Here is a 57,671-nt window from a genome sequence, read left to right as displayed (position 1 = left end):
CTTTCGGATCGGGAAGTGCTTCTGGAGCCCGGTCACCCTCAGCAGGGTCTCGCCGGGGGCGGGGTCCTTGGTGAGGGTGGCGCCGCCGTCGCTCTGTGCAGGGATGACCACTGCTTTGTCCTCTGCGTTCTCGCTCACAGCTTCGGCGCAATCTCTTCGGTCCAGATACGCTCCCGCTGCTCCTGCGTCATGTGGCAGGCGGCCCAGTGCTGGCTGCCGACCTCGGTCAGCTCGGGGCGGACCGTACGCGTGACGTCGCCCTTGGGGATGTCGGCGTACGGGCAGCGCGGGTTGAAGGCGCAGCCGGACGGGATGTTGATCAGGGAGGGCGGGGAGCCCTTGACCGGGATCAGGCGCTCCTGCTGCTCGCGGTCCAGGCGCGGCATCGAGCCCAGCAGGCCCCAGGTGTAGGGGTGGCGGGGTTCGTAGAACACCTTCTCGGCCGGGCCCCGCTCGACGCAACGGCCGCCGTACATCACCAGGATGTCGTCGGCCAGTTCGGCGACGACGCCCAGGTCGTGGGTGATGATGATGACCGCCGAGCCGAACTCCTTCTGGAGGTCGCGGATCAGGTCGAGGATCTGCGCCTGGACGGTCACGTCGAGGGCGGTCGTCGGCTCGTCCGCGATGAGCAGTTCGGGGTTGTTGACCAGCGACATCGCGATCATCGCGCGCTGGCGCATACCGCCGGAGAACTCGTGCGGGTAGCTGTCGACGCGCTTGTCGGGCTGCGGGATGCCGACGCGGTCGAGCATCTCCACGGCACGGCGCTTGGCGGTCTTCTTGTCCACCTTGTGGTGGATGCGGTACGCCTCCACGATCTGCTGGCCGATCGTGTAGTACGGGTGCAGCGCCGACAGCGGGTCCTGGAAGATCATCGCCATGTCGCGGCCACGCAGCTTGCGCACGTAGTCCGGGTCGGCGGACAGCAGTTCGGTGCCGTCCAGCCAGATCTCGCCGGAGATCTGGGCCTTGCGCTTGCCGTACTGGCCGGCGGTGTGCAGGCCCATGATGCCGAGCGAGGTCACCGACTTGCCGGAGCCCGACTCGCCCACGATGCCGAGGGTCTTGCCCTTCTCCAGCTGGAAGCTGAGCCCGTCGACGGACTTGACCAGGCCGTCGTCGGTGGGGAAGTGCACCTTCAGGTCGCGCACTTCGAGGAAGGAGTTCGGAGCGGGCGAGGTGCCGGTGGGCTCCCCCACCGCCGCTGAGCTCTTGCTGAGTTCGGTCATGAGAGCCTCACTCGGGGGTCGATCACGGCGTACAGGACGTCCACCACGAGGTTGGCGATGAGCACCGCGACCGAAGTGATCAGGGTGACGCCCAGAATGATGGGCAGGTCCTGGTTCTTGATCGCGTTGAGCACGGCCTGGCCGAGGCCCGGCAGGCTGAACGTCGTCTCGGTCAGGATCGCGCCGCCGATGAGGGCGCCGAGGTCCATGCCGAGCATGGTCAGGATAGGTGTCATCGTCGAGCGCATGGCGTGCTTGCCGATGACGGTCTGTTCGCGCAGGCCCTTGGCGCGGGCGGTGCGGATGTAGTCCTCGCCGAGGATCTCCAGCATGGTGGCGCGGGTGATCCGGGCGTACATCGCCGCGTACAGGAAGGCGAGGGTGATCCACGGGAGGATCATGCCGCCGAGCCAGCCGGTGAAGCTGTCCTCCAGGGGCACGTACTGCGCGTCGATCCAGCCCAGTCCGTAGGAGAAGATCGCCAGGCTGAGCAGACCGGTGAAGTAGATGGGCAGGGAGACGCCGCCCAGGGCGACGACCATCGCGCCGCGGTCCCACAGGCTGCCCCGCTTGAGCGCGGAGAGCACGCCCGCCGCGACACCGAAGACCAGCCACAGCACGGCGGCGCCGAGCGCGAGAGCCAGCGTCACCGGGAAGCGGTCGGTCAGCACGGGCCAGATGGCCTGTTCGCTGCGGAACGAGTAGCCGAAGCACGGCGCGGCGCAGTTGGTGACATCGCCGCCGCCCACGTAGGTGCGGCCCGCGAAGATGCCCTTGAAGAACTCCCAGACCTGGGCGTAGATCGGGTCTGCCAGGCCCAGCTTCTCCCGCACGCCCTCGACGGCGGCCGGGTCGGCCTGCTTGCCCACGAAGCTCAGGGCCACGTCGACACCCGCCCACTTGGGGACGAGGAAGAAGATGCCGAAGACCACCATGATGATGACCACGAGCATCACTACGGCGGCGAACAACCGCCTGATGAGGTAAGCGAGCACAGCTCTCGGCCCGCTGCGGACCGCGGGCCACCGGAGATCTTCCGGTGGCCCGCGGTCGCGCCGCGCCGGCCTTCACCTGCCTTTCGTGCCGTACGGCGGGTGTGCCGGGTTTACTTCGGGGACTTCAGACCGAGGTTGACGAAGTCGTACATGCCGCTGTAGCCGTCGGTCGTGTAGACGTTCGCCAGGTTGGTACCGCGCCAGTTGACGAACTTCTCGAAGACGAAGGGCAGGTAGTACGCGCCCTCCATGACCTTGTGGTTGATCTCCGTGGAGATCTTTTCCTTGCCCGCGTCGTCCAGCGTGGTGACGTAGTCCTCGAACAGGCCGTCGATCGCCTTGTCCTTGATCAGCGCGAAGTTGTTGTTGGCGCTCTCGAGGATGTACTTGCTGTCCCACAGCGGCAGACCGAAGCCCTGGACGGACGGGAAGTCCGGACCCCAGCCCATGATGATGATGCCGTAGCCCTTCTTCACCACGTTCGAGGGGCTGCCGATGATGCCCGAGGACTGCGAACCGTCGTACTGGTCGATGTCGACGGTGATGCCGACCTTCTTCAGCGACGCCTGGAGGGACTGGGCGGTGGCCACCTCGGCCGGCTTGTTGTTGCGGACCGCGATGGTGGTCTTGAAGCCGTTCGGCTGACCGCAGGCCTTCAGCGCTTCCTTGGCCTTGGCGACGTTGCCGTTCTTGTTGGCACCCGCGAGCTCGTACGGGTCGTACTTCTGGCCCTCGGCGCCCGGGATGGACGGCGGGAGCATGTTGGTGCCGATGTCACCACCGGCGACCGGGCCGCCGCGCGCGGTCTGGAGCGAGACGTGGTCGGCGCCGTAGATGACGGCCTTGCGGCACTCGATGTTGTCGAACGGCTTCACGCTCTGCGGGAAGACCGCGTACCGGACGTAGCCGGAGACCGGGTTGTCCAGGTTGGCCTTGTGCTGCTTCAGGGCGGTGGTGCGGCCCTGCGGCGACATGCCGGTCTGGTTGATGTCCAGGTCGATGTCACCGTTGATCAGGCGCGCGTCCAGGTCGTTGGCGTTCGAGAAGAACTTGACCGTGATCTTGTCCGGGTACGCCTTGCGGATCGGGTCCGAGGCCTGCTTCCACTCGGTGTTGCGAACGAGGGTCAGGTCCTTGCCCGGGTTGTACGACTCGAACTTGTACGGGCCGGAGGAGAACGGGTGCAGACCGTACTTGGACTTGGTGTCCTTGTCCTGGCGGACCGGGGAGGCCGAGGTCAGCGCCAGCATCTCCTCGAAGTCCGAGTTGGCCTGCGGCAGCTTGAAGACGATGGTCTTGTCGTCCGGCGTCTCGATGGCCTTCAGGCCCAGCTTGTCCTTGGAGGTGTCCTTGTACGGACCCTTGTACTCGCCCTTGGGGTCGAGGACGTCCTTCAGGTAGACCGGGCCGCCGGACAGCACGTCCTGCGCCCAGACGCGCTCGATGCCGTACTTGACGTCCTTGGAGGTGACCGGCTTGCCGTCCTCCCACGTCGCACCGTCACGCAGGGTGTACGTGTAGGTCTTGCCGTCGTCGGTGACCTTGCCGAGGCCGGTGGCGAGGTCCGGGGTCACCTCGGCGCCGGGCGCGCCCGGCTCCGTCTTGTTCGTGACGAGCTGGCGGCTGTAGTAGCGCGAGAAGTTCCACATGAAGCCGTAGTAGCCGCGCGTGGTGTCCCACGAGTCGGCGTCCTGGGCGCCACCGAACTTCAGCGTGCCACCCTTCTTGGCCAGCGAGGCCTGGGCGACCTTGTTGTTCGCGGCGTCGAAGCCGGCGGCGCCGTTCTTCGAACCCTCGTTGTCGCTGTCACCGCCGCCGCACGCCGCCGTGGTCAGCAGCGCGGCGACCGCGGCGACAGCGGCCCATGCCTGCTTTCGCCGCCCTGAGGTGCGTTGGGTAGTCACGATCTCGGATCCTCCGGATTTGATGAGAGACCCCGTGTAGATGGCACGGGCTTTTTGTACGGCAGTTCAGCGGGCGCCCTTCGGGTCCAGCGCGTCACGCACGCCGTCGCCGAAGAGGTTGAAGGCAAGGACGGTGATGAAGATCGCTACACCGGGGACCACCATGAACATCGGGTCCGAGTCGTAGTAGTCGATCGCCGTCGAAAGCATCTGCCCCCAGGAGGACGTGGGCGGCTTGACGCCCACGCCCAGGAAGCTGAGCGCCGCCTCGGTGAGGATGTTGGTGGGGATCATCATCGTCGTGTACACGATGATCGGCGCGACCAGGTTGGGCAGCAGCTCCTTGAACAGGATGTACAGCCGCCCGGCGCCCAGCGATCGGGCCGCCTCGACGTACTCCCGCTCGCGCAGCGAGAGCGTCTGGCCGCGCACCACGCGTCCGATGTAGGGCCAGCCGAAGAAGCCGATGACCAGGATCATCACGAACACGCGCACGCCGGTGCCGGTCAGCCCCAGCAGTTCGTTCGGCATGACGGAGACGAGGGCGATGATGAACAGCAGCTGCGGGAAGGCCAGCAGACCGTCCATCACCCGGCTGATGGCGGAGTCGACCCAGCCGCCGAAGAAGCCGGCCAGGATGCCCAGGACGGTTCCGAGGACGACGGCGACGATCGCGGACAGGAAGCCGACCAGCAGGGAGATCCGGGCGCCGTAGAGGATGCGGGCGAAGATGTCCCGGCCGTTGACCGGCTCGACGCCCAGCAGGTGATCGCCGCTGATGCCGCCCAGGGACCCGGTGGGCGTGCCGAACAGCGGGTCGATCAGGTTCTCGTGGTACGCGTCCGGGTCCTGTCCGACCAGATTGGTGATCACGGGAGCGAGCAGCGCGATCACGATCAGGAGAAGCACGACGACGCCACCGGTCAGGGCGAGTTTGTCCCGTTTCAGGCGCTCCCAGGCGATCCGGCCCAGGGAACGACCCTGTACGGCCTTGGCATCGGCGCTGCCTACCGCCGCTTCTTCGGCCGCACTCGGGGCCGCTTCCGCGGTCGGCTCGTGCAATGGTGCCGTCATCTGGCAGGGACCCCTCTCAACCGGCGGTAGCCGGCCCGCACTTGCCGCGGTAGCGGCGTCATCAGTCCGTCGAACACAGGGGAGAACACCCCTGGAGCCGGAGTCTTCAACGCTTTGGCGATCTGTTGCCAGACTTGGCGGGGAAAGGATGCATAAACGTGATGCAGGTAAGGGGATTCCGTTATCCGAACAGCGGGTAACGGGGGGCGGACACGGGTCAGTTGGGGTTAAAAGGGACAAGAGCGGGCTATCCGCCCCGATCTACGCGCGAAGAAGAACCGGAGAAGCAGGGGGCCGCCGTCGGCGGCTCAGCATCCGGTCCTCCCGGAACGTGAGAGTCCGGTCAGAATCCGCCGTGCGCCGGCGGGTACCCGTAGCCGGCCGCGGGGGCCTGCGCCGGAGCCGGGGCGGCGTGCGCCTCGCGGTCGTAGAACGGGCGGGCCCTGGCCCGCATCCACAGCGCGACGGGGTCGTACTCGTCGGACATCGCCACGGTCGACACCGGAAGCCCGTCCGGGACCATGCCGATGGACTGCTGCATCATCGCCCGCACCGAGTCGACGGCCGGCGGGCTGGTGTCGTACACGTCGAGGCCGATGGCCAGATACGGCGCCCCGAGCGCGGGCTGCACCCAGGCGCGGCGCAGCGCGCGAACGGCCGGGGTACGGTGGGCGTTCTGCGCGAGCAGGGCGTAGAACTGCGGGATCTCGATACCGGGCTCGGACAGCCTGAGCGGCCCGGCGGGCTGGCGCTCCAGGCCGGTGGCGATGCGGCGCAGATCGAGCCAGGGGACGCCGACGCCGCCGCCGGGGGCGTGCGGGTTCAGCCAGAGGCCGTAGTGGTCGGGGTAGAGCGTGCGGGCGACGTCGACTCCGTCGACCACCTCGTACGAGCGGTTCCAGCCGCTGGCGGAGAGTTCCTGGGCGGAGGTGACGCACGGGGCGTAGCCGTAGCCGTCCACTTCCATGTTTCCGTACTGCGCGTCCGGGGAGCCTGCCTGGCCATGCCACAGGAGCATCCAGACCTGGCCGGAGGAGGGGGTCGCGAGGGCGCGCAGAAGTGCCTCGTAGGCGTCGTAGCGCCCAGGCGTCACTTGGCGCAGCATGTGCTCGACCTGTCCGGCCGCGATGCCGCTGGCGCTCACCTGTACCGCCCCTTCTGGAAGTTTCCCCGGATATGAAACCAGCTTAGGCGCTCCGCTGGGTTGGGCCGGTTTGAGCTCGGGGCTTGCTGTGCGTCCTTGGCCGCGGGCCGTCGTGGGCTGGTCGCGCCGTTCCCCGCGCCCCTGGGGACGCTGCCCCTGGCGGAGTTCTCTAGTAATCCCTCGTGTAGAAGGGCCGGACCCCTTCGCGCATCCAGTCGCCCACCGGGTCCTGGGCTACGTCGAGCAGGACCAGGTTGACCGGCCACTGGATGGGGGTGCTGGTGAGGGCTCGGGTGAGGGCTGCCATGGGGAGGGCGCGGATGTCGCCCTCCCACTGGGAGAGTTCGACGCCTATGAACATGACCGGGTCGGCCGTTTCGATGGCGGCGAGGCAGCGGCGGGCCGTGAGGACGACGCCTGTCTCGGCGAACTCGGCCGAGGCCGCGGCCAGGAAGTCCATCGGGTCCTCCTGCCAGTCGGGCTCGTAGAGCTTGACCCGGCCGCCGCTGGTGAGTCCGTCCAGCGGGGTCCGGCCGACCCGGCACAACTCGGCGACGGCCGCGGGCGGCAGCGGGATGCCGACCACGCCCTCCGGGTTCACGGCGATGCCCACCTGGGGCGGCAGGCCGCGGGCGAACTCCAGGGCGGGTGCGATCGTGTACGCCATGTGCGCGCCGGCGACCTGGCGGAACTGTTCCTCGGAGCTGAACACCGGCACATAGGCCTGGCCCTCGAGCTCCAGCGTGGGCAGGTCGAGAGGGCCGCTGTGCGGGCCGCCGCCGTTGGGCAGGGGCACCCAGACGAAGCTGCGGCCGAGCACCTCGATGATCCGCCCGCCGGCCGAGGGGACGCCGAGGGAGGCGGAGAGCACCTCCTCCAGCTCGTTGCCGGGCCATCCGCCGTGCGGGTGGGGGTGCGCCTGCGCCGGGAACCCCGAGAAGTCCGCGGGGAGATCCGCCGGGAAGTCCATCTGTTGCCTACCGCCTGCCGAGAACCGCTTGCTGTGGCTGAAAAGGCTATCGGGTGCCTGGGCCTACGGGTCAGCCCGTGAAACCGATCCGGCGCAACACGTTCGCCGCGTCCCGGTCGATCAGCACCGCCGAGCCGCAGCCCTGGGGCAGCTCGCCCTCCTCCACGGAGCGGATCAGCCGGGCGGCCGCGCCCCGGTGCCGCAGGAACGCGTACCGCGAGACGCCGCGCCCGCGCTCGCGCTGGCCGGCCAGCGCCGTGTCCGGGGCGACGTCGAGCAGCAGCAGATGCAGCGTGCCGCCCCGGCGGCGGGCCTCGCGGGCCAGCCAGCCGCGCACCCAGGCCTGCGTACCGCAGTCGTGCACGACGACCCCCTCGCCGGAGCGCAGGGCGCGGCGCAGCCCGGCGTAGTGGGCGAGGCGGACCAGCGGGCGGTAGACGCCGTACGGCAGGAAGCGGGCCAGCCGGGTGTCCCAACGGTCGCGGGCGTCCTGCGAGTCGATGCGCAGGCCCTTGACGGTGCGCCGCATCAGCGTGGACTTGCCGCTGCCGGGCAGACCGGTGATCACGACGAGGTCCTTGGGGCCGAAGAGCAGTGCGTGCGGGCTGTGGCCGTCGCGCTCGCGAAGGTCGCGGACGACGGGTGCGGTGAGCGGGCCGCAGGCCTCCCTGGCCGGGGCCGTCGGCTGTCCGGGCAGCGCCGCCAGTGCCGAGGTGGTCGCGTACGCCGTGGTCCTGTTCACCGTGATCGTCCTCCCCTGGGGATGGGTCACGAGATCCCCTCCCCGTCGAGTGTAAAGAGAAGGTAATGCGCGGTGCCTCGCGTTTTCGTATGCGTCCTGCCACAAGCCGGTTACAAGATGCGGCCTGCCGCGTCCGACCGATGCGTGCGATGATGTGCCCGCCAACTGCATACCGGCCGTTTGAATCCGCGCGGGAGAGTCCCCAGCAGTGCTTCGCTGGGGCGCCGAAGGAGCAAGTCCCTCCCTTGAATCTCTCAGGCACCGTTACCGCGCGGGCGAGGCACATCTGAAAAGCGGGCCCCTGCGACAGTGGCCCCACCCAAGGTGCAAGTCAGGACCACCGCTTGGCGGGGTCGTGACGAACCTCTCAGGTTCCGATGACAGATGGGGAGGAACGACCTCGCCGTCATGCCTTGGGAGACGACCGTCCGATGAGCAGTACAGCACCCCCCGACAAGCGTCGTACCGCACTCGATGCTCTGCATCGCGCGCTCGGCGCGACGATGACCGACTTCGCCGGCTGGGACATGCCCCTGCGCTACGGCTCAGAGCGCGACGAGCACAACGCCGTGCGGACCAAGGCCGGGCTCTTCGACCTCTCGCACATGGGCGAGATCACCGTGACCGGGCCGGAAGCGGCCGTCCTTTTGAACTTCGCGCTCGTGGGCAACATCGCCTCCGTCGGCGTCGGCCGCGCCCGCTACACCATGATCTGCCGCGAAGACGGCGGCATCCTCGACGACCTGATCGTCTACCGGCTGGCCGACACCGGGGCCGGGTCTTCTCACTACATGGTCGTCGCCAACGCCTCCAACGCCCAGGTGGTGCTGGACGCGCTCGTGGAGCGTTCGTCCGGCTTCGACGCCGAGGTGCGTGACGACCGGGACGCGTACGCGCTGATCGCCGTGCAGGGTCCGGAGTCCCCTGGCGTGCTGAAGTCCCTCACCGACGCCGACCTCGACGGCCTGAAGTACTACGCCGGCCTGCCCGGCACGGTCGCCGGCGTCCCGGCCCTGATCGCGCGCACCGGCTACACCGGTGAGGACGGCTTCGAGCTGTTCGTGAAGCCGGAGCACGCCGTCGAGCTCTGGCAGGCCCTGACCGAGGCCGGCAAGGGCGTCGGCCTGGTGCCCTGCGGGCTGTCCTGCCGGGACACGCTGCGCCTGGAGGCGGGCATGCCGCTGTACGGGCACGAGCTCTCGACCTCGCTGACCCCCTTCGACGCCGGCCTCGGCCGGGTCGTGAAGTTCGAGAAGGAGGGCGACTTCGTGGGGCGCGAGGCGCTCGCCGAGGCCGCCGCCCGCGCCGAGACGAACCCCCCGCGCGTCCTCGTCGGCCTGATCGCCGAGGGCCGCCGGGTCCCGCGCGCCGGGTACGCGGTCGTCGCCGGCGGCGAGGTGATCGGCGAGGTCACCTCCGGGGCCCCCTCCCCCACGCTGGGCAGGCCGATCGCGATGGCGTACGTCGACGCGGCGCACGCGGCCCCGGGCACGCCCGGTGTCGGCGTGGACATCCGGGGCAGTCACGAGCCGTACGAGGTCGTGGCGCTGCCGTTCTACAAGCGCCAGAAGTAGCGACTTGAGCGCTCCCTACGCGTGACCCCGCGCACCTTTCCGCTGCTCACGCACGTTCCAGCAGTCCCCCATTCATCAGCACTCCCTCGCGTACAGGAGAATTCAGGCCATGAGCAACCCCCAGCAGCTGCGCTACAGCAAGGAGCACGAGTGGCGGTCGGCCGCCGAGGACGGCGTGTCGACGGTCGGCATCACGGAGCACGCGGCCAACGCGCTCGGCGATGTCGTGTTCGTCCAGCTCCCGGAGGTCGGTGCCACGGTGGCCGCGGGCGAGACCTGCGGCGAGCTGGAGTCGACCAAGTCGGTCAGCGACCTGTACGCCCCGGTGTCCGGTGAGGTCACCGAGGTCAACGAGGACGTGGTGAACGACCCGTCGCTGGTGAACTCCGCGCCCTTCGAGGGCGGCTGGCTGTTCAAGGTCCGCGTCACGGACGAGCCGGCCGACCTGCTCTCCGCCAACGAGTACACCGCCTTTTCCGCCGGCTGAGGAGTCGTACACCTGATGTCCGTTCTGAACACGCCCCTGCACGAGCTCGACCCGGAGATCGCCGCCGCGGTCGACGCCGAGGTGAGCCGCCAGCAGTCCACCCTCGAGATGATCGCCTCCGAGAACTTCGCGCCTCTCGCGGTCATGGAGGCGCAGGGCTCGGTCCTCACCAACAAGTACGCCGAGGGCTACCCCGGCCGCCGCTACTACGGCGGCTGCGAGCACGTCGACGTCGCCGAGCAGATCGCGATCGACCGGGTCAAGGAGCTGTTCGGCGCCGAGTACGCCAATGTGCAGCCGCACTCGGGCGCCTCCGCCAACCAGGCCGCGCTGTTCGCGCTGGCCCAGCCCGGCGACACCATCCTCGGCCTGGACCTGGCGCACGGCGGCCACCTCACCCACGGGATGCGGCTGAACTTCTCGGGCAAGCAGTTCGCCGTGGTGCCCTACCACGTCGATGACAACGGCCTGGTGGACATGGCCGAGGTCGAGCGGCTCGCCAAGGAGCACCGGCCGAAGGTGATCATCGCGGGCTGGTCGGCGTACCCGAGGGAGCTGGACTTCGCGGAGTTCCGCCGGATCGCCGACGAGGTCGAGGCCTACCTGTGGGTGGACATGGCGCACTTCGCCGGTCTGGTCGCGGCGGGCCTGCACGCCAACCCGGTTCAGTACGCGGACGTCGTCACCTCCACCACCCACAAGACGCTGGGCGGCCCGCGCGGCGGCATCATCCTGGCCAGGAAGGCCTTCGCGAAGAAGCTCAACTCGTCCGTGTTCCCGGGCTTCCAGGGCGGTCCCCTGGAGCATGTGATCGCGGCGAAGGCGGTCTCCTTCAAGGTCGCGGCGAGCGAGGACTTCAAGGAGCGCCAGCGCCGTACGGTCGAGGGCGCGCGGATCCTCGCCGAGCGACTGACCGCGCCGGACGCCCGCGAGGCCGGGGTCAACGTCCTGTCCGGCGGCACGGACGTGCACCTGATCCTCGTCGACCTGCGCGAGTCCGCGCTGGACGGGCAGCAGGCCGAGGACCGTCTCCACGAGGTCGGCATCACGGTCAACCGCAACGCCGTCCCGAACGACCCGCGCCCGCCGATGGTGACGTCCGGCCTGCGGATCGGTACGCCGGCCCTGGCGACCCGCGGCTTCACAGCGGAGGACTTCACCGAGGTCGCGGATGTCATCGCCGAGGCGCTGAAGCCGTCCTACGACATGGAGTCGCTGAAGACCCGGGTCAAGGCGCTGGCCGACAAGCACCCGCTGTACCCCGGTCTGAACAAGTAGTTCCTTTTTGGGGGGCGTCGCGCACACTCGTACGTGGGCACGGCGCCCCGCCCCGTTCTGAGGAGTCACCGTGGCCATCTCGGTCTTCGACCTGTTCTCGATCGGCATCGGCCCGTCCAGCTCCCACACGGTCGGCCCGATGCGCGCGGCCCGCATGTTCGCCCGCCGGCTGCGCGGCGAAGCCCTGCTGGACTCGGTCGCGTCCATACGGACCGAGCTGTACGGCTCCCTCGGCGCGACCGGCCACGGCCACGGCACGCCCAAGGCGGTGCTGCTCGGCCTGGAGGGCGACTCGCCGCGCACGGTGGACGTGGAGGCGGCGGACGAACGGGTGGCCACGATCAAGGAGTCGGGCCGGCTGCGCCTGCTCGGCGAGCGCGAGCACGAGATCGCGTTCGACTTCGACGCGGACCTGGTCCTGCACCGCCGTAAGACCCTGCCGTACCACGCGAACGGCATGACCCTGTGGGCGTACGACGCGCAGGGGGCCGAACTGCTGGCGAAGACCTACTACTCGGTCGGCGGCGGCTTCGTCGTCGACGAGGACGCGGTGGGCGCGGACCGCATCAAACTGGACGACGCGGTCCTGAAGTACCCCTTCCGCACGGGCGACGAACTGCTGCGACTGACGCGGGAGACGGGCCTGTCGATCTCCGCGCTGATGCTGGAGAACGAGCGGGCCTGGCGCACCGAGGACGAGATCCGCGCGGGGCTGCTGGAGATCTGGCGGGTGATGCGGGCGTGCGTGTCGCGCGGCATGTCCCGCGAGGGCATCCTGCCGGGCGGCCTGAAGGTCCGCCGCAGGGCGGCCATGTCGGCGCGTCAGCTCCGGGCGGAGGGCGACCCGTTGGCGCACGCGATGGAGTGGATCACGCTCTACGCGATGGCGGTGAACGAGGAGAACGCGGCGGGCGGCCGCGTGGTGACGGCCCCGACGAACGGGGCGGCGGGCATCATCCCGGCGGTGCTGCACTACTACATCAACTTCGTGCCGGGGGCGGATGAGGAGGGGGTGGTGCGGTTCCTGTTGGCGGCCGGAGCGATCGGCATGCTCTTCAAGGAGAACGCGTCCATCTCCGGCGCCGAGGTCGGCTGCCAGGGCGAGGTCGGCTCCGCCTGCTCGATGGCGGCGGGTGCGCTGGCTGAGGTGCTCGGCGGATCCCCGGAACAGGTCGAGAACGCCGCCGAGATCGGCATGGAGCACAACCTCGGCCTGACCTGCGACCCGGTCGGCGGCCTCGTCCAGATCCCGTGCATCGAGCGCAACGGCATGGCCGCGGTGAAGGCGGTCACCGCCGCGCGGATGGCGATGCGCGGCGACGGCTCGCACAAGGTGTCCCTGGACAAGGTCATCAAGACGATGAAGGAGACCGGGGCGGACATGAGCGTGAAGTACAAGGAGACGGCTCGGGGCGGGCTGGCGGTCAACATCATCGAGTGCTGAACCAAGCATTCGGCTACTCCCGGAAATCAACCCCTCACGTTGGGCTACTCTCTGTGCGGTGACTGGCTTGCAAGCCGCGCTGTGGGGGCTGCTGGGAAGCGGCGTCGCCGAAGCGCTGAACCTCTCCGCGTCCATGCGTCCGACCGGACCGCGCCGCCGCTGGCGCTGGCCCTGGAGCAATCGTGCGGACCGCCCCGTGATACTCGTGGCCATCACACTGCGGTTGTTCGCGGGTTTCGGTCTCACCGCGGCGCTGGGATCCTCCGGTCAACTGCCCAACGCGACCGCGGCACTCGCCGCCGGGCTGGCCACCCCGCTCATCGTGGCCAAGTTCTTCCAGTCCGTACCCGTCGCCGATCCCGGCCCCCGGCAGCCCGTCGAGCCTTCCGTGCCGACCGCCCGGCAAGCGGCCGAGGCTTCCGAAGGAACCTTCACGGAGAGCGGGGGGTCCCATGTCGCGCGCTGACAGCCGCCTCGGTCGCCTGGTCCTCGCACTCGCCGCACTGCCACCCGATCCGGCCCCGCCCCGGGCACACCCGGAGCGCTTCGTCACTCGGTTCGTGGCAGCGCTGGCCGCCGAGCCGCCGCCCGCGCGGCCGGGGCGCCCGGCGGACCCGCCTCGTCGCCGCGCGGCGGAGAGAGCCGGATGGATGATGCCCGCGCTCCTGACGGCCTGCGCCGTCGTGGTGACCTGCCTGGCGGCAACCGCCACAACGAGCCTGTTCCCCACGCCGTGGCAGCATGCCGCGCCGGAACCGGGGGCCTCACGGGCTCGGGAACACGCGGCCCCGTCGGCTCCGGAGCGATGGCGCCCGATCGCCAACGGAAGGCTCGGCCCCGAGGGACACGCCCAGGCGGTGGCGTTCTCTCCGACGGACGGCCGGACGCTGGTGAGCGTCACTGGCGAGGCGATGGAGACATGGGACCTCGGGGACCCCGAGCACCCGGAACGGATCGTCCTGGAATCATCGGGCAGGGACCGCGTCTCGGCCCTCGGTATCAGCCCGGACGGCCGGACGCTCGTCACGGCGGGTGCGGAGGGAGTGATCGGGCAGAGGATCGACACCGGCAGACTCCGGTGGCTCGTACGGAGTGATGCCGCCGAAGATGTGAAGGCCCTCATGGTCGGCCGACAGAGCCTGAGACTGGCCGTTTCCGGCTCGACCAGCTCCACGGAGGTGCGGGCCGCCTCTCTCGATGACGAGGGCCCGGCCTCCCTCAAGACCGAAAGCCGTCTCGATCTCGCCGCCCAGTCCGCGCAGTTCTCGTCCGACGGACAAACTCTGGCCATCGCCTCGCCCGACGGCGAGGTGCACCTGTGGGACGTCTCGGATCCGGGCCACCCGCGGAGCAAGGGCAAACCGTTCGACGCCGGTGGCCGGCCGACCACGGCCCTCGCCTTCAGCCCGGACGGCCGGCTGCTGGCAGCGGTGGAGCGAGAGCGGACGGTTCGGCTGTGGGACGTGACCGACACGGCGAAGCCGAGATACCTCGGACGCCCCGTCACTGACCGGAACGCACGCATCACCGCCGTGGCTTTCAGCTCCGACACCCGGCTGCTGGCCACCGTGGGCGCCGGCCAAAGGGCGACGCTGTGGTGGCGTTAGCGGCCGTCGCCGCCGAGCGGAACCGCTCCGACGCCGTGGTGACCGGCCCAGGTTGACGTTTCCACGTCACGCGTGGATCACCCGTGCCATGGTGGGAGACCCATCAGCAACCAACTCCTGTTCCCCCACAGGCACTTCAGGGAGCTCTCATGCTGCGCGGCATAGACGTAAGCGCGTACCAGTCCTCCTCCTACGACACGGACGGCCTCTCCTTCGTCTTCATCAAGTCGACGGAGGGCCGTTCGTACGTCAACCCGGAACTCGCCGCCCAGACGAAGACGGCCCGCGAGGCCGGTCTCGTCGTCGGCTACTACCACTTCCTGTGGCCGGGCAACCTCACGGCCCAGGCCGAGTACTTCGTCGGCAAGACCCCCGAGAAGGCGGGCGACATCCTCGCCGTCGACTGGGAGACGACGGGCGAGGGCACGCATGCGAGCAACGCGGAGAAGGACAGCTTCATCCGGAAGGTGAAGGCGTTACGGCCGGACAACAGGGTCGTCCTGTACTGCAACCGCGACTTCTGGTTGAACGTCGACACGACCTCCTACGCGGGAGACGGCCTCTGGATCGCCGACTACGTCACGGCCGGCGAGCCCCGTATCAAGGCGAAGTGGCGCTTCCACCAGTACACCAGCGACCCGCACGACAAGAACGTCGCGGACTTCGCCGGCAAGGCCGCGCTGCGCGAGTGGGCCGAGGACGCCTGAGATCGCTACTCCGCCCGCCGCCGCACCCCCGCCAGCAACCGCCGCATCCCCACCGTGTGAAAGCCCGTGCGGATGGCGAGGGCACGGTAGAGGGTGCCGCTCGCGCCGGGGAAGGCTGCCCGGGTTTCGGCGTGTACGCGGGTGTGGCCCTCGGGGGTGTCCTCCAGGCGGAGGGTCAGAGTGTAGGTCGAGAAGCGGTGGGAGCCCTCCAGGGTCAGTGAACGGTTCGGCGTCGCGGCGGTCACCCGGAAGCCGGGGAACACCGAGCCCTTGGTGAGGGGGCGGGGGCCGGAGGCGGTGCGGTCGGGGCAGCCGACCAGGCGTGCGTAGACGGTGGCGTGGGGGCTGGAGAAGGATGCCTCCACGACTTCGTTCAGGGCTCGCCAGACCGCCTCCGTCCCCGCCACCGTCTCCGTCGTGTGTTCATCGACATACGGCAGTTCAGCGATCCCCATCGAGGCTCCCCCTTGGATCTGGCACGCCCGCTGTTGAACAGCAACCGTAGGCACGGGGGAAGCTTCGCGTCACGGCTGGGAGCTCAGACGCGTACGACGATCCTGCCCGTGTGCCGGTTCGACTCCATCAGTCGGTGGGCGTCCTGGATGCGGTCGAGGCCGTCGAAGACCTCGGCGACGACGGAGCGGAAGCCGCCGAGCGGCACGGTTCGGGGCACCCCACAGGCTGGTCGGCCGCGCTCGCCGACTTAGCATGCCCCCTAGGACCCGCCCGACCCGAACGGATCCTCCAACTCCTTGCACAGGATCTCCGCGGCGGCCTCCGCGTCCCCCTCCGCGACGGCCCGGACGAGGGCCGCGTGCGCCTCGTCGGCGGTGTTGGGGTCGTGCGCGCGCAAGCCGGTCAGGGCCAGCAGGTCGACGAGGCCCTCGCGCAGGACCGGGGTGAACTCGGTGAACAGGTCGGCCAGTACGGGGTTGTGGGCGGCGGCGACCACGGCCGCGTGGAAGGTGACGTCGGCGGCGATGAAAGCCGCGTCGCCCCCGGCCGCCGCGGCCCGCCGTCCCTCCAGCGCGAGTTGCATCGCCGTGACGTCCTCGGGGGTGCGGCGGTGCGCGGCCAGCCGGGCCGCGTGGACCTCGACCGCCATCCGGACCTCGTACACATCGGCCACCGCGGCCCGGCGCAGCCGGGTGGGCCAGTCCTCGGCGGGCTCCGTGGCGATGACGAAGACGCCGGCGCCCTGCCGGGGCCGCACGAGCCCCGCGCCGGCGAGCGCGCGCAGCGCCTCGCGGACGGTGGAGCGGCCGACGCCGAGTTCCCTGGCGAGGGTGGTCTCGCCGGGCAGCCGGGTGCCGACGGGCCAGGTGCCACCGGTGATCTGCGCACGCAGGCGTTCGGCGGCCTGTTCGACCAGAGGGCTTGGGCGGACGGAACCGAGCGGCACGACCTTCACCAACTTGTCTGAGGAGCTGGGCTGTTCCACTTGTCTGAGGACCTGAGCAGTGGATAGCGTACCGGCATGACGCTGTGCGGTCTCCTTCTTCTCGGCTGCCGCGGCGGGGCCTGACGCGACCGGCACCCCGCCGCGGGACGCCGTGCTGCCGGTCGACCTCGCAACCGAGCCGAAGGCAGCGACCGCCGATGAACACCTTGAACGCCCGCTGGAACCCCCAGCAGCCGAGCCCCATGCCGTACCACCGCTACCGCCCCTTCGACGAGCGGGTGGACGTGCCCGCCACCGACCGGAGTTGGCCCTCCGCCCGTATCGAGCGCGCCCCTCTGTGGGTCCCCGTCGACCTGCGTGACGGCAATCAGGCGCTCGCCGAGCCGATGGACACCGCGCGCAAGCGCCGCTTCTACGACCAGCTGGTCGCGACCGGTTTCAAGGAGATCGAGGTCGGCTACCCGTCCGCGAGCCGCATGGACTTCGACTTCGTACGGCACCTGGTGACGGCCGGCGCCGTACCGGACGATGTCACGCCGGTGGTGTTCACCCCGGCCCGGCGGGACCTGATCGATCGGACCTTCGAGGCGATCGCGGGGCTGCCGAGGGCGGTGGTGCACCTGTACATCGCGACCTCGCCGGTCTGGCGGGACGTCGTCCTCGGCCGGGACCGGGGGGAGGTGTGGCGGACGGTGCGCGCGGCGGCCGAGCACATGGCGCGGCGGGCCGAGGGCACGGGCACGTCCGTGCGGTTCCAGTTCTCGCCGGAGACCTTCAACCTCACCGAACCGGACTTCGTCCTCGAACTGTGCGACGGGCTGACCGAGTTGTGGGACGCGAGCCCCGACCGTCCCGTCACGCACAACCTGCCCGCGACGGTCGAGATCGCGACACCGAACGTCTACGCCGACCAGATCGAGTACCTGCACCGCCACCTGGCCCGCCGCGACTCGGTGATCCTCTCCGTCCACCCCCACAACGACCGCGGCACGGGCGTCGCCTGCGCCGAACTCGCCGTCCTGGCCGGCGCCCAGCGCGTCGAGGGCTGCCTGTTCGGCAACGGTGAGCGCACCGGCAATGTCGACCTGGTGACCCTCGCGCTCAATCTGTACGCCCAAGGCGTCGACCCCATGCTCGACTTCGGCGACATCGACGCGGTGAGGGAGACGGTGGAGCACTGCAACCGCCTGCCGGTGCACCCCCGCCACCCCTACGCCGGCGAGCTCGTCCACACGGCCTTCTCCGGCACCCACCAGGACGCGATCAGCAAGGGGCTGGCTCATCACGCCCGCCGGGCGGCGGAGTCGGGGGTGCCGGAGGGACAGGCGCCGTGGTCGGTGCCGTACCTGCCGATCGACCCGGCCGACGTGGGGCGTTCGTACGAGGCGATCATCCGCGTCAACTCCCAGTCGGGGAAGGGCGGAGCGGCGTATCTGCTGCGCACGCGGCACGGCGTCGACCTGCCGCCGCGCATGCGGCCGGACTTCTCCCGGGTGGTCCAGCGGGCCACGGACGACAGCGGCCGGGAGATGACGGCGAAGGAGCTGTACGAGTTGTTCCGGTCGACGTACGTGATAGATGACGGCGAGGTGACCCTGGACGCCTGGTCCGTCCACGAGGACACCTCCGGCCGTCACCGCTTCGTCTGCACACTGCGCACCGGCGACCGCACCGGCGACTTCGAGGGCACGGGAACCGGCCCGGTCTCCGCGTTCGTCGACGCCCTGACCGGGGCCGGACACGCCGTGGAGATCCTCGACTTCGCCGAGCACACGGACGCCGGCGGTGAGACCACGGCGTACACCGAGTGCCGCGTCGCCGGCACCGCACGCTGGGGCGCCGGCCAGGACACGTCGGCCGTCTCGGCCTCCGTGCAGGCGGTGCTGTCCGCGCTGAACGGGGCGATGCGGTGACTCAGGCACCACGGGCGCAGGTCCTGCGCGCCGAGGACGTGCACGTCGTACGGGACGGCCGGCCGATCCTCCAGGAGGTCTCCCTGACCGTGCGGGCCGGCGAGCACTGGGCGCTCCTCGGCGCCAACGGCGCGGGCAAGTCCACTCTGCTCAGCCTGCTCGGCGCCCTCGTCCACCCCACCCGGGGCACGGTGGAGGTCCTGGGCCGCCGACTGGGCCGGGTCGACCTGCGGGAGCTGCGCTCGTACGTCGGTCACGTCGATCCCCGCCATCCGCTCACCGCACCGCTGCGGGCCCGGGAGGTCGTCCTGACCGGACTCACCAACTCCGTCGCCCCGCTCCCCCGGTGGCGGCCGACGCCCGAACAGGAGGAAAGGGCCGACCGGCTCATCGACACCCTCGCCCTCGCGGACCACCGCGACGCGCGCTGGCCCACGCTCTCGCAGGGCCAGCGCGGCCGGACCCTGATCGCCCGCGCCCTCATGCCCGAGCCTCGGCTGCTCCTGCTGGACGAACCGGCGACCGGCCTCGACCTGCCGGGCCGGGAACAGCTGATCGAGGCACTGGACGAGCTGCGCCGCGAACACCCCGCCCTGGCGACGGTGCTGGTCACCCACCATCTGGAGGAGCTCCCGTCCGGCACCACCCACGCCGTACTCCTGCGCGACGGACGCGTTCTCGCCCAGGGCCCGACGGACCGGGTCCTCACCAGTGACCAGGTCGGCAAGTGCTTCGACGTGCCGCTGGTCCTGGAGCGGCATGACGGCCGCTGGAACGTACGCATCGCTCGCCGGGCATGAGCAAGGGCATGAGCAAGGGGGGCGACCCATGGGCGCCCCCCTCGTCATTCACGTCACTCACGTCACTTGTTCAGGTAAGCCCAGAACTCATCGAACGACAGCACCTTGTCCCCGTCCAGGTCGCGGGACTTGATGATGACCTCGGCGACCGACTCGGTGACGTTCCAGTCGCCCTCCTGGGCGAGGGCGGTCTTGAACTCGGCCGCGGTGATGAAGCCGTCGCCGTCCGTATCGATCCGCTCGAAATGCTTGCGTGCCTCGTCGATGTCCGCCACCGATCCGCCCCTTCGTCGTGCATGACTGCCAGATGTCGCAGGTCAGATTATCCGGCCATCCCCGCACGCAGCGCGGCGACCACCCAGGCGAACTCCTCGCGGTGCGCGCGCGGGGTTCCCTGGCCCTTCACGGCGGTCAGCAACTCGCGGTAACGGGCGAGCCGGTCGTTGGAAGTCGACTCCATGCGTTCGAGTACGGCGGCCCGGTCGGCGTCGCCCAGCAGTTCTCGAAGCATCTCCTCGGCCTCGGGCGTCCCGGGGGCGATCCCCCGTTCGCGGGCCTGCGCTCCCAACTGGACCAGGCGCATGGGGAACCACATGGACCGTCCGGCAACGGTGTCGTTCCCGCGGTCGGCCGCGTTGAACTCGGCCACTTTCCGCATCTGCGCCCGGAACTCCGGGTCCTGGATCAGCTCCGCCAGCTCGACCCAGGCGTCCACCTGCTCGGGCGTCGGCTCCTGCGGCAGGTCCACGGCGATGGAACGCATCCGCTCCCGGATCGCCGGATCGACGGTGTCGAGTCCGTGGAACATCTCGTCCACGAACTCCTCCATGATCCGCTTCCGTTCGGCCGCCGACAGCCGTGCCAGTTTGTTCATCAACGTCATCTCCTCTGCGGTCGAACCGCGTCGCGCCACGGTCGACAGCACCGCACGGGTCACCTTCAGCGACCGGATCTGCGCGTCGAGCGCCGCCACGTGCGCGGCCGCGACCCGCGCGACCGTGGTCTCCCCGGCCAGCACCTTGCGTACGTCGTCCAGGCCGAGGCCGAGTTCGCGCAGGGTGCGGATCAGTTCCAGGCGGGCGACGGACGCGGCGTCGTACAGCCGGTAACCGCCGGCCGACCGGGTCACCGGGGGCAGGGCGCCCTCGTCGGACCAGTAGCGGATGGTGCGCACGGTCAGTCCGGTCGCGCGGGCCAGCTCCCCGATGGTGAAAAGTCCGGTGCCGTCTTCGATCATGTCTGCGAGTGTGGGCCTTCCAGTGGGTGGAGACTCAAGGAGCACGGGAGCCCGGTCGTGGCGGAGACCTTGCGGGACATTCTCGACGCGGTGGCGCGGGGCGTCTTCCCGCCGGCGGACGGCCGTACGACGGTCGTGCCCCAGGCGTCCCACCGGGACGCGGGCGTCCTCGCCTTCACGGCGCACTCGGTCGTCTTCACGGACGAGGATCCGCGGTGGGTGTACGACACGCTGGACGCCGTGCCGTGCGACGCCCTCGCGGCGACGATGAACGCGCGGTTCCTGGCGGCCTTCATGGAGCGGACGGGGCGCATGGCCGAGACGATCGACGCGATGCTGCTCGGCTCACCTCTGCCGGGCGAGCCGCCGCTGGCGCTGAAGGAGATCGCGGACGCCGGGCATCCGCGGATCGAGTACGCGCGTGGCCGGCGGGACGACGTGCGCGCGTGGACGGCGGACGGCGGGGTGCTGGTGATCGGGCGCGGGATCGCCGGGCGGGCGGAGGTCTCCGTCGAGGTGGACGAAGGGGTACGGCACCGGGGACTGGGCCGGGCGCTGGTGACGGCGGCCCGGCATCTCGTCACGGAGCCGCTGTGGGCCCAGGTGGCGCCGGGGAACGCCCGCAGCATGCGGGCGTTCCAGGCGGGCGGCTACCGTCCCGTGGGCGCGGAGGCGCTGCTGCTCAGTGCCAGGGCGCGTAGTACGGGTTGCTCTCGCAGTCGCTCATGATCTCGGTCTTGGTCTTCTTGTCCACCGGGCAGACCCCGATGATGTACTGCCGGGCGATGCCGCCGGGGAAGGCGACCTCGACCTGGTCGGCCCACTTGTGGGTGTCGCCGATGGTCTTGTTGACGTCCACGCCGCCGGGGGCGTCGATGTAGTAGTTGTAGCCGGACTTCCACCACGTCTTGTACAGGTCGTGGTCGTAGGACGTGGACACGTACGGGGAGGGCTGGTTGACCAGGACGTACTTCTCGATGTCGTACTGGCCGTCGATGACGTTCTTCGGCTGGAAGCCCTCCTCGAAGACGATGTCCGGGCCGCGGCCGTCACTGCGGTAGAGCGTGCCGCAGGTGGTGCGCCAGACCGGCTCGGGGGTGATGCGCTCGACGTCGACGCGGCGGTCGGCGGCGGCCTTGACCGGGTCGTCGAACAGCGGACAGGCGGGGGCGGCGGCCTTCGTGGGGGCCGTCGTCAGGGCCGTCTCCGGCACGGTGGCGGCGGTCGTCGCGAGGACGGCCGCGAGGGACAGGACGGCGGCAGCGGCACGCCGCCGCAGGCGAGTTGTGATCATGGGAGCACCATCTCGGCTGTGCGGCGGCGGATCGCGGACCGTCACTCGTACGACGGCGTGTCAACTCACCTTGCTGTCAACGGAAGATGTCGCTGTCACCGGAAGATGCCCGTGTGACCCAGCGAGTACCGGCCCGGTTGCGGGTAGACCGCGAGGCCGTGCGGGCCGCTGCCGACGGGGATGCGGGCGAGCTGGATGCCGGTGCGGGTGTCGATGGCGTACACCTCGGAGTCGTAACGCCCCGACAGCCACAGGACCTTGCCGTCGGCCGAGACCCCGCCCATGTCGGGGCTGCCGCCGTCGGGCAGGCGCCACTTCTTGGTGAGCTTGTTCTGGGTGAAGTCGAAGACGGAGACGGTGCCTTCGCCCCGGTTGGAGACGTACATCTCGCGCGAGTCGCGGCCGACGTAGAGGCCGTGGGTGCCCTTGCCGGTGGGCAGCAGCTCGGGCTTGTCGAACGTGTCGCCGTCGAGGACCCACATGCCGTCGGCCTTCATGTCCGCGATGTAGAACCGCTTCCCGTCGGGCGAGACCTTCACGTCCTGCGGCATCGCGCCGTCGAACGGCAGCTTCTGCTGCCCGACGACCTTCATCTTCTCGGTGTCGACCTTGAGGAGTTCGCCGCTGAACTCGCAGGAGACGATGAAGTACTTGCCGTCGAGGGAGAAGTCGGCGTGGTTGACGCCGTAGCAGGTGACCGGTTCGGTCTTGAGCCGCTTCATGGTGTGCGGGTCGCGGAAGACGAGTTCGCGGTCGAGGGAGGCCATGACGACGGCGTACTTGCCGTTGGGCGTGAAGTAGAGGTTGTACGGGTCGTGCACCTCGACCTCCTTGCCCGCCTTGCCGGTCTTCGGGTCGATGGGGGTGAGGGTGTGGCCGCGGTTGTTGTTGACCCAGAGCGTCTTCAGGTCCCAGGAGGGCACGACGTGCTGGGGCTGGCGGCCGACCCGGATCGTCTCGATGACCTCGTACGTCTTCGGGTCGATCACGGAAACGGTGTCGGACTCGGTGTTGGGGACGTAGACCCGGGACGGGAAGTCCTTGACCACCGGGGAGAGCTTGTTCGGGCGGTCGGCCGCGTACACGTCCTCCGGGTCGAGGACGGGCGGCATGCCGGGCAGCCCCCGCACGGGCTTCTTCTTCGGCGGGGCGGGGAGCGCGGCCTCGGTGGCGAGGGACTCGGTGGCGCGGTCCTCGGTCTCGGTGCCGCAGGCGGCGAGCGCGAGCAGGGCCGCGCCGAGGATCAGGGTGCGCTTGAGGAGGGTGCGGTGCGTCATCGGCTGAGCAACTCCGTGGTGGTGACCGCGCGGAGGCCGCGGCGGTTCAGTTCTTCCAGTACGACGGGGAGCGCGGCGACCGTGTCCGGGTATCCGAAGTGCAGGCTCACCACGGATCCGTTGCGGATCTCGCCGAGGACCTTGCGGGTGACGGCGGGGGCGCCGGGCGAGGTGAAGTCGAGGGAGTCGACGTCGTAGGAGAGGACGTGCGGGTAGCCCGCGTCGTGGGCGAGGCGTTGCACGAGGGGGGAGGCGCGGGGGCCGCGGGAGGGGCGGAACCAGGTGCCGATCGAGCCGGTGAGGCGGGTCAGGCGCTCGGCGCAGCCGGCGATCTCCTCGCGCGCCTCGGCCTCGGGCAGCGCGTTGATGTCGAGGTGGTGGAGGGTGTGGTTGCCGAGGTCGTGGCCGCCGTCGAGGACGCGGCCGGCCAGCTCGGGGTGTTCGTCGAGCCAGGTGCCGACGGCCAGGACGGTGACGCGGGCGCCGTGTTGTTCGGCTTCGTCGAGAAGGGCCCGGGCGATGGCGGGGTCGCCCTGGCCGTGGAAGGTGAGCGCCACGCGGGGGTCGGTGCGCGGGCCGTGGGTGAGCTGGGCGGGGTGGCCGGGGAAGCGGCGGGGGGTGGAGGGCTGGGTGGTGGGGGCCGGGTGGGCGGCGGCTCCGGTGCGTGCGCAGTCGGTGGTGAGTGCGCCTGCGGCGACGAGGGCGGCGCCTGTGCGGAGTGCCGTCCGGCGGTCGGTGGGGGTCACCTGCCCCATTTAAGGAGAGTTGGGGTGGAAAGGTGATGATTCGTCCGAACGGCGGCCGGTTGCCGTCGCGCCGCACCGCCCGTCTCGACAGGACAGCGATCAGCGATCAGCGACCCTCATCTCGAACCATGTCGTCTTGCCTCGCGGCAGCAGATCCACGCCCCAGCGGTCGGACAACTTGTCGACCAGGAACAGCCCTCGGCCGCTGATGTCCATCTCCTGGACCGGCATGAGACAGGGCAGGCCCCGGGAGGGATCGCGGACCTCGACGCGGATCCAGCCCCGGCGGCGGCGCATGCGCAGGCCGAAGACACGGGCGCCGGTGTGCCGTACGGCGTTGCCGACCAGTTCGGAGACCAGGAGGACGGCGTCTTCCGTCATCTTCGGGGTGAGGCCCCACTGGCGCAGGACGATCACCTGGGCCAGTCGGCGTGCCGTGGCCGCGGACTCGGGGCGGGACGGCAGCGGAACCTCCGCCTCCGTGGGGTTGCCGAACAGTTCGAGTGCCTTGAGCGCGTGTTCGTCCTCGACCGCCGGAGACCAGCGAGCCGCGGTCGCACGGCCGTCTCCCCGCGGCTGCTCGATACCCTCCAGCCCCGCCATGCCCCCATCATGGCCGCCCAGAGCACCCTCCGGGGCCGTTCCAGGGGAATACGCTCTGCGGAAGCCGCCATTCCGGTGGATTCGATCGGCATATGCCAGTGGCACTTCAAAGGTCTGGACATCCGCTCCGACCTGCGGCGAAGGCCGACTTGGAGGCAATCGACGGCCCCCCTCGACTCGGCAGATTTAAGGGTGCATTAAGGCTCCCGTAAACCGCCCCATCGAGGGACCCGGACCAGACATCGCGTCAATTGCAAGCGATTCAGCGGAATGGATCAGAGGAATTTCGCCTTGCCGGGGCCCTCCTCCACGAAGCTCCGCATCCCGCGCTCGCGGTCCTCCGTGGCGAACAGGCCCGCGAACCAGTTCCGTTCCACCGCCAGGCCCGTCTCGAGGTCCGTCTCCAGGCCCGTGTCGATCGCCTCCTTGGCGGCGCGGAGCGCGATGGCCGGGCCCTGCGCCAGCCTCGCCGCCCATGCGTGCGCCTCGGCGTACACCTCGTCGGCCGGGACGACGCGGTCCACCAGACCCAGCGTCAGCGCCTCGTCCGCCTTGACCATCCGGCCCGTGAAGACCAGGTCCTTCGTCTTGGACGGGCCGATCAGCCGGGAGAGCCGCTGTGTGCCGCCCGCTCCCGGGATCAGGCCGAGCAGGATCTCCGGCTGGCCGAGCTTGGCGTTGTCGGCGGCGATACGGAAGTCCGCGCAGAGGGCGAGTTCGCAGCCGCCGCCCAGCGCGTAGCCCGTGACGGCCGCCACGACCGGCTTGGGGATGCGGGCGACCGCCGTGAACGAGTCCTGGAGGGCGCGGGCGCGCAGGACCATCGCCGTGTGGTCCATGGCCTGCATCTCCTTGATGTCCGCGCCGGCCGCGAACACCTTCTCCCCGCCCCACAGGATCACCGCGCGCACATCCTCGCGACGCCCGGCCTCCTCGGCGAGTTCCTTCAGCCGGTCCTGTGTGGCGACGTCCAGCGCGTTCATGGGCGGGCGGTCGAGGCGGATCGTGCCGACGCCCTCGGCGACTTCGAGATTCACGGTCATGCCAGCAGGTTAACGGGGACTAACGACAACGGCCCGGTGCCGTCCATCACAGCACCGGGCACCTACCTCAGCGAACGCTCACGCCTTCCACTTCTCCCACGACATGTTCCAGCCGTTGAGCCCGTTGTCCGGGGCGACCGTCGCGTCGTTGGAGTTCTTCACCACCACCACGTCGCCGGTCATCGAGTGGTTGAAGAACCACGCGGCCGGAACTCCGCTGTCGTAGCCGCCCTTGACGTCGCGCAGGCCGATGCAGCCGTGGCTGGCGTTGTAGTTGCCGAAGGCGCCGCCGCCCCAGTAGTTGCCGTGGATGAAGGTGCCGGAGGTGGTCAGGCGCATGGCGTGCGGGACGTCCGGGATGTCGTACTCGCCGCCGTAGCCGACCGTGTCGCCGTTCATCCGGGTCACCGTGAGCCGCTCGGTGATGACCATCTGGCCGTTCCAGGTGTCGTAGCCGGGCTTGCCGGTGGTGACCGGGATGGTCTTGACGACCTTGCCGTCCTGCGTGACCTTCATCTGCTTGGTCTTCACGTCGACGACGGAGACCTGGTTGCGGCCGATGGTGAAGGAGACGGTCTTGTCCTGCTTGCCGTAGACGCCCTCGCGGCCCTCGACGCCGTCGAGGTCGAGGTCGACGGTGACCTTGGTGCCTGACTTCCAGTACTTCTCCGGGCGGAAGTCGAGGCGGTCGTTGCCGAACCAGTGGCCCTCGACGTCGACGGCCGGCTCGGTCTTGATGGTGATGGCCTTCTCGACGTCCTCGGGGCTGGTGATCCCCCGGGTGAAGCGGATCGAGAACGGCATTCCGACGCCGACCTTCGAGCCGTCCTCGGGGGTGAAGGTGCCGATGAACGTGTTCCGCGGCGTCAGGGTGGTGAAGCGGGACTCCTTGGCCGCCTGACGGCCCTCGGAGTCCTTCGCGACCGCGTGCACCGTGTACGTGGTGGCGGAGGCGAGGTGCGTGGACGGCGTCCAGGTGGCGCCGCCGCCGGTGATCTTCCCGGCTATCTCGGTGCCCTCGGCGTCCTTGACCTGGACCTTGGTCAACTGGCCCTTGGCGGCGCTGACCTTGAGGGCGCCGCTGGTGTCGACGGACTTGGCACCGTCCTTCGGGGCTATGGAGACGACGGCCTGCGACTGCTTGGTCTCGACACCGGCCGACTCGCCCTTGCCGTCCTTGCCGTCGTCTGATCCGGATCCGGAGCCTCCCCCGCCGCACGCGGTGACGGCCAGCAGCAGGACGCCGAGTATCAGCGCCAGCAGCCCCCTGCCCCCTCGCCCCCGCGCGTCAACCGAAGCCCCCGATATCGGTCGCACGTTCAAGTTGTCTCCCCTCGCCGGGCCTGGTCAGACCCGCTCCCCAGTGCGCGCCTCGCACGCATCGGCGCATATTAACCGCAGGGTTTTGAGCATCACGTCAGCCGATGGTCACCGTTCTGTACCGACTTCAACGAAAAGTTGGACAAACCCCCATCCCCGTCGGGTCACTTCACCGCACTGCCCGCCTTCCAGGCCTTCCAGGCCATGTTCCACCCCCCGAGGCCGTTGTCGGGAGCGACCTTTTTGTCATTGCTGTGGACGACCTCGACGACGTCCCCGATCAGAGTGCGGTCGAAGAACCAGCCGGCCGGCGTGTCCGAACCGCCGCCCTTCACATCCCTCAACCCCACGCAGCCGTGGCTGACGTTGACCTTGCCGAAGACATGCGGCGCCCAGTAGTTGCCGTGCAGGAAGGTGCCGGAGTCGGTCAGGCGCATGGCGTGCGGGACGTCCGGGATGTCGTACTCGCTCTTGCCGTCGGCCTTCTTGAAGCCGACCGTGGCGCCGTTCATCCGGGTCAGCTCGCGCATCTCGGTGACGACCATCTTGCCGTTGTACGTGGTGGTCTTCGGGGCCCCGGCGGTGATCGGCACGGTGGCCAGCAGAGCGCCGTCCCGCCGCACCTGCATGGTGTGCCTGGCCGCGTCGACGAGGGAGACCTGGCTGCGGCCGACGGTGAAGGAGAAGGTCCTGGACTGGAGTCCGTAGACGCCGGGCGTCCCTTCGAGGTCGCGCAGCCGCAGCGAGACGGTGACCTGGGTGCCGGGCCGCCAGTACCGCTCGGGGCGGAAGTCGAGGCGGGACCTGCCGAACCAGTGCGGGCGGATCTCCACGGCCGGCTTCGCGGTCACCCGGACGGCCCGCTCGACGGCGGCGCGGTGCTCGATCTCCCGGTTGAACTCCAGGGAGACGATCATTCCGGTGCCGACGGTGGCACGGTCCTCCGGGGTGACGTACCCGATGAAGCGCTCGCCGGGGACGTACGTCGTGAAGGTGGTGTGGCGTGCGGAGCGGCGCCCGTGGCCGTCCAGGGCGACCGCGTCGACGGTGTACTTCGCCGCCAGCGCGAGCACGTCCTCGTCGGGCTGCCAGCTCAGGCCGTCGGCGGAGAGGTGCCCGGGCACCGGGGACTCCCGCGCGTCCTGGGACTTGACCACCTTCACCGACTCCAGGCGCCCGCTGTGCACCCGTACCCGCAGCTTTCGCTCCTGCCGTACGCCCTTGCCGCCGTCGTCGGGGGAGATCCGGATGACGTCCTCGGGTGCCGGGGGTTTGCCGAGCCCGCCGATGCCGAGGCCGCCGGTGCCGTCCGATGTGCATCCGGCGGTGGCCATCAGCCCTGCCCATGTCAGTACGGCGGCCAGTGCGACCCCCGCGCGCCGTGCGCGTCCCATTGCATGCCTCACGAAGATCCCAACGACCGGGCACGCTTCGGGGAAACGTGAGTGCGACCCACCCTCTGGGCAGAACAGTGGGGAGAACGACGCGAGGGGGTGCCGTGGCCGGGACGTCACCTGCCCTTTCCCTCGTCGTTCCGCGAGCCGTGGAGGGCTGACAGGTGTCCAGCGCAGCCGAGCAGGAGGCGGTGGCCGAGGGGCGCGCCGTCGAGAAGGAGCGCCCCGCCGCCGCGGTGAACGGCAGGCTGCTGCGCGGGCCCGCCGTACCCGTGTGGCCGGGGGCGTCGATGCCGCTGGGCGCCCGGTTCCGGGTCGGTCCTGACGGGGTCGCGGGCACCAACTTCGCGCTGTGGGCGGGCGGGGCCGAGGCGGTCGAGCTGTGCCTGTTCGACGAGGCCGGGAAGGAGACCCGGGCGCCGCTGACCGAACTGACGCACGAGATCTGGCACGGCTTCCTGCCGGGCGTGATGCCCGGTCAGCGCTACGGCTACCGGGTGCACGGCCGATGGGACCCGTGGACCGGCGGCCGGTGGAACCCGGCGAAGCTGCTCCTCGACCCGTACGCGCGCGCGGTGGACGGCGACTTCAGCCTGCCGCCGGAGGTGTACGGGCATGTGCGCGACTGGCCGCAGCAGCAGGTCGCCGACACCGTGCGGGATGACCGGGACTCGGCGCCGTACGTCCCCAAGGGCGTCGTCGTCCATGACGACACCACCGACGACGAGTGGATGGACGACCGCCGCCCGAAGACGCCGTGGGCGGACTCGGTGATCTACGAGCTGCATGTGCGGGGGTTCACGCGGCTGCACCCGGGGATTCCTCAGGAGCTGCGGGGGACGTACGCGGGCCTCGCGCACCCGGCGGCGATCGAGCACCTGGTGAAACTGGGCGTGACGGCCGTCGAGCTGCTGCCGGTGCACCAGTTCGCGCACGAGGACCATCTGCTGCGGCGGGGCCTGAAGAACTACTGGGGCTACAACTCGATCGGCTACTTCGCGCCCCACGCGGCCTACGCCGCCTCCGGTACGACGGGTCAGCAGGTCGGCGAGTTCAAGCGGATGGTGCGCGCGCTGCACGAGGCCGGGATCGAGGTCATCCTCGACGTGGTCTACAACCACACGGCGGAGGCGGGCGAGCTGGGTCCCACGCTGTCCCTGAAGGGCATCGACAACCGCGGCTACTACCGGTTGCAGTCGGACGCCCGCCGGTACACGGACTACACGGGCTGCGGGAACACCCTGCACGTGGTCCAGCCGCATGTGCTGCGCCTGATCACGGACTCGCTGCGCTACTGGGTGACGGAGATGGGCGTGGACGGCTTCCGCTTCGACCTGGCCGCCGCGCTGGCCCGCTCGATGCACGACGTCGACATGCTGTCCCCGTTCCTGGCCGTCATCGCCCAGGACCCGGTGCTGCGGCGGGTGAAGCTGATCGCCGAGCCGTGGGACGTGGGGTCCGGCGGGTACCAGGTGGGGGCCTTCCCACCCCTGTGGACGGAGTGGAACGACCGCTACCGCAACGCCGTACGGGACTTCTGGCGGGGCGCGCTGCCGGACGTGCGGGACCTGGGCTACCGCCTGTCGGGGTCGAGCGACCTGTACGCCTGGGGCGGGCGCCGCCCCTACGCCTCGGTCAACTTCATCACCGCGCACGACGGTTTCACCCTGCGCGACCTCGTGTCGTACGAGCGCAAGCACAACGAGGCGAACGGCGAGGGCAACCGGGACGGCACGGACGACAACCGGTCCTGGAACTGCGGCGCGGAGGGGGAGACCGACGAGGAGCGCGTACGGGCGCTCAGGCGCCGCCAGTTGCGGAACCTCCTGACGACCCTGCTGCTGTCGACGGGCGTGCCGATGCTGGTCGCCGGCGACGAACTGGGGCGCACCCAGCGCGGCAACAACAACGCGTACTGCCAGGACAACGAGATCAGCTGGGTCGACTGGAGCCTGCTGGCGGAGCCGGGCTGGAAGGCCCTGTCCGACCTGACCGCCCGCCTGATCGACCTGCGCCACCGCCACCCGGTACTGCGCCGCCGGGCCTTCTTCTCCGGCCGGGCCCACTCGGCGGACGGGCTGCGGGACCTGGCCTGGTTCACGGCCCGCGGCACGGAGATGACGGAACGGGACTGGTACGCCCCCGCCGCCACGCTCGGCATGTACCTCTCCGGCCGGGACATCCCGGGCCGCGACGAGCGGGGCGCCCCGATCCTCGACGACAGCTTCCTCGCCGTCCTGCACGCCGGGGACCGCCCGGCGAGCTTCGTGCTGCCGGGGCCGCCGTGGGCGGAGCGGTACGAGGTGGTCGTCGACACGTCGAGGGAGGAGCAAGGTCAGGCGCCGGGGGTCGTGCACCGGGCGGGGGCGGCGATCACGGTGCCCGCGCGGGCCGTGCTGTTGCTGAAGGTGATCGGGTGAGGTTCCCCTGTGAGGGGATCACCCCAGGATCCCCCGGTCGTACGCCGTCGCCACCGCCGCCGCCCGGTCCTTGACGCCCAACTTCGCATACAGGTGGGTGAGGTGGGTCTTGACCGTCGCCTCGCTGATGAACAGTTCGCGGGCGATCTCGCGGTTGGACGTGCCCCTGGCGACCAGGGCCAGCACTTCGCGCTCGCGCGCGGAGAGCGGCTCGTTGCCCGGGGCCCCGGGAGTTCGGACCGCGGAGACCAGGCGGGAGGCGATGGCCGGGGAGAGGACGGTGCGGCCTTGTGCCGAGGCGCGGACGGCGGTGAAGAGTTCGTCGCGGGGGGCGTCCTTGAGGAGGTAGCCCGTCGCGCCGGCCTCGATCGCCGGGAGGGTGTCGGAGTCCGTGTCGTACGTGGTCAGGACGAGGATCTTGGCGCGGGCGCCCCGGCGGGTCAGTTCGCGGATGGCGTCGACTCCGCCCCCGCCCGGCATGCGCAGGTCCATCAGGATCACGTCCGGGTCGAGGGCCGCGGCCCGCTCGACCGCCTCGACGCCGTTCGCCGCCTCGCCCAGCACCGTGAAGCCGGGCACGGACTCGAACATGCCGCGCAGACCGTCCCGTACGACGGGATGGTCGTCGACGATCAGCAGGGTGACGGGTGCGTCAGCTGTCATGGCGGACCAACGGTACGCGAGCCGACAGGGCCGTGCCCTGACCCGGCTCCGACTCCACGGTGAGGGTGCCCGCGATGCGTTCGGCGCGGGCGCGCATGCCGTCGAGGCCGAAGCCGCCGGCTCGCGTGCGCTCCGGGACGGCGAGCGAGTCGAAGCCCTGTCCGTCGTCGCGGATGTCGAGGATGACCTCGTCGCCCAGGAAGGAGAGGGTGACGCCGAGGCGGGTGGCGGCGGCGTGCCGGGAGGTGTTGGAGAGAGCCTCCTGGACGATGCGCAGCAGTGTCGCCGCGACCTCCTCGTGGAGCTGCTGCGCTGTCCCGGTGACCGTGAACTCGGCGCGTACTCCGGTCCGTTCGCCCCAGTCGGCGACCGTCTTCTTCAGGGCCTCCGGCAGCCCGTCGTGCTCCAGGGCCGCGGGGGCGAGGTTGTGCACGGAGCGGCGGGCCTCGCCGAGGCTGTGCCGGGCGAGTGCGGAGGCACGGTCGAGATGCTCCCCGGCGGCCTTGGGGTCGGGGGTGTTCGCGACGACCTGGAGCTGGGCGATGATGCCGGTCAGGCCCTGGGCGAGGGTGTCGTGGATCTCGGCGGCGAGGCGGCGGCGCTCGTCGGCGACGCCCGCTTCCCGTGCCTGGTGCAGGAGTTGGGCGTGCAGGGCGGCGTTCTCGTCGAGCGCCTGCTGCAACGCCGTGTTGGTGCGCTCCAGTTCGTCGATGGTCTCGGCCTGGATGCGGGCACGTTCGTCCTCCGTGGCGAACACGCGGTCGGAGACGGCGACCAGGACGAGGGTGATCGCGAGGACCGCCCCGAAGAGCATCCACTGGGTCCGCCCGTGCGGAGGCAGCCCGCCGGTCTGCGCACCGGCCATGATGACGGCGGTGGCGAACAGTCCGACCGTCACCAGTGGCCGCGGCAGCAGCCGCCGGGCGCCGAAGTAGCCGGTGAACGCGTAGAAGGAGAACAGCGGGTTGATCCAGGTGAGGCCGAAGGCGATGACCCAGCGGACGGCGTAGTAGCAGATGCTGGTGGCGGACGGCTGCCGCTGCGTGCCGACGGCGCTCCCCCACCACACCTGGAGCGCCAGCCCGGCGGCGACCAGGCCCCCGACGGCGTACCAGTCGCCCGGCCCCATGCCGAACAGGCCCGCGGTCGGCACCGCGAGGACCGCGCCGACCGCCAGCAGCCAGTACGGCCCCCACCGGTTGACCGCCGCCCACCTCCGCTCGACTCCCGCCACGTCCCGGTCCATGGGCCCAGTGTCGGGCACGGGTCCACTCACTCCCAGCGGAACCAGCGCGAGGCCCCGGCCGTCAGCAGCACCGTCCAGGCCACCAGCACGCCCAGGTGGCCCCAGCCCGGCCAGTCCCCCGCCGCCGCCTGGTTCAGGGCCTCGGCCGCCGCGCCGAACGGCGTGTACTCGACGATCCGGGCCAGCACGTCCGGCATGGTCTGCACCGGCATCCACACCCCCGCGCAGAACATCGACGGGAAGAACACGGCGGACCCGATGGCGCCCGCGACTTTCGTCGTCGAGGACAGCGCGGAGATCACCGCGCCCAGCGCGAGGGCGGCCAGGACGGTCAGGAGCAGGGCCAGCGCGTATCCGAAGGGCTGCTCGGGCAGTCGTACGCCGAAGGCGAGCCGGCCGATCGCGAGCGCGAGCAGCGACGACGTCAGCGCGGCCCCGCCGTAGACCAGCATCTGCGCGGACAGCAGGGCGGAGGGCCGTACGGGTGTGGTGGACATCCGGCGCAGGATGCCGCGCTCGCGGTAGCCGGTGAGGGTCTGCGGCATCGACTGGATCCCGCCGACGATCAGGCCGAGCAGCACGGCCACCGGGACGTAGACGTCGACCACGCGCAGTCCGTCGAGGGACGGGTCGGGGTCCTGGAAGGACGGGATGGAGCCGAGGATCACCAGCAGAAGGGTGGGGAACAGCAGGATCCAGAAGAGGCTGCCGGGCTCGCGCCTCAGGAGGCGGAACTCGGCTTTCAGTACGGCGGTGTGGACGACGGCCGTGCTCATGCCGCTGCCTCCTTCGTGAGGTCGAGGAACGCGTCGTCCAGCGTGGCGTCGGTGACGCGGAGTTGGTGGGCCGTGATGTGGGTGCGGGCGAGGAGGGTGATGACGGCGTTGACAGTCTCGTCGGTGCCGGAGAGCGTGATCCGGCCGTCCTTGTGCTCGATCGACGCGAGCGCGGGGAGCGCGTTCAGGTCACCGTCTTCGAGAGGCGCGGAGGGCGTGAAGCTGATGACGGTGGCGCCCGCCGAGCGGTGGATCAGGCCGGCCGGGGTGTCCAGGGCGGCGATCCTGCCCTTGTCGATCACGGCGATCCGGTCGCACAACCGCTGTGCCTCCTCCATGAAGTGGGTGACGAGGAGGACGGTGACGCCGTTCGCGCGGATGTCCTCGATCAGCTCCCAGGTGTCCCGGCGGGCGCGCGGGTCGAGGCCGGTGGTCAGCTCGTCCAGGACGACGATCCGGGGATTGCCGATCAGGGCGAGCGCGATGAACAGGCGCTGTTTCTGGCCGCCGGAGAGCTTGCCGAACCGGGTGGTCGACTTGGCGGTCAGGCCGAGGCGTTCGGCCAGCGGCCGCCAGTCGAGCGGGTGCGGATAGAAGGCGGCGTACAGCTCCAGCGCCTCGCGGACGGTCAGCTTGTCCTGTAGCTCGCTCTGCTGGAGCTGGGCGCCGAGGACGCGGCGGGTGGCCTCGTGCTCGGCGACCGGGTCGAGGCCGGTGACGCGGACGCGGCCCGCGTCGGGCACGCGCAGGCCCTCGACGCACTCGACGGTGGTGGTCTTGCCGGCGCCGTTCGGGCCGAGGACGCCGAAGATCTCGCCCTCCTCGACGGCGAAGGAGACGCCGTCGACGACGGGTCGGCCGCTGTACGACTTGCGCAGGTCGGTGACTTCGATGACGGACATGGCACAAGCCTTGCGGTGAAGGGGCGGCGCGGACATCGGCCGTCCCGCTCGAAGCGGCATCAGCCGATCGGTTGATGCCGTCGTACGACCCTCACATCCCTGCCGCATTTCCTCCATATACGCAGGTCGTAGGACCAGCGACCGATCCGGGTCCGGCCAAAACTCGGTGGGCGTTGTCAGTGCCGGTCCGTAGGCTCGCTGCTGATGCCGACGACACCTGCAACCACCAAGGAACGCTCCGCCGTACGAACCCTCCTGCGGCTGTGGCCGTACGTCCGGCCCGTGCGGGTGCGGCTGTTCGGCGCCGCGTTCGTCGCGGTGCTCGCCTCGTGCGCGGGGCTGGTGATCCCGCTCGTCCTGAAGTGGATGGTGGACGGGCCGGTCGCCGACCGCGATCCGGCGGGCGTGTGGCTCGGCGCGCTGTACCTGCTGCTGCTCGGGCTCGCGGAGGCCCTGCTGTTCGGGCTGCGGAGGTGGCTGGTGGCGCGACCGCTGGCGGGCGTCGAGGCGGCGATGCGGGCGGATCTGTACCGGCATCTCCAGCGGCTGCCGGTGGCCTTCCACGACCGGTGGGCCTCGGGCCAGTTACTGTCCCGGGGCACGACGGACCTGATGCTGCTGCGCATGTTCCTCGCCTTTCCGCTGACGTTCCTGCTGGTCAACGGTGTGACGATCGTCATCGGTGTGGTGATCATGCTGATGCAGGACTGGTCGCTGGGGCTGGTGATCCTGGGGCCGGCCATCCCCGTGATGGTGACCTGCGTGATCTTCGAGAAGCGGTACGCGAAGGTGGCGCGGCGCGCGCAGGACCAGGTGGGCGATCTGACGACGGTGGTCGAGGAGAGCGTGCTCGGCATCCGGATCATCAAGGGGTTCGGACGGCATCGCAGTCAGGCCCAGGCGTTCCGGAAGCTGTCGTGGACCCTGCGGGGGACGGAGCTGCGCAAGGCGGGGCTGCTCGCGACGATCTGGGGCGTCATCGTGACGCTGCCGGAGGTGGCCATCGGGGCGGCGCTGGTGCTGGGGGCGGTGCAGGTGGCCGACGGTGACCTCTCGGCCGGCACGCTGGTCGCCTTCCTGTCCACGGCTCTCGCGCTGCGGTGGCCGGTCGACTCGATCGGCTTCCTGCTGGCGATGAGCCAGGAGGCGGCGACGGCGACGGAGCGGTACTTCGAGGTGATGGACGAGGAGCGGGAGAAGCCGACCGTCGCCGCCGGTGCTGCCGCACGGTCCGATGACAGCGGACTTCGCTTCCACGAGGTCCGGTTCCGCTACCCCGACGCCCCCGCCGACTCCCCGCCCGTCCTCGACCGCATCGACCTCCACATCCGCCCGGGCGAGTCCATGGCCCTGGTCGGCGCCACCGGAAGCGGGAAGACCACGCTCACCGCCCTCGTCCCGCGCCTCCACGAGGTGACGTCCGGGCAGATCACGCTGGACGGCGAGGACATCACGCGGATGTCCCGGGAAGAGCTGCGCTCGATGGTGGCCGTCGCCTTCGAGGAACCCACCCTCTTCTCCGCGGGCGCCGGCGAGAACGTGCTCATGGGCGCCGACACCGCCGCGGGAACCACCGAGTTGGAGCGCGCGCTCGCCGTCGCGCAGGCCGACTTCGTGTACGCGCTGCCCCAGGGCACGGACACCCAGGTCGGCGAGCAGGGCCACAGCCTCTCCGGCGGGCAGCGACAGCGGCTCGCGCTGGCCAGAGCCGTCGTCGGCCGCCCCCGGTTCCTGGTGCTCGACGACCCGCTGTCCGCCCTGGACGTGCACACCGAGGCCGCCGTCGAGGCCGCCCTGCGGGACGTCCTCGCCGACACCACCGCGCTCATCGTGGCGCACCGCCCGTCGACCGTGCTGCTCGCCGACCGCGTCGCGCTGCTCTCCGGCGGCCGTATCGCCGCCGTCGGCACGCACCAGGAACTGCTGCGCACGAACGCCGAGTACGCCCATCTGATGTCCGGGACCGAGGAGGCCGACCGATGACGGCGCCCACGACCAGCGCACCGGACAAGGAGCAGCCGGGCGGGAAGAAGTCGGGCGGGAAGGAGCCGGGCGGGGAACCCCATGCCTCGGGCGATTCCTTCGACCGCGACGTGCTGCCCAGTCCCCCGGGCGCCACCGTCGCTCTCCTGCGCTCCCTCCTCGCCCCGATGAAGGCCCGCGTGGCCGTCACGACGCTCCTCCTGTTGCTCCAGCAGGCGGCCGTGCAGGCGGGCCCGCTGCTGGTGGCGTACGCCATCGACAACGCCGTACCCGCGTTCCGCGAGAACGACAACGGCCCGCTGGTCGCGGTGGCCGCCGGCTATCTGCTGTGCGCGCTGGCCTCCGGCGTACTCCAGTCCGTGTTCATCATCGCCTCCGCCCGCGTCAGCCAGGACGTACTGCTCGACCTGCGCGGCCGTATCTTCCGCCATGCCCAGGCGCTGAGCGTCGACTTCCACGAGCGCTACACCTCGGGCCGGCTCATCTCCCGCTCCACCACGGATGTCGAGGCCCTGCGCGAGCTGCTCAATGAGGGGTTGCAGGAACTGGTCACCGTCTTCCTGTCCTTCGTCTACATCTCGGCGCTGCTGCTCTGGCTGGACCTGGGGCTCGGCGCGGTCGCGGTGGCCTCCTTCGTGCCGCTGTACCTCCTCATCCGGGTCTACCGGCGGCGCGCGGGGCGGGTGTACCGGAAGCGGTCGACGGCCATCGCCGGCGTCATCGTCAAGTTCGTCGAGACGATGAACGGCATCCGGCCGGTGCGCGCGTTCCGCCGCGAGGCCGCCAACGACGCCGACTTCCGCGTACTGAACGAGCGGCATGAGCGCATGAATGGCGACGCGCTGCTTGAGATGGCCCGCTATGTCGTCGGCTCGCGGCTGGTCGCCAACACGGCGGTCGCGCTGATCGTGCTGTGGGGTGCCTACCGGGTGGCGGGCGGCTCGCTGGAGCTGGGTGTGCTGGCGGCGGCGGTGCTGTATCTGCGGCGGCTGTACGACCCGATAGACCGGCTCGGCATGTTCCTGAACTCGTACCAGTCGGCGGCGGCCTCCCTGGAGAAGATCGCGGGGCTGCTCGCGCAGACGCCGACGGTGCCCGAGCCGGCCACGCCCACGCAGCTGCCGCCCCTGGAGTCGGAGCACCCCGGCCGCGAGGTCGTCTTCGACGGGGTCCGGTTCGCCTACCGCACCGGCGGCGAGGTCCTGCCCCGCTTCGACCTCACCCTGCCGGCCGGACAGACGGTCGCGGTCGTCGGCTCGACCGGCGCGGGCAAGTCGACCCTGGCCAAGCTGCTCGCCCGCTTCTACGACGCCTCCGCGGGCCGGATCCTGCTCGACGGCGTCGACCTGCGCGACCTCGCCGTGCCCGAACTGCGGCGCGGGGTGGTCATGGTGACGCAGGAGGCCTTCCTGTTCTCCGGCACGGTCGCCGAGAACATCGCCATCGGACGGCCGGACGCCACCCGCGAGGACATCGAGCAGGCCGCGAAGGCGATCGGCGCGCACGACTTCATCCAGCAGCTGCCCGACGGCTACGACACGGACGTACGCAAGCGAGGCGGCCGTATCTCCGCCGGGCAGCGTCAACTCGTCGCCTTCGCCCGGGCGTTGCTCGCCGACCCGGCCGTGCTGATCCTGGACGAGGCGACCAGCTCGCTGGACATCCCGGGCGAACGGGCCGTGCAACGCGCGATGGCGACGGTCCTGCGCGGGCGTACGGCCGTCGTCATCGCGCACCGGCTGTCGACGGTCGAGATCGCCGACCGGGTGCTGGTCATGGAGCACGGACGGATCGTCGAGGACGGCACACCGGCGGAACTCGTCGCGGGCACGGGCCGGTTCGCGGATCTGCACCGGGCGTGGCGGGACAGCCTGGCGTGACTGTAGCTGTCGTTTTCAGACCTGCCAGACCTGCCAGAGCTGTCAGAGCTGTCAGAGCTGTCAGAGCTGTCAGAGGTGGCGGTCCTGGCGGTCCTGGCCATGGTTCAGGCTCGCCACGAGGCCGTCGGCGAGTCTGGCGCAGGCGGTCGTGCGTCGCGAAGCCTCGGCAGACGGGTCCTGCGGGGGTGCCGCGGCGGCTGCGCGCACGTAGGCCCGGGTCCGGGCGCCGGGGAAGGTGAGGGCGTAGGCGTCGGGGTCTTCCGTGGCGTAGGCCGTGGCCGTAGCGCGGGCGTTCGCGGTGGCGTTGGCCTCGGTGAATGCCCGCGCGTTGGGTTCCGTGGTCTCGTCGGCGTAGTCACGGCCGTAGGTGTCGGCGTCGGTGGGGGTGAAGTCGTTGGCGAGAGCGTAGGCGTGGGCGTTGTCGTAGGCCGTGGCGTAAGCCGCGGCGTAGGCATAGGCGTCGCGGTAGAGACGGCGCAGGGCCGGCTCCAGGGTGGCTGCCCAGCGGTGCTCCGAGGGGTTGTGGCCGGTCAGGGCATGGTGGTGGGCGGCGGCGAGGGACTGGAAGGGGGCCGGGTCGTGGCCGAGGCGGGTGGCGGTCTCGGTCAGGACCGGGAGGATCGTGCCGGTGTGCCAGAGGTGGGTGACGGTGAGCGGAACCCGGCCGTCGGTACGGCACAGTGCGGTGTACAGGTCGTGGGCCCAGGCGTCACGGCGTGCGGGGTCCAGTTCCTCGTACAGGGCTGCGGACACGTTCAGGAACCAGGCGGGTGGCAGACCTCGGGCGTGCCCTGCGGCCGGGTCCTGAAGCAGGGCGCGGAACTCCTCGGCCTCGGTCGTCGTCATCGGCTCAGGCCCGGGGGCGGGTGCCGTCGATGGCGATGCGCCGGCCGTATCGGGAGTGGGGGTAGTAGTCCCAGATGGCGTGGTGCTGGACGCAGCGGTTGTCCCAGAAGACGAGGGTGTTCGGCTGCCAGCGGACCCGGCAGTGCAGCAGGGGCGTGCCGGCGACGTGGGCATGGAGCAGGTCGAGGAGGGCCGTGCTCTCGGCGGCGGAGAGCTGGGTGATGCGGGAGGTGTAGGGGGCGTTGACGAACAGGAGTTTGCGGCTGGTTTCGGGGTGGCGGACGACGACCGGGTGCTCGGTGCGCGGGACGTCGTACTCGGCCGGCGGGGTCTGGCCCGCGAGTTGCCAGGGCCGGGCGCCGTCGTGGAGGGCGGTGAGGCTGTCCAGGAAGGTCCGCAGCGCCGGGGAGAGCAGGTCGTAGGCGAGGTGCATGTTGGCGAACATGGTGTCGCCGCCGCTGCCGGTCTCCGGGATGCGGGTGATGTGGAGCATGGAGCCGAGGGAGGGTTCGATGTCGGCGGTGCCGTCGGCGTGCCAGCCGTTGCCGGCGACCTCGCGGGACTTGCTGTCGGCGCTGATCTCCAGGATGTACGGGTCGCTGTCCTCGGCCGGCAGCGCCACGGGGTGGAGCGGGCCGAACAGGGCGGCGAACCGCTTGTGGTCCTCGGGGGCGAGGTGCTGGTCGCGGAAGACGAGGACGTGGTGGGCGAGGAAGGCCCGTTTGACCTCTTCCTCCTGCTCGGAAGTGAGTTCCTTGGTCAGGTCGAGGCCGGAGATCTCGGCGCCGAGGACCGGCGTGAGCGGGGCGAGGGCGAAGGTGCGGTAGGGCTCTTGGGGCCGGGTGGTGATGCGCTCCAGGGCATCCAGTGCGAACTGGTCCATGGTCTGGTCCTCCTGAGGGGTGGGGCCGGGGTCACAGTCCCCGGGCGAGCAGGTCGTGCACGATCAGGCGGCCGAAGGCGAGGTTGCCGTGGATGGTGTCGGCGGCCTCGCAGAACGCCGGCCGCTGGAAACCGGTCGCGTCGGTGACGCGGGGCCGCAGGTCGACGAGTTCGACGCCGAGACGCTCGAGTTCGCCCCGGACGGTCTCCTGGGCGGCGAGGAAGACGTCCGGGTCGGACATGCCGGGCACCCGCTGGGGCGGCAGTACCGCGAGGACGCGCAGGCCCAGGTCGAGGGCGTGGGCGTAGAAGGCGAGGGCGCCGCGGACCATGGTGCGCACGATGTCGGCGAAGAGGCCCGCGGTGAGGAAGCCGGGGGCGAACACTCCGCGGGGGTCGCGGTAGATCCGCCAGTACTCGGTGGTGGCGAGCGTGTGCATGCTCAGGCCGAAGGTGCACACCAGGGGGATCGGCAGCCGGTCGAGGCCGTCGACGCCGAGGGCGTCCAGGAAACCGCGGTAGCGGCGGTCGGCCTCCGTGTCGCGGAAGACGACGTCGCCGCCGCGCGGATCGACATCGAAGAAGTCCGCGTTGAACTCACGGCCGGAGCCGACCGGTCCGCCCTGGAACGGCAGGCCGGCGGCCTGGGCGGCGCGTCCGACGGCTCCGGCGTGGGAGTCACCGAGCAGGAGGAACCTCGCCGGAGTGCCGGTGGCGCCCACCGCGGTCGTAGTAGTCGAGTACGGCGTCTTCACACCAGAGGTCCTCTCCTCGGTCGGCGGGGGCACGGCGGGCGGCGGGGCGCGGTTCGGCCGCCTCGCCCTGGCCGTGAGGGGCGTCGTCGCCGTGCAGGGCGTCGAAGAAGTGGCGCATCACGACGGCGACGCCGTCGGGGCTGACGGTGCGCAGGTTGGGCTCGTAGCAGGCGGCCTTGAAAGGGTGGCCGGTGACGATCTCGTACGCCGGGAAGTAGTCGACGTGGTCGAGTTCCTGGGCCAGTTGGCCGGCCGCCGCCCGCAGCACGGACTTGGAGTAGGTCGTGGCGGTCAGGGCGTGGCCCGCCGTGGCCGTCGCGGTCAGCGGCACCGGGGACACGGTCAGCAGTACGCGCAGGCCGGGGTTGGCGCGGCGGGCCAGGGCGACGGCCGCGGTCAGGTCCCGGTGCACCTCGGCCACGGTGAAGTTGTGGAAGACATGCCGGTCGGGGTCGAAACGGCCGCGGACCGTTCCCGGGCAGACCTGGTGGACGGTGCCGGTGGCGCGGTCGCGCCAGGCCTCGGTCAGGCCCAGGGTGAAGATCAGGCAGCCGGCCTTCGCGACGGCGGTGCGGATGGCCGCCAGGGTGTGCTCGCGCGCGGCCAGGACGGCGTCGGGCGTGGCGTGGCCGTCGGGTTCGACGGCGGGGCGGCAGGGGTCGAAGAAGCGGCCGTCCTGCTCCCACACCTCGTCCGGAGGTGTGCTCTCGCCGAACGCCCAGGCCAGCCACTGCAGCAGAGCCGCGGCGTTGTAGACGTTGCCGGTACGGAAGGAGAAGTGGCCGTAGTGCCGTGCGTCGCGTTCGGCGACGGTCAGGCCCGGGGGTGGGGGCTCGGCGTCGTACCAGTTCATGCCCTCCGCCAGCAGCGCGGGGCCGATGTGGCGGGCGAAGCAGGAGCCGACGGTGAGCACGGGTTCGTCCTGGCCGATGGGGAAGGCGGGGCTCCACAGGCCGGTGATGGCGTCGGGGGAGCGCTCGCCGACCGCGGAGCGCCAGAAGGAGCGAGACGGGAGGGATGCGTAGGGGTGCACGGTGGTCTCTTCCTGGTCCTCTTCGTCCTCTTCACGGTGAACGGTGAACGGCGGATGACGGTGCGTCAGGTGGCGTTCATCGTCCGGGCGATGTGCTCGGCGTGCGGGGCCGCGACGAGTTCGTAGTGCGTGGTGTCGACGTGGTGCACGGTCGACGGGCCCCGCAGCAGCGAAGCCCACTTCCCTGCCGTCCGTGCCGTCGTGTGCGCGGCACCGGGCAGGGTGGCCGATGGGTCCGTCATGGGCCTGGTCGCCAGCCACAGGGTGCTCGGGGTGCGGATCAGCCGCGGGGGGCGGTGGGCGGCCATGGCGGTGAGGTTCGCCCGGCAGCACTGGGCGAGGCGTTCGGCGTAGGCGTCCGCGGGTGCGGTGGGCCTGTCGGGACCGGCGTTGCCGCGCAGTTCGTGGGCGAACACCGCGCGGACGGCGTCCTCGTCGTAGCCGCCCAGGACCGGCCCGGCGTCCGGCGAGGGCGGGTCGAGCAGGTAGAGGTGTCCGGCGGGGCGTCCCGCGGCTTCCGCCTCGGCGGCCATGGACACCGCGATCCAGGCACCGAACGACCAGCCGGCGAGCCGGAACCGCGTGTCGGGGCCGGAGAAGCGGGCGTGCAGCGCGGCGTGGTAGCGGGCCGCGCGCTCCGTGACCGACCAGGCCGGCAGTGCGGGGTCGCGCAGGGCCGGGTCGGGGACGAGGCACACCGTCGAGCGGGGGTCGAGGGCCGACACCAGTGGCCGGTACGCCTGGATGTCTCCGCCGACCGGGTGCACCAGGCACAGCACGTCGTGCCCCTCCCCCTGCTGCCAGACCTCGACGCTCACCGCGTCCTCGCCCGAGGTCACGGTGGTGGGGTGGTCGAGGCGGGCCAGGATCTCGTTCAGGCTGACCCGGTGGCCGAGGTGGGCGAGGTCGAGGTCGACGCCGTACAGCCGCTTCACCTCCGAGAGCAGGTCGAGCAGGGTCAGGGAGTCGGCGCCGAGGTCGTAGAGGCAGCCGGCCGGGTCGAGGGCGTCGACGCCGAGGAGCCGGCAGAGGGCGGTGGTGAGTTCGGCGGTGGGGTCCTGCGGTGGGGCTTGCTGCGGGGCTTGCGCCGCACGTACCTGCGTGTTCACCTGCCCGGTCGGCCCGGACGCCTCCGCCACCCCGGTCGGTTCGTAGAAGTACCGGGATTCCTCCAGCGGGGTCGTGGACACCGACAGGTGCGGCAATTGCAGGTCGACGGCCGTCTCAAGGACGCGCAAGGCCTCGGCGGTGGTCAGGCCGACCGCGAGGTGCGCCTGGTGGCGGGCGTCGGCGCCCAGGACGTCGAGGGCCAGGCCGGCGTCCCGCCACACGTCCCATCCGATGCCCAGCCGCATGGTGGCGTCGCCGTCGCCGGGGCCGTGGTGGGCGAAGGCGTCCAGGACGGCGTTCGCGGCCGCGTAGTCGAACTGGCCGACACCTCCGAGTACCGCGGACATGGACGAGCAGTAGAGGGCGTAGGCGGGGCGGCGGTCGGCGATCAGGCGTTCCATGAGGAGCGCGCCACGAAGTTTTCCCCGCGTGGCGCGCCACATCGCGCCACCGTCCCGGCGTACGAGGAGGCCGCCGGCGGCGGTGCCCGCGGCGTGGATGACTCCGTCGAGGCCGTCGAGGCCGTCGAGGTGCGGGGCGAGCCGCGTCAGGATGTCGTCGAGCGGGTCCTCGCCCAGGTCGGCGGCGACGACCGTGACGCGCGCCGCCCACGGCCGCAGGGCGCGCGGCAGCTGCGGACGGCGGGCGAGCAGGACGACGCGGCCCGCGGAGCGTTCCAGGAGCCAGCCGGCGATGGCGCTGCCGATTCCGCCGGTGCCGCCGAGCACGAGGTGGGTGCCGCTGCCCGTGACCGCCGCGGTGCCCGAGGCGCGCGGGGCGTTCGGGACCGGCTGCCGGGTGGCACGCCACCAGTAGCCGTCCCGCAGAGCGAGGCGCGTCTCGGGCGCGTCCTCGGCGAGGGCGAGGGCGAGGGGCAACAGGTGTGCCCAGTCGTCGGGTTCGCCGCTCGGCAGGTCGATCCACCGGGTACGCAGGCCGAGTTCCTGTCGTGGAACCTCCACCGCGGCTGCCAGCAGGCCGAGTTCGGGCCGGTGCACGCGCTCGGTGACCGGCTGCGCCTCGTGGGAGAGCCACCACACGCGGGGCCGTCGTTCCTCCGGCAGGCCGGCCAGTGCCTGGCACAGAGCCGCCGGGGCGTCGAGACAGGTCCGCCGGGCGTGGTCCAGCGACCGCTCGTCGACGGTCCCCTCGACGCCGAGGGGCAGGGCGTGCAGCCAGTCCACGCCGTCCGGCGCCTCGCGGGCGACCTCGCCGAGGACCCGGGCCAGGGATGCGGGGTCGGTGGGGTCGGCCGCGTAGTGATCGGGCGCGAGGCGGGCGTAGGTCTCGGCGGCGGTGACGTGGACGGTCCGTGCGTGCTGGCGGGCGGCGCCCTTCCAGCGTTCCGGGGCCCCGGGGTCGTCGGTGACGACGACCAGGACGCGTGCGGAGGGCGTGACGGCGGGTTCGGCGGCACGCCGCGTCCGCACCCACTGGCTCTGGTACAGCCAGTGCTCCTGCGCGGCCCTCGCCGGTACGCCGGCCGGTATGTCGGCCGATCCGGCCGCGGCACGGGGGAAATCGTGGTCGGACAGGTCGAAGGCGGGCGGCGGGAAGTCCCAGGGCGCCTGGGCGGGGCCGACGGGCCAGTCGACGCGGGCTCCCCGGGTCCACGCCTCGGCCAGGGCCTCCGGGGTGGTGTCGGCGGCGCTCACGCGGGGTGCCGTCGTGTCGTCCGCCCCCTTCGCCGGCGCATCGGGGGTCGCCGTACTCACCGTCCGCAGCCAGGCCACGGCCGACCCGGCGTCGCGGCAGACGGCCGCCGCGCGCTCGGCGAGGGCCGGGCGGCCCGCCTGGAGGTGGCGCAGCACCTGCGGGTAGCTCTCCGGGCGGCCGGTCAGGTGGCCGGCGATGCGACGGGCGTCCGCGCGCAGCGCACTGGCGCTGTGCGCGGACAGCACCAGGCACGGGAGGGCGGCCGGCATCGCGGAGGCATCCGGGGCGCGGTCGCGGTGCGGACCCGGGGCCGCGTCCGGGTCCGCGTCCGGGTCCGGGTCCGGGTCCACAGCAGGCCCCCGATCCGGACGGTGTTCCACCACCGCATGCGCATTGGTGCCGCCGATGCCGAAACTGCTCACGGCGGCGACGCGCGGCCGGCCGGGCGGCCAGGGTGCGGCGGCCGCGGGGACGTGGAAGGGCGTCGGGTCGTCCCCGATCTCCGGGTTGAGCCGCCTAAAACCGACGGTCGGCGGGATCAGGCCGTGGTGCACGGCCAGCGTGGCGCGGACCAGGCCCACCACGCCCGCGGCGGCGCCCAGGTGCCCGAGCTGGCTCTTGACGGAGGACAACGCGCAGGTCGCGGAGTCGGTCAGGCCGTAGGCCTGCCGCAGCGCGGCCACTTCCACGGGGTCCCCCAGACGGGTGCCGGTGCCGTGGGCCTCGACGTAGCCGATGTCGCGGGCGTCCCGGCCACTGCGCCGCAGAGCCGTGCGGATCACCTCGCGCTGTCCGGCGAGCGAGGGGGCGCTGTAGCCGAGCTTGGCCGAGCCGTCGTTGTTCAGGGCGGAGCCGGTGAGGACCGCGTAGACGGTGTCACCCTCGCGGCGGGCCCGCGCCAAGGGCTTGAGGACCACGACGCCGACCCCGCTGCCGCCGATCGTGCCGGCCGCGTCGTCGCTGAAGGGCCGGCAGTGGCCGTCCGGGGAGAAGATGTGCTGGGGGCGGTAGGTGTAGCCGTCGGTCAGCTCGGTGTCGACGAGGACACCGCCGGCGAGCATCACGTCGGCGTCGCCCTGGCGCAGCATCCCGGCCGCGACGTGGACGCCCACCAGTGAGGAGGCACAGGCCGCCTGCACGGTGAAGGCCGGGCCGGTCAGGCCCAGGTGGTAGGCCGTCTTCGTGGCGAGGAAGTCCTTGTCGTGGTGCAGAGCCAGCCGGAAACCGTCCGGCAGGCTCCCCGGCTCGGCCTCGCGCAGCATCGCCTGGAAGTACGTGTTCTCGCCGCAGCCGGCGACCAGGCCGACGCGCAGGGCGCCGGGGTCGGCGATGCCCGCGTGGGCGAGCGCCTCGGCGCAGCTCATCAGCAGATGGCGCTGCTGGGGGTCCATGAGGCCGGCGTCCTGGCGGCTGATGCCGAACCGGTCCGGGTCGAAGGCGAGCGGTCCGTCCAGCTGGCTGCGGGCGCCGACGAGCCCGTCGGCCGCGGGGAAGTGCTCGATGCCGCTGCCGCCGGTCTCCACCAGACGCCAGAAGGCGGCGAGGTCGCTCGCGCCGGGCAGGCGTACGGCCATGCCGACGATCGCGATGGGGTCGGCGCCGGTGTCCTCCGGCTCCACCTGTGCCCGAAGGCCGCCGGATGGACGCGTCGCCGTCGAGAGGAACCGGCTCAGGCGGCGCACGGTGACGTGTTCGAAGAGGTCGGCCACCGTGAACGCGAGTCCCAGGTCGGTGCCGCAGCGCAGGTGGAAGCGCATGAGGTCCAGGCTGGTGGCGCCGGCGTCGAAGAACCGCTGGTCCGGTGCGACGGGTTTGCCGGTCACGGCGGAGAACAGCTCGCACAGCCGGGCCTCCTGCGCCGAGACGGGGCGCGCGGACGCGGTGCCGGCGGTCCGCAGCCGTCGGCCCTCGGCCAGGAGGGCGGCTCTGCGGTCGAGTTTGCCGCTGGGGGTGCGCGGCAGGGCGGTCACTCGGCGGAATTCGCGGATCCGGACGTACGAGGGCAGCAACTCGGCGAGGTGGGCGGTCAGTTCCTCGGTGGCCGGGTCGCTCTCGCCCCTGCACTGGAGGACGGCGACGAGCGCGTCGCCGTCCCGGGCGACGGCCGCGCCCACGATCCCCGGGTGCTGGAGCAGGGCGGCCTCGACCTGGCCCAGCTCCAGCCGGTGACCGCTGAGTTTGATCTGGTCGTCGTCGCGGCCGGCGTAGTGGAACAGCCCTTCGGCATCGACGTGGGCGAGGTCGCCGGTGCGGTAGAAGGTGCCGGTCCCGGGCAGTTCGGTGAACCGTTCCCGGTCGAGGTCGGGAGCGCCGAGGTAGCAGGGCGCGGCCATCGGTCCGCCGATCAGGAGGTGTCCGGTGGCGCCCGGCGGGACGGGCTCGCCGGCCTCGTCGACGACGCGCAGCACGGCGTTGGACACGGGCCGTCCGATGGCGGGCCGCAGCGGCCACGAGGCCGGGTCGCCGTCCAGGCACAGGCCGCTGACGACGTGCGTCTCGGTGGGGCCGTAGTGGTTGAACAGCCGGGCCCCGGGCAGCCCGGCGAACCAGCCGCGGATCGCCTCGGTGCACACCAGCTGTTCCCCCGCCGTGATCACCTCACGCAGCCGGGAGGGGTAGCGGCCGAGACGGGTGCCGTGCTCGGCGAGCAGTTGCAGTGCCACGTAGGGAAGGAAGAGACGTTCGACGCGGGCCGTCTCCAGCTGTTCCAGCAGCGCCGGCATGTCCTGCCGCCAGGCGGGGCGCACCAGGTGCAGGCATCCTCCGGAGCACAGCGTGGTCAGGATCTCCTGGAAGGACACGTCGAAGGACAGCGCGGAGAACTGCTGGGTGACCGCGGGGCCGACGAGGCCGCCGTGCTCGCTCTGCCAGTGCAGCAGGTTGCACAGCGTGCGGTCGGGGACGTCGACGCCCTTGGGGGTGCCGGTGGAACCGGAGGTGAACAGCGTGTACAGCGGCCGCGAGCCCGCGTGCGGCTCGGGATCGGGGCCGGCGGGCGCGGGGGCGGACAGGTCGACGGTGAGCCGGGGCAGTCCGGCCGGCGCGACGGCGTCGGCGTCCGCCTGCCCGCCGGGCGTCACCAGAAGGCAGCGGGGGGCGGCCCGGTCGAGGATCTGCCGCAGCAGCGCGGGCGGATAGGACGGATCGAGCGGTACGACGGTGACGTTTCGGAGGGCCGCGGCCAGCAGCGCGACCACGTGCTCGGCCGACGGCGGCAGATACAGGGCCACGCGGGCCGGCGCGGCCGGATCGGACGGCACCGGCAGCCGGGCCGCCAACGCCGCGGCGTGCGCGTCGAGTTCGGCATAGGTCAGCCGGCGGTCACCGATGGTGACGGCGGGTGCGTCGGGCGTACGGCGGACCTGGCGGGCGAAGCCGTCGGCGACCGTGGTGAAGGCGGGCGTCGCGCTGGGGCCCCGGCCATGGTCGGGCAGGGTGCGCCGGTAGGGCGCGACGAGGTCGGCCAGGGTGTCCTGGGTGCCCTGCGTTCCCTGGGTGCCCTGCGTTCCCTGAGCTCCCTGAGTGAGAAGGTCCACGCCGCGCCGGAACAGCCGGGCCGCGGCCCGGACGCGGTCGGCGTCGAGGGCACTGTCGGCGTACTCCCACAGGCAGTCGAGGCCGGTGTCCGAGTCGACGACGGAGAGGGTGAGAGCGCACTTGGCCTCGGCGGGCTCCGGCCACAGGGGGCGCACCCGGCAGCCGGGCAGGGCGAGGGCGTCGAAGTCGGTGTTCTCCAGGACGAACAGGAAGTCGAAGGGCGGGCCGTCGTCGTGGAAGCGGTGGTCGGTCAGGACGTCGGCCAGCGTCACGTCCTGGTGCTCCATGACCTGTCGGACGGCGCGTGCCTGCCGGTCGAGTTGGGTGCGCAGGTCCTGGCCGGGGGTCAGTTCCAGGGGCAACAGCACCGTGTTGGCGAACATCCCGACGGCCGACTCGAACTCCGCCACGGGCCGGCCCGCGACCGGGGCGGCGACGACCGGTCGAGTTCGGCCCGTGACGCCGTACAGGCTCCAGGCGAACACGGCCAGCAGCACCTGGAAGCGGGTCAGCCCCAGTTCGGCGCAGAACCGGTCGAGACGGGCGCGGCGGTCGGTGCCGAGTGCGCTGTGCAGCAGCCTGCCCTTCCCCGTGCCCGGCCCGGCGGGTACGGCGGGTGCGGCGGGTGCGGGGCGGTCCAGGGCCGCGTAGTGGCGGGCCAGTGAGCGGCGTTGGTCGCGGTAGGCGGGGCTGCGGTGCCACTCCCGCTGCCACCGGGCCGCCTCGACGGGGGTGGCGCGCGGTGCGTCGTCGGGTGGTGGGACGTCCGGTGCGCCCGCGGCGCGGGCGCAGTCGGCGGACAGCTCACCGAACAGCACGTTCAGCGACCAGCCGTCGACGGCGATGTGGTGCAGGTGCAGCAGCAGGACCAGGCCGTCGGCCGTGTCGGCCAGGCAGGCCCGCAGCATGCGCGGCTCGGCGAGGTCGAACGCCGGGGCGAAGAAGCGACGGGCCGCGTCCGGCCAGGGTTCGCCGTCGCGGGCCTGGAACGGCTCCCAGGGGTCGTAGGGGGCGGCGATCTCCTGGCGCAGGCCGTCGGGGGTGGCACGGAAGGAGGTGCGCAGGGCGGGGTGCCGGGCCACGAGCCGGCGCAGGGCCTCGCGCAGGGCGCCGGTGTCGGGGGTGCCCTCCAGGCGGAAGGCGAGCGGCACATCGTAGGCGCGGCCGTGCGGGTCGCGGCGGTGCAACAGCCACAGGCGCTCCTGCTCGGAGGTGGCCGGCGCGCCCGCCAGGCCGGTCGGGGCGGTCGGGGCGGTCGGGGCGGGCACAGGCGGGTGGACGACGGCCGTGCCGCCCGCGGCGATGGCGTCGGCCAGGGCGGCGAAGTCGGCCCGCAGCAGGAGTGCCTGGGGCAGGTCGACTCCCCAGCGGCGGCGCACTTCGAAGCGCAGCCGCAGTGCCTTGAGCGAGTCGCCGCCGACGGCCACCCACCGGTCGTCGGGCCGCAGGCCGCGCAGGTCCAGAAGGCGTTCCGCCATCTCCAGCAGCTCCCGCTGAAGGCCGGTGACGTCGGTGGCCTCGCCGGCCGGCCCGGGCGGGGTGCGGCGCCAGGGCGGCACGGCGCTGTCCAGCAGGGCGGCTTCGTCGACCTTGCCGTTGGCGTTGCGCGGCAGGGCGTCCATGAGGTGGGTGCGGTGCGGATGCATGTACGGCGGCAGGGTGGCCGCCAGGTGGCGGTGGTAGTCGTCCAGGGTCAGTTCGCCGCGCAGCACGAGGTAGGCCAGCAGTTCGTGGGCGCCGTCGGGGTCCCGGCGAGTGCAGACGCGGACCTGGTGCACGGCGGGGTGCGCGGCCAGCTGCCGCTCCACCTCGGCCGGTTCGACGCGGAAGCCGCGCAGCTTGATCTGCCGGTCCGTCCGGCCGACGTAGGTGATCAGGCCGGAGGCGTCGCGGCGGGCGAGGTCGCCGGTGCGGTACCAGCGTGCGCGCCCCTCGTCGTGCCAGGGCAGGCGGACGAAGCGGCGGTTCGTCTCCTCGGGCAGGTTGCGGTAGCCGGCCGCGACTCCCGCGCCGGACAGGTACAGTTCGCCGGCCTCGCCGTCGGCGGCGCCGCGCGAGCCGTCGGCGACCAGCAGGGCGCCGGTGTCGGGCAGCGGCCGGCCGACGGGGACGACGTCGCCGTCGAAGTCCCTCGGGATCCGGTGGTGCAGGGCGAAGGTCGTGCACTCGGTGGGGCCGTAGCCGTTGACGAGTTCGCTCGCGCTGTCGGGGTTGTCGCGGTACCAGCGGCGGATGCGGGCGGCGTTGAGCTGCTCCCCGCCGACGAGGACGCGCGCGACGGTGGAGAAGCAGTCCGGCACCTCCTCGACGACCGCGTTGAACAGCGCCGCCGTGACGAACAGGGCGTCGATACGCGCCTGGCGCAGGGTGTCCGCCAGGAGGCGCGGGCTCTGTATCTGTTCGTCGGCGAGGACGACGCAAGTGCCGCCGGTCAGCAGGGGCACCCACACCTCGAAACTGAGCGCGTCGAAGGCGGGGTTGGAGACGCTCGCGTACCGGGCGCCCGCGGGCACGGGGATCCAGCCGGGCCGGGCCAGGCGCAGGATGCCGGAGTCCTGGACCTCTACTCCCTTGGGGCGGCCGGTGGTTCCGGAGGTGTAGAACAGGAAGGCCGCCGGGGCGTCGTGCTCGGGCGGCACCTGAGCGACGGGGCCGGGTGGCGTGCCGAGGAGTTCGGCGGCATCGAGCGCTTGCACCGGGGCCGGGGTGTCCGGTGCGTCCGGCGCATCCGATACACCTGATGTGTCCGATGCGTCCGATGCGTCCGGTCCGGCATGGACCAGGGCCGCGGCGGCCGAGTCGGCGAGGACGTGACGGCGGCGCGCCGCGGGGCTCTGCGCGTCGAGCGGGACCACCGTGGCCCCGGCCCGGCGGATGCCGAGCATGACGCACACCAACTGCCAGGATCGCGGCAGGCACACCGCGACGGCCTGTCCCGCGCGGATGCCGCGCTCGCGCAGTCCCCGGGCGGCGGCGCCACTGAGGCGGTCCAGGGCGGCGTAGTCGAGGACGTGGTCGCCGTCGATGACGGCGGGGGCGGCCGGAGTACGGCGCGCCCGGTGCAGGACGGCGTCCGCGAGGCTCTCCGGATGGCCGGTACAAAGAGGCCCGTCCCCTGCACGGTCGCGGTCCATCACGCCTCCCCGATGAAGGCCGGTGTGAGGGAGGCGAGTTCGTCGTCGAGGATCCGCGCGACGCGCGGCGCTCCGCGGCTCTCCAGTACTTCCCAGTGGTCACAGTCCAGGGGCTCGACGCGGTGGGCGCCCTCGGCGCGGCGCTGCCAGAAGGCCCGTACGTCGGCGAGCAGCACGGGGTCGGGCCCGCCGCCGGTGGCCTGCACCAGGACCAGCCGGGCCGGGGACGGTGCGGGGAGGTGGTCGCGGGCCGTGGCCCGGTTGTGGTTGTAGATGCGGAAGTACTGGTCGATCCGGGCGTCGTCGATGCCCGGATACATGCCGTTGAACTTCACGAGCTTGTCGCGGAACTCCCCCAGGTCCACCGACGTGATGGCGGCGCGCGCGGCGGGATCGTCCGTGGCCTGGGTGTCCAGGAGCACCACGCTCACGTCGCGTCGGCCGGCGCGTGCCAGGCGGCGGCCCATCTCGTGGGCGATCAGCCCGCCGTACGACAGTCCGGTGAGCACGAGCGGGCCGGTGATGTGCGGCTGGACGAGGCGGAGGTAGGACTCGGCCATCTCCTCGACGGAGGACAGGAAGTCCTCGCCGGGGTTCACTCCGGGCGACTGGACGCCGTACAGGCCGATGCTCTCCGGCAGGGTCTTGGCCAGGGACAGGTAGCAGAAGGCGGTGCCGCCGGCCGGGTGCACACAGACGACCTGGCCACGGCCGGTGCCGGGCCGGAAGGCGATGAGGTTGCTCGGCAGGGGGCCCGAACTGCCCCGGCGGACGAGGGCGGCGAGCGCCTCGATGCTCGGGTGGAGCAGGACGTCACGGACCGGGAGGGTCACCCCGAGGCGCTCGCGGACGGCATGGGTCATCTTGATGGCCGACAGGCTGGTGCCGCCGAGGTCGAAGAAGCTGTCGCGGACACCGATGTCGGGGTGCAGCAGGATGTCGCGCCATATCTCGTACAGCGCCAGTTCGACGTGGTCGCGGGGGCTGGCCACGTTGACCTGGGCGGGGGCGGCCTCGGCAGCCTGCCGCAGCAGGGCGTCCCGGTCGAGCTTTCCGTTGGGGCTCAACGGGAGGGCGGGCAGGTCGACGAAGACCGACGGGATCATGTAGTCGGGCAGCCGGTCCGCCAGGGCGGCACGCCAGGCGTGCGCGGGGCGGGCGGGGGCGCTGCCGCGGCCGACGCCGGCGACCAGGCGTGGTGTGCCCGCCGCGTCCCGGTCGGTCAGTACGGCCGCCTCGCGCACTCCGGGCACGGTCAGCAGGGCGGTCTCGACCTCGGCCGGTTCGATGCGGAAGCCACGCAGTTTGACCTGGTCGTCGACGCGTCCGAGGTAGACGGCGGTGCCGTCGGGCAGGCGGTGGGCCAGGTCACCCGTGCGGTAGACGCGCTCGCCGGGCACGAAGGGGTCGGGCAGGAACCGTTCGTCGGTCAGGTCGGGCCGGTGCAGATACCCGGCGGCGAGGCTCGCACCGCCGAGGTAGACCTCGCCGGCGACGCCGACGGGGACCGGCCGCATCCGCGCGTCGAGGAGGTAGAGCCGGGTGCCTGCCAGCGGCCGTCCGATGGGGCAGGGCCGCTCCAGCGGCTGCGGGTCGTAGTAGGCGGTGCTGTACACGGTCGCCTCCGTGGGACCGTAGCCGAAGCAGACGCGCAGCCCCGGCAGGTGCTCGGTCATGCGGTGCAGCGCGGCCTCGGGCAGGGACTCCACGCCGGTCAGCAAGCGGCGCAGGCCAAGTCCGGCGAGTCGGCCCGCGGGGTCCTCGTCGATCCACCGGACGTACGCCGGGGGCAGGTACGCCTGCACGATGCGGTGCTCGCGCAGCCACGCCATGAGCGCCTCGGGGTCGCCGCGCACCTCGTCGGGGACCAGGTGGAGTTCACCGCCGGTGGTGAGCGGCATCAGCAGTTCGTGGACCGAGACGTCGAACCCGATGCTCGTCCATGCGGAGGCGGCCTCTCCGGGGGCGTCGCCCATGCGGGCCGCCCAGTTGTCGAGGAGGTTCACGACGCTCCCGTGGGGGACGGCCACGCCCTTGGGCCGCCCGGTGGAGCCGGAGGTGTAGATCACGTACGCCGGACGCGAGGCGTCGTACGGCAGATCGGGCGGCGGGCCGTCGTCGGCCTCGGCCTCCACACTCGCCAGGTCGCACCAGGCGGCGGGCCGGTCGGCTCGGTCGCTGAGGACCAGGGCCGGGGCCGCGTCCTCCACCATCGCCGCGAGGCGCAGGGGCGGCTGGCCCGGGTCGAGCGGCAGGTAGGCGGCGCCCGCGGCGAGGATGCCGAGCACACCGACGGCGAATTCCGGGGTACGTCCCGTGTGCAGGGCGACGACCTGGCCGGGGCGTACCCCGCGGGCGGCGAGGGCGCGGGCGAGACGGGCCGCTCGCCGGCCCAGCGTCGCGTAGTCCAGCCGCGCCTGCCCGCACACCAGCGCGGTCTGCGGGCCGCGCACGAGCACGTGCTCCCGGAAGCGTTCGACGACTCCGCCCGGATGGCGGGACGGGGGCGGGGTGCCCGCGGCATCCCAGTCGGCCAGCAGGTGCCGCTGCTCCTCGGCGTCCATGAGGTCCAGCGCGCCGATGACGGCCTCGGGCCGCTCGGTCATCGCGGTCAGCAGGCGGCGCAGGTGACGGACGTAGCGTTCGGCGGTCTCCCGGTCGAACAGGGCGGTGGCGTAGTCGAGATGGCCCACGACCCGGCCTGCGGACTCGGTCAGCGACAACGTCAGGTCGAACCGGGCCGACGCGTACGGGATGTCGAGCGGCTCCGCCGCGACGCCGGGCAGGTCGAGCAGCCCGTGGCGCTCCGGGACCCAGGCGCACATCGTCTGGAACAGCGGCGTGTGGGCCGCGCTGCGCGGCGGGTTGACGAGTTCCACGATCCGTTCGAGCGGCAGGTCCTGGTGGTCCAGGGCGCCGCGCAGGACACCGCGGACCCGGGTGAGCATCTCCGCGGCGGTCGGCTCGCCGGACAGATCGATCCGCAGCGGAAGGGAGTTGACGAAGAACCCGATCAGACGCGCGGTCTCACGGCTGCGGCCGGCCGAGGGAGTGCCCACCACGAGGTCGGTCCGGCCGCTGAGCCGGGAGAGCAGGACCGCCCAGCCGGTCAGCACGGCCACGAACAGCGTGCCGCCCTGCCGGCGCGCGAGCGCCCGCAGCTCCGCCGTCACCTCGGCGTCCAGGGCGAACTCCACCCGGCCGCCCCGATGGTCCTGCACGGCGGGCCGCATCCGGTCGGCGGGCGCGTCGGACACCGGCGGCGCCTCCCGCAGGGTCCGCTGCCAGTACGCGGCCTCCTCGGCGAGTTCCCCGCCGAGGATCCGGGCGCGCTGGGCGAGGGCGTAGTCGGGGTACTGGAGCGGCAGCGCGGGCAGCGGGTCCGGCTCGCCGCGCAGCAACGCCCCATAGACCAGGCGGAGTTCATCCAACATCACGCCGATCGACTTGCCGTCGTTCACGCTGTGATGGAACGTCAGGAGCAGGACATGCCACTCCGGTCCGAGCACGACCAGGCATCCCCGGCCCAGCGGTCCCCGGGCCAGATCGAAGGGTGCCGTGGCCTCCTCGCGGCGCAGCGCGTCCAGCCGGGCCTCGGCCCCGGCGCCGGACAGACCGGTGAGGATACGCGTGACCAGGGCGAAGCCGGTGCCGGGCGGATCGATCTCCTGCCGGACCTCGCCGTCGACGGCCACGAGACGGGTACGCAGGGCCTGATGGCGATCCACCAGCACATCCAGCGCCCGGCCCAGACACTCCGCGTCCAGTGGCCCGCGCAGAGTGAAGGCGACGGGCTCGTTGTACGCGGCGTTGGCGCCGGGCAGTTGGGAGAGGAACCACAACTGCTGCTGGGCGAAGGAGGCGGGAGCGTGGGGGGTGTGGGGGGTGTGGGGGGTGGTTTGCAGTGCCAAGGCTCGGTCTTCCCCTCTGACGAGGTACGGGGCATGAAAGTCACCAGTTCCGTGGAGCGGGCGCCACCGTGACAACGTTGCCGTCACGCGGGGTTGCGACCCCGGCGACCTTCCTCGGGTATGCCGTGCATCAGCTTTCCTCCGGATCCCGGCACGGCACGAACGCGAACACCTCACCTCACCCCGGCGACGACTGGGACCACCGGGGCGCACCGCGATAATTGATCAGCGGGACAGACCCTGTCAACGCCCCCTCTTTTCATGTGGAAAAGCCGCACGGAGCACACACACCACCACGAAAAATCCGGGCCGCATCAATCCCCTGGCATTCGGCCGCCGGGGGCACCGCGACTCGATCCGACGGCCTTCGACAACTTCTCCACGAGACTCTCCAGAGGGCACCGACTCCCCCGAACTCCCGCCCCACAAACCTGACTTCACGACCGTATACACCCGCCGACGCACCCGGGCGGCCCGTTACCGCCATTCACCTCAAAAACCCGCCCCGCTCCCCGCCGACCGCCCAACAAGAAATGTCACACCTGGGCGGAAGGACGGCCCGGGAAACGCCCGCAAACACCGGTACCTTCACCTGGGCAGCGCTTGTGCGCATTCACCATTGAGCCCTCGTAACACGATGGCAAACCATTCGGGCCGCCCAATGAAGCAGAAATTTGCCGTACCTTGACCCCCACTTGCCCCCCGCCCGTCCCTGAGCCGCCCCGCCTCGGACGCGAACCGCCGCACGAGTTATTCGATGGGCAACCGTCCTCACCCTCGGTAACGTCGGACCTCGCCCACCAGGCCATGAAGAGGAACCCAGACAGAGTGACGGGGGCACATGATCGACGCGTACGAGGATCCGGGCACGCCCGACTGTCGTGGCGGCTGGCGTTATCTGTGGTGGCTGGTGATGCGGCAGCCGTGGCGGTCGGTGGCGGGGGCGCTGCTGGGCAGCGTGTGGATGGTGCTGCTCGCGGCGACGCCCTTTTTGATGGCCCGGGCCGTGGACGAGGGCCTGGGGACGGGTGACCTGGGCGCGCTGACCTGGTGGACGACCCTGTTGGTCGTGGTCGGGACGTTCAACGCCTGGCTGAGCATCATGCGGCACCGCACCATGACCCGGGTGCGGATGGACGCCAACTTCCGCACGGTCAAGGTCGTCGTCCAGCACGCGGTGCGGCTGGGGGCCGCGCTGCCGCGGCGGTCCGGGGCCGGGGAGGTGGTGACGATCGGCGTGGGGGACGTGCAGCAGGTCAGCTCGGCTCTCACGGTGATCGGTCCCGGCGTCGGCGCGGTCGTCGCCTACCTGGCGGTCGCCGGATTGCTGCTGTCCGTCTCCACGCGGCTCACCGTGGTGGTGCTGCTCGGGATGCCGCTGATCGCCGTCCTCGTCGGGCCGTTGATGCGCCGGTTGCAGGGCACGGAGTCGGAGTACCGGGAGCGGCAGGGCGTGCTGACCGCGCGGATCGGCGACCTCGCGGGCGGGCTGCGCGTCCTCAACGGGCTCGGCGGCAAGGGGCTGGTCGCCGACGCCTTCCGCAGCGACTCGGCGCGACTGCGCGAGCAGGGGTACCGGGTCGGCGCGGTGGCCAGCTGGATGCAGGCGCTCGGCGTGGGACTGCCGACGCTGTACCTCGCGGTGGTGACCTGGATGGCGGCCCGGATGGCGGCCCAGGGGACCATCACCGTCGGTGAGTTGGTGTCGGTGTACGGCTATGTCGCGGTGCTGGTGCGGCCGGTGGGGTACTTCGTCGACTGGGGTTACCAGCTCGGCCGGGGCGTGGTGGCCGCGCGGCGCGTCGTAGGACTGCTGCGGCTGGAGCCGGAGCCGGACGACGGGACGTGCGACGCCCCCGCGGAGCCGTCGGTGCTGCACGACCCGGAGTCCGGGGTGCGGGTGCTGCCCGGGCGGCTGACCGCCCTGGCCGGGGCCCGGCCCGCCGACGCGGCGGCCGTCGTCGACCGGCTCGGCCGGTACGCGCCGTCGACGGCGACCTGGGGCGGGGTGCGCCTGGACGCGGTGCCGCTGCCGCAGGTCCGGGGGCGGATCCTGGTCGCCGACCACGAGGCCGACCTGTTCGCGGGACCGCTGCGGGAGTTGGTCGGGGGGCGCGGGAACCCCGACGACACTGACGTCATGTGGGCCGTGCGAGCCGCGGCCGCCGAGGACGTCGTACAGGGCCTGCCGGACGGGCTCGACTCGGCGATCGACGCACAGGGGCGCAACATCTCCGGCGGGCAGCGCCAGCGCATTCGGCTGGTGCGGGCCCTGCTGGCCGACCCGGAGGTACTGCTGGCCGTCGAGCCGACCTCGGCGCTCGACGCGCACACGGAGGCGGTGGTGGCGGACCGGCTGCGGGAGGCCCGCCGGGGTCGTACGACCGTCGTCACCACCACCTCCCCGCTCGTACTCGACCGCGCGGACACCGTGCTCCACCTGGTGGACGGGAAGGTCGCCGCCACCGGCAGCCATCGGCGGCTACTGGCGGAGGAGCCGGGCTACCGGGCACTGGTGGCGCGGGACGCCGAGACGGACGGGGGCGGGGAGGCGACCGCGGGCGCGGAGGCGGGCGGGGCCGGGGAGCCGGCCGCGGGCGCGGAGGCGGGCGGAGCCGAACAGGCGGACGCCGGCGCGGAGGCGGGCGGAGCCAAACAGGCGGACGCCGGCGCGGAGGCGGGCGGAGCCGAACAGGCGGACGCGGACGCCGAGACGGGCGGAGCCGAACAGGCGGACGCCGGCGCGGAGG

At 71.5% G+C, this 57,671-nt stretch carries 43 protein-coding genes, 1 pseudogene and 1 riboswitch (1 of these 45 running past the window's edge); of the genes and pseudogenes, 14 read left to right on the top strand and 30 right to left on the bottom strand.

Going from position 1 to position 57,671, the window contains the following annotated elements; genetic code table 11:
• From AB0I77_RS40905 to AB0I77_RS40870, 8 genes are all read right to left on the bottom strand, one after another.
• Positions 1–138, bottom strand: the 5' portion of a protein-coding gene (locus AB0I77_RS40905; protein ID WP_363287915.1) for a dipeptide ABC transporter ATP-binding protein. The gene continues 1,374 nt to the left of window position 1, outside the view; only the first 138 of its 1,512 coding nucleotides appear in the window; it begins with the start codon at positions 136–138; its stop codon lies beyond the left edge, outside the window.
• Positions 135–1,232, bottom strand: coding sequence for an ABC transporter ATP-binding protein (locus AB0I77_RS40900; RefSeq protein WP_363287914.1), 1,098 nt, complete (start codon positions 1,230–1,232; stop codon positions 135–137). The genes AB0I77_RS40905 and AB0I77_RS40900 overlap by 4 nt, the downstream gene beginning before the upstream one ends.
• A complete protein-coding gene (locus tag AB0I77_RS40895; protein WP_363287913.1) occupies positions 1,229–2,227 on the bottom strand; it encodes an ABC transporter permease in 999 nt (332 codons plus the stop codon). Before AB0I77_RS40895 ends, AB0I77_RS40900 begins: the two co-directional genes overlap by 4 nt.
• A gap of 110 nt (positions 2,228–2,337) precedes the next feature.
• On the bottom strand, positions 2,338–4,131 hold the full coding sequence (locus tag AB0I77_RS40890; protein WP_363287912.1) for an ABC transporter substrate-binding protein: 1,794 nt from the start codon (positions 4,129–4,131) through the stop codon (positions 2,338–2,340).
• 66 nt (positions 4,132–4,197) lie between these two features.
• Positions 4,198–5,205 carry an ABC transporter permease gene (locus tag AB0I77_RS40885; protein ID WP_363287911.1) on the bottom strand — a complete coding sequence of 336 codons (1,008 nt, stop codon included), beginning with the start codon at positions 5,203–5,205 and terminating at the stop codon, positions 4,198–4,200.
• A gap of 343 nt (positions 5,206–5,548) precedes the next feature.
• Entirely contained in the window at positions 5,549–6,349 is an 801-nt protein-coding gene (locus tag AB0I77_RS40880; protein WP_363287910.1) for an enhanced serine sensitivity protein SseB C-terminal domain-containing protein, read from the bottom strand.
• 169 nt (positions 6,350–6,518) lie between these two features.
• On the bottom strand, positions 6,519–7,319 hold the full coding sequence (locus AB0I77_RS40875; protein ID WP_363287909.1) for an enhanced serine sensitivity protein SseB: 801 nt from the start codon (positions 7,317–7,319) through the stop codon (positions 6,519–6,521).
• Positions 7,320–7,389: 70 nt separating this feature from the next.
• The gene (locus AB0I77_RS40870; RefSeq protein ID WP_363287908.1) at positions 7,390–8,061 is read right to left on the bottom strand and encodes an AAA family ATPase; all 672 of its coding nucleotides are present in this window, start codon (positions 8,059–8,061) and stop codon (positions 7,390–7,392) included.
• A gap of 181 nt (positions 8,062–8,242) precedes the next feature.
• Positions 8,243–8,341, top strand: a riboswitch (glycine riboswitch).
• A gap of 151 nt (positions 8,342–8,492) precedes the next feature.
• Here AB0I77_RS40870 and gcvT point away from each other — a divergent pair.
• The 7 genes from gcvT to AB0I77_RS40835 all read left to right on the top strand — a co-directional run bounded on the left by gcvT (position 8,493) and on the right by AB0I77_RS40835 (position 15,158).
• Entirely contained in the window at positions 8,493–9,635 is a 1,143-nt protein-coding gene (gene gcvT, locus AB0I77_RS40865; protein WP_363287907.1) for a glycine cleavage system aminomethyltransferase GcvT, read from the top strand.
• 109 nt (positions 9,636–9,744) lie between these two features.
• On the top strand, positions 9,745–10,122 hold the full coding sequence (gene gcvH, locus AB0I77_RS40860; protein WP_363287906.1) for a glycine cleavage system protein GcvH: 378 nt from the start codon (positions 9,745–9,747) through the stop codon (positions 10,120–10,122).
• 15 nt (positions 10,123–10,137) lie between these two features.
• Positions 10,138–11,400, top strand: coding sequence for a serine hydroxymethyltransferase (glyA, locus tag AB0I77_RS40855; protein WP_363287905.1), 1,263 nt, complete (start codon positions 10,138–10,140; stop codon positions 11,398–11,400).
• Between the two features lie 70 nt (positions 11,401–11,470).
• Complete coding sequence (locus tag AB0I77_RS40850; protein ID WP_363287904.1) at positions 11,471–12,844, top strand: L-serine ammonia-lyase; 1,374 nt, start codon at positions 11,471–11,473, stop codon at positions 12,842–12,844.
• Between the two features lie 58 nt (positions 12,845–12,902).
• Positions 12,903–13,310 carry a hypothetical protein gene (locus tag AB0I77_RS40845; protein WP_363287903.1) on the top strand — a complete coding sequence of 136 codons (408 nt, stop codon included), beginning with the start codon at positions 12,903–12,905 and terminating at the stop codon, positions 13,308–13,310.
• Entirely contained in the window at positions 13,297–14,451 is a 1,155-nt protein-coding gene (locus AB0I77_RS40840) for a WD40 repeat domain-containing protein (RefSeq protein WP_363287902.1), read from the top strand. The genes AB0I77_RS40845 and AB0I77_RS40840 overlap by 14 nt, the downstream gene beginning before the upstream one ends.
• 149 nt (positions 14,452–14,600) lie before the next feature.
• Positions 14,601–15,158 carry a GH25 family lysozyme gene (locus AB0I77_RS40835; RefSeq protein WP_363287901.1) on the top strand — a complete coding sequence of 186 codons (558 nt, stop codon included), beginning with the start codon at positions 14,601–14,603 and terminating at the stop codon, positions 15,156–15,158.
• Between the two features lie 5 nt (positions 15,159–15,163).
• On the opposite strand, the gene AB0I77_RS40830 is transcribed toward AB0I77_RS40835, so the two are convergent.
• From AB0I77_RS40830 to AB0I77_RS40820, 3 genes and pseudogenes are all read right to left on the bottom strand, one after another.
• Positions 15,164–15,613, bottom strand: coding sequence for a hypothetical protein (locus tag AB0I77_RS40830; protein ID WP_363287900.1), 450 nt, complete (start codon positions 15,611–15,613; stop codon positions 15,164–15,166).
• A gap of 83 nt (positions 15,614–15,696) precedes the next feature.
• Positions 15,697–15,801: pseudogene (locus AB0I77_RS40825) on the bottom strand (zinc-binding dehydrogenase); the annotation flags it as partial.
• 72 nt (positions 15,802–15,873) lie between these two features.
• Entirely contained in the window at positions 15,874–16,560 is a 687-nt protein-coding gene (locus tag AB0I77_RS40820; protein ID WP_363287949.1) for an FCD domain-containing protein, read from the bottom strand.
• A 197-nt stretch (positions 16,561–16,757) separates the two neighbouring features.
• Here AB0I77_RS40820 and AB0I77_RS40815 point away from each other — a divergent pair, with 197 nt between their 5' ends.
• The gene (locus tag AB0I77_RS40815) at positions 16,758–18,473 is read left to right on the top strand and encodes a 2-isopropylmalate synthase (protein WP_363287899.1); all 1,716 of its coding nucleotides are present in this window, start codon (positions 16,758–16,760) and stop codon (positions 18,471–18,473) included.
• Positions 18,470–19,273: an ATP-binding cassette domain-containing protein gene (locus AB0I77_RS40810; protein WP_363287898.1), complete on the top strand. Its 804-nt coding sequence runs from the start codon at positions 18,470–18,472 to the stop codon at positions 19,271–19,273. Before AB0I77_RS40815 ends, AB0I77_RS40810 begins: the two co-directional genes overlap by 4 nt.
• Before the next feature lie 62 nt (positions 19,274–19,335).
• Here AB0I77_RS40810 and AB0I77_RS40805 read toward each other — a convergent pair whose 3' ends face one another.
• Entirely contained in the window at positions 19,336–19,548 is a 213-nt protein-coding gene (locus AB0I77_RS40805) for an EF-hand domain-containing protein (protein WP_363287897.1), read from the bottom strand.
• A 47-nt stretch (positions 19,549–19,595) separates the two neighbouring features.
• Positions 19,596–20,510, bottom strand: a complete 915-nt coding sequence (locus AB0I77_RS40800) for a MerR family transcriptional regulator (RefSeq protein WP_363287896.1) — start codon at positions 20,508–20,510, stop codon at positions 19,596–19,598.
• A gap of 57 nt (positions 20,511–20,567) precedes the next feature.
• Here AB0I77_RS40800 and AB0I77_RS40795 point away from each other — a divergent pair, with 57 nt between their 5' ends.
• On the top strand, positions 20,568–21,239 hold the full coding sequence (locus AB0I77_RS40795) for a GNAT family N-acetyltransferase (RefSeq protein ID WP_363287895.1): 672 nt from the start codon (positions 20,568–20,570) through the stop codon (positions 21,237–21,239).
• Here the strand turns inward: AB0I77_RS40795 and AB0I77_RS40790 are convergent.
• The 7 genes from AB0I77_RS40790 to AB0I77_RS40760 all read right to left on the bottom strand — a co-directional run bounded on the left by AB0I77_RS40790 (position 21,193) and on the right by AB0I77_RS40760 (position 28,199).
• Positions 21,193–21,804 (bottom strand): ADP-ribosyltransferase, encoded by a 612-nt coding sequence (locus tag AB0I77_RS40790; protein WP_363287894.1) that lies wholly within the window; start codon positions 21,802–21,804, stop codon positions 21,193–21,195. The genes AB0I77_RS40795 and AB0I77_RS40790 overlap by 47 nt on opposite strands.
• A gap of 95 nt (positions 21,805–21,899) precedes the next feature.
• The gene (locus AB0I77_RS40785; protein ID WP_363287893.1) at positions 21,900–23,081 is read right to left on the bottom strand and encodes a YncE family protein; all 1,182 of its coding nucleotides are present in this window, start codon (positions 23,079–23,081) and stop codon (positions 21,900–21,902) included.
• Positions 23,078–23,836, bottom strand: a complete 759-nt coding sequence (locus AB0I77_RS40780; protein WP_363287892.1) for a polysaccharide deacetylase family protein — start codon at positions 23,834–23,836, stop codon at positions 23,078–23,080. The genes AB0I77_RS40785 and AB0I77_RS40780 overlap by 4 nt, the downstream gene beginning before the upstream one ends.
• Before the next feature lie 90 nt (positions 23,837–23,926).
• A complete protein-coding gene (locus AB0I77_RS40775; RefSeq protein WP_363287891.1) occupies positions 23,927–24,430 on the bottom strand; it encodes an ATP-binding protein in 504 nt (167 codons plus the stop codon).
• 275 nt (positions 24,431–24,705) lie between these two features.
• Entirely contained in the window at positions 24,706–25,473 is a 768-nt protein-coding gene (locus tag AB0I77_RS40770; RefSeq protein ID WP_363287890.1) for an enoyl-CoA hydratase-related protein, read from the bottom strand.
• 78 nt (positions 25,474–25,551) lie between these two features.
• A complete protein-coding gene (locus AB0I77_RS40765; RefSeq protein WP_363287889.1) occupies positions 25,552–26,796 on the bottom strand; it encodes an Ig-like domain-containing protein in 1,245 nt (414 codons plus the stop codon).
• Between the two features lie 161 nt (positions 26,797–26,957).
• Positions 26,958–28,199, bottom strand: a complete 1,242-nt coding sequence (locus tag AB0I77_RS40760) for an Ig-like domain-containing protein (RefSeq protein WP_363287888.1) — start codon at positions 28,197–28,199, stop codon at positions 26,958–26,960.
• 152 nt (positions 28,200–28,351) lie between these two features.
• Here AB0I77_RS40760 and glgX point away from each other — a divergent pair, with 152 nt between their 5' ends.
• Positions 28,352–30,607, top strand: a complete 2,256-nt coding sequence (gene glgX, locus AB0I77_RS40755) for a glycogen debranching protein GlgX (protein ID WP_363287887.1) — start codon at positions 28,352–28,354, stop codon at positions 30,605–30,607.
• Positions 30,608–30,625: 18 nt separating this feature from the next.
• On the opposite strand, the gene AB0I77_RS40750 is transcribed toward glgX, so the two are convergent.
• From AB0I77_RS40750 to AB0I77_RS40735, 4 genes are read right to left on the bottom strand one after another with little or no spacing between them, the layout of a single operon-like run.
• Complete coding sequence (locus AB0I77_RS40750; RefSeq protein WP_363287886.1) at positions 30,626–31,270, bottom strand: response regulator transcription factor; 645 nt, start codon at positions 31,268–31,270, stop codon at positions 30,626–30,628.
• Positions 31,260–32,516 carry a sensor histidine kinase gene (locus AB0I77_RS40745; RefSeq protein ID WP_363287885.1) on the bottom strand — a complete coding sequence of 419 codons (1,257 nt, stop codon included), beginning with the start codon at positions 32,514–32,516 and terminating at the stop codon, positions 31,260–31,262. Before AB0I77_RS40745 ends, AB0I77_RS40750 begins: the two co-directional genes overlap by 11 nt.
• A gap of 26 nt (positions 32,517–32,542) precedes the next feature.
• Complete coding sequence (locus AB0I77_RS40740) at positions 32,543–33,292, bottom strand: ABC transporter permease (protein ID WP_363287884.1); 750 nt, start codon at positions 33,290–33,292, stop codon at positions 32,543–32,545.
• Positions 33,289–34,194, bottom strand: a complete 906-nt coding sequence (locus AB0I77_RS40735; RefSeq protein WP_363287883.1) for an ABC transporter ATP-binding protein — start codon at positions 34,192–34,194, stop codon at positions 33,289–33,291. The genes AB0I77_RS40740 and AB0I77_RS40735 overlap by 4 nt, the downstream gene beginning before the upstream one ends.
• Positions 34,195–34,398: 204 nt before the next feature.
• Between AB0I77_RS40735 and AB0I77_RS40730 the strand changes: the two genes are divergently transcribed.
• Entirely contained in the window at positions 34,399–36,177 is a 1,779-nt protein-coding gene (locus AB0I77_RS40730) for an ABC transporter ATP-binding protein (protein WP_363287882.1), read from the top strand.
• A complete protein-coding gene (locus AB0I77_RS40725) occupies positions 36,174–38,057 on the top strand; it encodes an ABC transporter ATP-binding protein (protein ID WP_363287881.1) in 1,884 nt (627 codons plus the stop codon). Before AB0I77_RS40730 ends, AB0I77_RS40725 begins: the two co-directional genes overlap by 4 nt.
• A 69-nt stretch (positions 38,058–38,126) precedes the next feature.
• Here the strand turns inward: AB0I77_RS40725 and AB0I77_RS40720 are convergent, their stop codons facing one another.
• The 6 genes from AB0I77_RS40720 to AB0I77_RS40695 form a co-directional block, all read right to left on the bottom strand.
• Complete coding sequence (locus tag AB0I77_RS40720; protein ID WP_363287880.1) at positions 38,127–38,903, bottom strand: SpcZ; 777 nt, start codon at positions 38,901–38,903, stop codon at positions 38,127–38,129.
• Positions 38,904–38,907: 4 nt separating this feature from the next.
• Positions 38,908–39,786, bottom strand: a complete 879-nt coding sequence (locus AB0I77_RS40715; protein WP_363287879.1) for a TauD/TfdA family dioxygenase — start codon at positions 39,784–39,786, stop codon at positions 38,908–38,910.
• Between the two features lie 31 nt (positions 39,787–39,817).
• On the bottom strand, positions 39,818–40,540 hold the full coding sequence (locus AB0I77_RS40710; protein WP_363287878.1) for a hypothetical protein: 723 nt from the start codon (positions 40,538–40,540) through the stop codon (positions 39,818–39,820).
• Complete coding sequence (locus tag AB0I77_RS40705) at positions 40,464–41,573, bottom strand: GSCFA domain-containing protein (protein ID WP_363287877.1); 1,110 nt, start codon at positions 41,571–41,573, stop codon at positions 40,464–40,466. The genes AB0I77_RS40710 and AB0I77_RS40705 overlap by 77 nt, the downstream gene beginning before the upstream one ends.
• A gap of 65 nt (positions 41,574–41,638) precedes the next feature.
• A complete protein-coding gene (locus tag AB0I77_RS40700; protein ID WP_363287876.1) occupies positions 41,639–51,010 on the bottom strand; it encodes an amino acid adenylation domain-containing protein in 9,372 nt (3,123 codons plus the stop codon).
• Positions 51,010–54,921, bottom strand: coding sequence for an amino acid adenylation domain-containing protein (locus tag AB0I77_RS40695; RefSeq protein WP_363287875.1), 3,912 nt, complete (start codon positions 54,919–54,921; stop codon positions 51,010–51,012). The genes AB0I77_RS40700 and AB0I77_RS40695 overlap by 1 nt, the downstream gene beginning before the upstream one ends.
• A gap of 841 nt (positions 54,922–55,762) precedes the next feature.
• Between AB0I77_RS40695 and AB0I77_RS40690 the strand changes: the two genes are divergently transcribed.
• Positions 55,763–57,671: ABC transporter ATP-binding protein (locus AB0I77_RS40690; RefSeq protein WP_363287874.1), on the top strand; the 1,909-nt coding region annotated here is incomplete at its 3' end.

This window comes from Streptomyces sp. NPDC050619 (assembly GCF_040654815.1).
In the GTDB taxonomy this organism is placed as follows: domain Bacteria; phylum Actinomycetota; class Actinomycetes; order Streptomycetales; family Streptomycetaceae; genus Streptomyces.
This window is presented reverse-complemented; position numbering and strand designations above follow the sequence as displayed.

Coding starts and splice junctions, on each gene's coding strand:
- AB0I77_RS40740 (WP_363287884.1), bottom strand. CDS start 33,292: ATGAGCACGGCCGTCGTCCACACCGCCGTACTGAAAGCCGAGTTCCGC.
- AB0I77_RS40785 (WP_363287893.1), bottom strand. CDS start 23,081: ATGACGCACCGCACCCTCCTCAAGCGCACCCTGATCCTCGGCGCGGCC.
- AB0I77_RS40730 (WP_363287882.1), top strand. CDS start 34,399: ATGCCGACGACACCTGCAACCACCAAGGAACGCTCCGCCGTACGAACC.
- AB0I77_RS40840 (WP_363287902.1), top strand. CDS start 13,297: ATGTCGCGCGCTGACAGCCGCCTCGGTCGCCTGGTCCTCGCACTCGCC.
- AB0I77_RS40900 (WP_363287914.1), bottom strand. CDS start 1,232: ATGACCGAACTCAGCAAGAGCTCAGCGGCGGTGGGGGAGCCCACCGGC.
- AB0I77_RS40735 (WP_363287883.1), bottom strand. CDS start 34,194: ATGTCCGTCATCGAAGTCACCGACCTGCGCAAGTCGTACAGCGGCCGA.
- AB0I77_RS40885 (WP_363287911.1), bottom strand. CDS start 5,205: ATGACGGCACCATTGCACGAGCCGACCGCGGAAGCGGCCCCGAGTGCG.
- AB0I77_RS40780 (WP_363287892.1), bottom strand. CDS start 23,836: ATGGGGCAGGTGACCCCCACCGACCGCCGGACGGCACTCCGCACAGGC.
- AB0I77_RS40800 (WP_363287896.1), bottom strand. CDS start 20,510: ATGATCGAAGACGGCACCGGACTTTTCACCATCGGGGAGCTGGCCCGC.
- AB0I77_RS40835 (WP_363287901.1), top strand. CDS start 14,601: ATGCTGCGCGGCATAGACGTAAGCGCGTACCAGTCCTCCTCCTACGAC.
- AB0I77_RS40775 (WP_363287891.1), bottom strand. CDS start 24,430: ATGGCGGGGCTGGAGGGTATCGAGCAGCCGCGGGGAGACGGCCGTGCG.
- AB0I77_RS40770 (WP_363287890.1), bottom strand. CDS start 25,473: ATGACCGTGAATCTCGAAGTCGCCGAGGGCGTCGGCACGATCCGCCTC.
- glyA (WP_363287905.1), top strand. CDS start 10,138: ATGTCCGTTCTGAACACGCCCCTGCACGAGCTCGACCCGGAGATCGCC.
- AB0I77_RS40875 (WP_363287909.1), bottom strand. CDS start 7,319: ATGGACTTCCCGGCGGATCTCCCCGCGGACTTCTCGGGGTTCCCGGCG.
- gcvH (WP_363287906.1), top strand. CDS start 9,745: ATGAGCAACCCCCAGCAGCTGCGCTACAGCAAGGAGCACGAGTGGCGG.
- AB0I77_RS40815 (WP_363287899.1), top strand. CDS start 16,758: ATGAACACCTTGAACGCCCGCTGGAACCCCCAGCAGCCGAGCCCCATG.
- AB0I77_RS40830 (WP_363287900.1), bottom strand. CDS start 15,613: ATGGGGATCGCTGAACTGCCGTATGTCGATGAACACACGACGGAGACG.
- gcvT (WP_363287907.1), top strand. CDS start 8,493: ATGAGCAGTACAGCACCCCCCGACAAGCGTCGTACCGCACTCGATGCT.
- AB0I77_RS40790 (WP_363287894.1), bottom strand. CDS start 21,804: ATGATCACAACTCGCCTGCGGCGGCGTGCCGCTGCCGCCGTCCTGTCC.
- AB0I77_RS40700 (WP_363287876.1), bottom strand. CDS start 51,010: ATGGACCGCGACCGTGCAGGGGACGGGCCTCTTTGTACCGGCCATCCG.
- AB0I77_RS40745 (WP_363287885.1), bottom strand. CDS start 32,516: ATGGACCGGGACGTGGCGGGAGTCGAGCGGAGGTGGGCGGCGGTCAAC.
- AB0I77_RS40720 (WP_363287880.1), bottom strand. CDS start 38,903: ATGACGACGACCGAGGCCGAGGAGTTCCGCGCCCTGCTTCAGGACCCG.
- AB0I77_RS40715 (WP_363287879.1), bottom strand. CDS start 39,786: ATGGACCAGTTCGCACTGGATGCCCTGGAGCGCATCACCACCCGGCCC.
- AB0I77_RS40750 (WP_363287886.1), bottom strand. CDS start 31,270: ATGACAGCTGACGCACCCGTCACCCTGCTGATCGTCGACGACCATCCC.
- AB0I77_RS40725 (WP_363287881.1), top strand. CDS start 36,174: ATGACGGCGCCCACGACCAGCGCACCGGACAAGGAGCAGCCGGGCGGG.